Source organism: Streptomyces sp. NPDC058000, assembly GCF_042886435.1.
Taxonomy (GTDB): Bacteria; Actinomycetota; Actinomycetes; order Streptomycetales; family Streptomycetaceae; genus Streptomyces.
The window spans coordinates 1-57,671 of sequence record NZ_JBHVQS010000031.1 but is presented as its reverse complement, the minus strand read 5'-3'; the positions used below and the strand labels follow the sequence as shown (position 1 = coordinate 57,671).

The window sequence follows — 57,671 nt, the reverse complement described above, 5'->3', positions numbered from 1 at the left end:
GGTGTCGACGCGGATCACGCCGGCCTGGCGCATCAGGGCGGCGACGGTGCTGTCGGGGACCCGGACGGTGGGGACGGCGTGGCCCAGGGGGGCGGTGCCGTGGTGGCGGGCCCCCTTGGCGACCACCACGGGTTTCACGGCGGCGGTGCGGCGGGCCAGCCGGGCGAATTTCCGGGGGTTGCCGATGGACTCCAGGTAGAGGATCGCGACGTCGGTGTGCGGGTCGTCGTACCAGAACTGGAGGAGGTCGTTGCCGGAGACGTCGGCGCGGTTGCCGGCGGAGACGAAGGTGGAGATGCCGGCGATACCGCCGTCGCCGGGGCCGCGCTCGTGCAGTCCGCTGAGCAGCGCGATGCCGATCGCTCCGGACTGGGTGAACAGGCCGATCCGGCCGGCGCCGGGCATCTGGGGGGCGAGGGAGGCGTTCAGCCGGACGTCGGGGGTGGTGTTGATCAGCCCGAAGGCGTTGGGCCCGATCAGGCGCATGCCGTAGGAGCGGGCCTGGCGGAGCAGGGCGCGCTGTTGCTCGCGGCCGTCGGGGCCGGCCTCGGCGTAGCCGGAGGAGAGGACCAGCACCCCTTGGACGCCGTGTTCGCCGCAGTCGCGGACGACGTCGGGCACGCCGGCCGGGGGGACGGCGATCACCGCCAGGTCGACCGGCTCGGGGATCTCGCGCAAGGAACGGGCGGTGGGGACGCCCTCGGGCTCCAGACGCCGCAGGTCCTCGGGGAAGGCGTGGTTGACGGCGTGCACCCGGCCGGTGAAGCCGGCGTCGAGGATGTTGCGCAGGGCGGTACGGCCGACGCCGCCGAGGGCGCGGCCGGTGCCGATGACGGCGATCGAGCCGGGGGCGAGCAGGCGTTGGACGGAGCGGGCCTCGGCGCGCTGCTCGCGGCCGCGCATCACGGCCATGGACTGCTCGGTCGGTTCGAGGTCGAACTCCAGGCGGACGACGCCGTCCTCGAAGGTGCGCTTCTGGGTGTAGCCGGCGTCCGTGAACACCTTGATCATCTTGGTGTTGGCGGGCAGGACCTCGGCGGCGAACCGGCGGATGCCTCGCTCGCGGGCGACGGCGGCGATGTGCTCCAGGAGGGCGGAGGCGACGCCACGGCCCTGATGGGCGTCCTGGACGAGGAAGGCGACCTCGGCCTGGTCGTCCTCGGGGCGCTTGGCGGGCAGTCCTCGCTCGTCGATCCGGTCGTAGCGGACGGTGGCGATGAACTCGCCGCCCACCGTGGCGGCCAGGCCGACCCGGTCGACGTAGTCGTGGTGGGTGAACCGGTGGACGTCACGGTCGGACAGGCGCGGATACGGCGCGAAGAAGCGGTAGTACTTCGATTCGTCCGAGACCTGCTCGTAGAAGGAGACCAGTCGCTCGGCGTCGGCGGGCGTGATGGGCCGGATGCGTGCCGTACCGCCGTCGCGCAGCACCACGTCGGCTTCCCAGTGGGTCGGGTAGGCGTGATCCGGCGGCGTCTGCATGCGGACAGCGTACGGCGGGGCACTGACAACGGGCTCGACGTGCGTACGCTCGTTTTTCCGGGCCTCGCCGCAGCGGGACCGAGGGCCTAAGAGGAGGGCCGGGAAGCCCGGACGGGAAGCCGGGACGAAGGGCTTCGGGACCACTCCTGACAGCGTGCAAGAATGGTCTAGACAACAGTCACGACTTTGAAGGGCAACACCATGGCTGAGCGTCGCGTCAATGTCGGTTGGGCCGAGGGCCTGCACGCCCGCCCCGCGTCGATCTTCGTCCGAGCGGCCACCGCCTCCGGTGTCCCGATAACGATCTCCAAGGCCGGCGGCAACCCCGTCAACGCCGCGTCCATGCTCGCGGTCCTGGGCCTGGGCGCCCAGGGTGGCGAGGAGATCGTGCTGGCCTCCGACGCCGAGGGGGCCGAGGCCGCGCTCGAACGCCTGGCGAAGCTGGTCGCGGAGGGCCTTGAGGAGCTCCCCGAGACCGTCTGAGGAGCGCCGGGGCCGCGCGCCCCGTCCACTGCTTCTCCTGATGCGGCCCTGCCGCGGTGACCGGGACATCCGGCTACTGCGGCGGGGCCGTTTCGTTGCGGAGGCATCGCGGGAGCCGTGGCTTCGCGGGCCAGCGCCGGTGACGTCACGGGCAGCAATCCCCCGACCGGCGTCGCACCGACGTCCGGAAGCGCGCAGGGAAACAGGACGCCGGGGCATTACGCACGACCTCTGGTATGCCTCGCCCGGAAATTGTTCCGCTGCCCTATTTCGCCATTGCAGGAATCCCCCCTAGCCCGGAGATCACCCCGGCCGGAATCTTTCTCCGATGAATTCATCGCGCCAGGATTCCGGAAATAGAGCGCGAACGCCCAGCCTCGCCCTCCCGCCTTCCCCGCCATTCCTTCCGCACGCCAGCAATTCCCCTACGCTCCCTCTTTGTATACGGGGTGATTGTTAAGTGCGGGCGCGTGCCGTGTTGACGGGCCGTTTCACCTCCCTCACAGCGGGAGCGGCACTCCGCAGCCGGTACACGGGCAGCGACCGCTGAATGTGCGCCGCCATGAGGGCGCGCGCCCGTTCCGCGTCACCACGGGCCACCGCGTCGAGCACGGCGCCGTGTTCGTCCCACGAATCGGCGGGACGGGCCGGCGGCTCCACGACGTACACCCACTCGATCTTGCGCCGCAGCTGGGTGAGGAGCGCCGTGAGGCTGGGGCTGCCGGCCGCCTGGGCGAGCGTTTCGTGGAACCAGGCATCCAGTTGACGCAGGTCTGCGGGGTGGCCGTGGCGGGCCCGTTCCCGGCCGAGTCGCACCAGGCCGCGCAATACCTTCAGGTGGGCGGAGCTGCGGCGGGCGGCTGCACGGGCGGCGCCCAGCGGCTCCAGGAGGGCGCGGACGTCGAGCAGGTCGGCAGCGTCCTGTTCGGTGAGTTCGGCGACGCAGGCGCCCGCGTGGTGGCGGGTGGTCACGAATCCCTCGGACTGGAGGGTGCGCAGTGCTTCCCGCACCGGGACCCGGGAGACTCCGTACCGCGCGGCGAGAATGTCCTCGATCAGCCGGCTTCCCGGCGTGAGCACACCCGACACAATATCGTCGCGAATCGCTGTACACACCGCGTGCGCGGAAATGTGACCTCGCATCGTCCGTGCCTCCGCCGTAATCCCCGGAAAACGTCGCCGCTCGGCGACTTTCCCCGACTCTATTCGACCGGGGCGGACTTTCCCTCGGGACGTCGTGAATTCATCGACGCTTTTCGGCCGCTGGGCGGGGGCACCGTGCGGGCGGTACGCCGAGGGCCTAGGGAGAAACCGACAGCCCCAGGGAGACACCGGTGGCCCTACGGAGACAGCAGAGCCCCGGCGCGCCAGGGGTGGCGGGCCGGGGCTCCGGGGGACGGTACTGCGGCGGAGAGGTCGCGATCAGGTCAGACGGTGACGCCGTGCGCGCGGAGGTAGGCGACCGGGTCGATGTCCGAGCCGTAGTCCGGGCCCGTCCGGGCCTCGAAGTGGAGGTGCGGACCCGTGGTGTTGCCGGTGTTGCCCGAGAGGGCGATCTGCTGGTCCGGGGTGACCGTCTGGCCGACCGTCACCCCGAAAGACGAAAGGTGACCGTATTGGGTGTACGTACCGTCGTTCATCCGGATCACGATGTTGTTGCCGTACGCACCGCCCCAGCCGACCTCGACGACGGTGCCCGAGCCCACGGCGTGGACGGGCGTACCGGAGGCGGCATGGAAGTCGATACCGGTGTGGCTGCCCGAGGACCAGAGGCCGCTGGACGCCTTGTACCCGGTGGAGACGTAGGAACCGGTCACGGGTGCGACGAAGGTGTTGAGGCGCTTGCGCTCGGCCTCGCGGGCGGCGCGCACCTTGGCCGCGCGCTCCTCGTCGGCCCGCTTCTTCGCCACCTCGGCCAGCCGAACGGCCTCGGCCTCGGCCTTCGCCCGGGCCGCGGTGGCCTCGGCGGCCGCCTGCTGCGCGTCGGCCTGGGCCTCGATCCGCACGGCGAGTTCGTCACCCATCACGACGGACTGCTGGAGACCGGTGTCGCGGGGGGCCGACTCGTCCGTGGCGGCCAGCGCGGGCGACGCCACGGAGGCGACGACACCAGAGGCCGCGAGGGTGGCTATGCCGGCGAGGTTGCGGGTGGTACGAGCGGTGCGGCTCGCACGGCGGTGCTTCCCGGTGGCACGGGTGAACGCCATGTACTGGCTGGTCCTTTCCTTCCCTCTCGCCTACCGGGTTAGCTGACGGGTTCGGAGCAGGAAGGTCTCCTACGGACTCCTCCGAAGAGGGGTCCGATTCACCCCAAGGGACGGGTGGGTCCCCGGCTCCCCTGGCTCGCGCCGTACGGGGACTCGGCGATGACTGTCCGGTGCCACTGTTGTGGCGGACTTGTGACGAACAGCCGGACCGACGCTAAACGGGACAACTTTCAATCGGCAAACAGAACCGGATTTTTGTGCGGTACGCCACACGCGAATCGGGCAGCCGACGCAAGCGGGCGGGCAGCACCAGCCGCCCGCCGGACACGACCCCACGGAGTCACGCACTCCCGGCGCGCAGCCGACCAGGCAGGCGCACAAAGCGGCCCCCGTGGCAAGTAACCGCCACGGGAGCCGCTTTGTCGATAAGTCTCAATGAGTGACGAGCCGTCGGGTGACCGGACGTCACGCGGACGGTCAGCCGCTGACGACCGTCACCTCGCCGATGCCCAGCGCCTTGACGGGCTCGGCGATCTGCGCCGCGTCACCCACCAGGACCGTCACCAACCGGTCCACCGGGAAGGCGCTGACGACCGCCGCGGTCGCCTCGACCGTGCCGGTCTCCGCGAGCCGGACGTACAACTGCGCCTGGTAGTCGTCCGGGAGCTGCTGCTCCACCTGGTCGGCCAGTGTCCCGGCGACGGCGGCGGCGGTCTCGTACTTCAGCGGCGCGACGCCGACGAGGTTCTGCACCGCCACGTCACGCTCGGCGTCCGTCAGCCCCTCTGCCGCGAGGGTGCGCAGCACCGTCCACAGGTCCTGGAGGGCCGGCCCGGTGGACGCCGTGTCCACCGACCCGCTGATGGCGAGCAGCGCGGCGCCGGTCGCCCCCTCCGGGGAGGACGGCGCGGAGGAGCGCAGGACCTGCCCGAAGGAGCGCACCCCGTAGGTGTAGCCCTTCTCCTCGCGCAGCACCCGGTCCAGACGGGACGTGAGGGTGCCGCCGAGGCAGTATGTGCCGAGCACCTGGGCGGGCCACACCTGGTCGTGCCGATCGGCGCCGATCCGGCCGATGAGCAGCTGCGTCTGGACGGCGCCGGGACGGTCGACGATCACCACACGGCCGGTGTCGTCGGCGACGACCGGGGACGGCTTCGGCGGCTCGACGACGGAGCCCGTCCAGGCGCCCAGGGTGTCGGCCAGCGCCGCGTCCAGGTCGACGCCGGTGAAGTCACCGACGACGACGGCGGTGCCCGTGGCGGGCCGGATGTGCGTGTCGTAGAAGGCGCGGACGGCGGCCGCGTCGATCCGCACGACGGTCTCCTCGGTGCCCTGCCGGGGCCGGGACATCCGGGAGGTGACCGGGAAGAGCTCCTTGGACAGCGCCATCGCGGCGCGCCGGGCCGGGTTGGCCAGCTCGTGCGGGATCTCGTCGAGGCGGTTGCGGACCAGCCGCTCGACCTCGCTGTCCGGGAAGGCGGGGGCGCGCAGCGCGTCGGCCAGCAGGCCGAGGGCGCGCGGCAGCCGGGAGGCCGGGACCTCCAGGGAGACCCGTACGCCGGGGTGGTCGGCGTGCGCGTCCAGGGTGGCTCCGCAGCGCTCCAGCTCGGCGGCGAACTCCTCGGCGGTGTGCTTGTCGGTGCCCTCGGACAGGGCACGGGCCATGATCGTGGCGACGCCGTCGAGGCCCTCGGGCTCGGACTCCAGAGGGGCGACGAGGTTGATCTCCACGGCGACGACCTGCTGGCCGGGACGGTGGCTGGTCAGGAGGGTCAGCCCATTGGGCAGCTGGCTGCGCTCGGGCGCGGGGAAGGCCCACGGCTTGGGGGCGCCGCCACGCGGCTGCGGGTGGAACTCCATGGTGCTCACGGGGGCGTCTGCGGGGGTGGTGGCGTCGGTCACTTGGCCGCCTCCTCTTCCTCGGTGCCGGCGGCGTCGGTCTGCGCGGTGGGCTCGTAGACGAGCACGGCGCGGTTGTCGGGGCGCAGCCGGGCCTTGGCGGCCGCCTGCACCTCCAGCGGGCTGATCTCCAGGACGCGCTGGACGGCGGTCAGCGCGAGCTGCGGGTCGCCGAACAGGACGGCGAAGCGGCACAGTTCGTCGGCGCGGCCGCTGACCGTGGCGAGCCGGTCCAGCCATTCGCGCTCCAGTTGGGCCTGGGCCCGCTCCATCTCCTCCGGCGTCGGCCCCACTTCGGCGAAGCGGGCCAGCTCCTCGTCGACGGCGGCCTCGATGGCGGGCACCTCCGCGCCACCGGACGCCTTCACGTCCAGCCAGCCCAGCGAGGGCGCGCCCGCCAGCCGCAGCAGGCCGAAGCCCGCGGCGACGGCGCTGCGGTCGCGCCGCACCAGGCGGTTGTACAGGCGGGAGGACTCGCCGCCGCCCAGGATGGTGAGCGCGAGGTCGGCGGCGTCCGCCTCACGGGTGCCGTCGTGCGGGAGGCGGTACGCGGCCATCAGGGCACGGGAGGGGACATCCTCCGCCACGACGGTGCGGATCTGCTCGCCGATGGTCTCGGGCAGGCTGCCGTCGCGCGGCGGCTGCTTGCCGTCGTGCGATGGGATCGAGCCGAAGTACTTCTCCACCCAGGCCAGCGTCTGCTCGGGGTCGATGTCGCCCACGATGGACAGGACCGCGTTGTTGGGCGCGTAGTAGGTGCGGAAGAAGGCCCGCGCGTCCTCCAGGGAGGCGGCGTCGAGGTCGGCCATCGACCCGATGGGCGTGTGGTGGTACGGGTGGCCGTCCGGGTACGCCATGGCCGTCAGCTTCTCGAAGGCCGTGCCGTAGGGGACGTTGTCGTAACGCTGGCGGCGCTCGTTCTTGACGACGTCGCGCTGGTTCTCCAGGGATTCGTCGTCGAGTGCGACCAGCAACGAGCCCATCCGGTCCGCCTCCAGCCAGAGGGCGAGCTCCAGCTCGTGGGCGGGCATGGTCTCGAAGTAGTTGGTGCGCTCGAAGCTGGTGGTCCCGTTGAGCGAGCCGCCGGCGCCCTGGACGAGCTCGAAGTGGCCGTTGCCCTTCACCTGCCCGGACCCCTGGAACATCAGGTGCTCGAAGAGGTGGGCCAGGCCCGTGCGGCCCTTGACCTCGTGGCGCGAGCCGACGTCGTACCACAGGCAGACGGCCGCGACCGGCGTCAGGTGGTCTTCGGAGAGCACCACGCGCAGGCCGTTGGCCAGCCTGTGCTCGGTCGCTGTCAGGCCGCCGGAGCCGGCTTCTTCTGTGGCCGTGTGACCCATGGGCATGTACGTCCCTTCGATCCGCTTGTGAGGAAGTCCTGTCACTGTATGCAACCGCGTCGGCATCTGGCGAAGTTCCCGTGAGGAAGGCCCCGAACGTGCGCCGCGCCCCGTGGTGGGGCGGGAAGGGGGGAGTCGTGGTGAGCGTTGTCAGTGGGGCGGTCCACAATGGTCCGCGTCAGACTCATCAGACTCGCCGGTCGGTCCGCCGGCCGGCCGGTCAACGTCGGTCCCAGCGTTGGGCCGAAGCGTTGACCCAATAGCGTTGATCCCCCAGCGTTGATCACACATCGGCAGTAGACGCAGCAGAAGGAGCCGCAGCCGCGATGGCCCGCCGCAGCACGAAGACCCCGCCGCCGGACGACTTCGAGGAGAGGATCCTCGACATCGACGTCGTCGACGAGATGCAGGGTTCCTTCCTCGAGTACGCGTACTCGGTCATCTACTCCCGCGCCCTGCCGGACGCCCGCGACGGTCTCAAGCCCGTGCACCGCCGCATCCTCTACCAGATGAACGAGATGAGCCTGCGGCCCGACCGCGGGTACGTGAAGTGCGCCCGGGTCGTCGGTGAGGTGATGGGCAAGCTCCACCCGCACGGCGACGCGTCGATCTACGACGCCCTGGTCCGCATGGCACAGCCGTTCTCGATGCGGCTGCCGCTGGTGGACGGGCACGGCAACTTCGGCTCCCTGGGCAATGACGACCCGCCCGCCGCGATGCGGTACACCGAGTGCCGGATGGCGTCGGCGACGTCCCTGATGACGGAGTCCATCGAAGAGGACACCGTCGATTTCACGCCCAACTACGACGGCCAGGAGCAGGAGCCGGTCGCCCTCCCTGCCGCGTATCCGAACCTCCTCGTCAACGGGACGTCCGGAATCGCCGTCGGTATGGCGACGAACATGCCACCGCACAACCTCGGCGAGGTGATCGCCGCGGCCCGCCACCTGATCAAGCACCCGGACGCCGATCTCGACGCCCTGATGCGCTTCGTGCCGGGTCCGGACCTGCCGACGGGCGGCCGGGTCGTGGGCCTGAGCGGCGTGCGGGACGCGTACGAGAAGGGCCGCGGGACGTTCAAGATCCGCGCGACGGTCGCGGTGGAGGACGTCACGGCCCGCCGCAAGGGCCTGATCGTCACCGAACTCCCCTTCGCGGTCGGCCCGGAGAAGGTCATCTCCAAGATCAAGGATCTGGTGGGGTCCAAGAAGCTCCAGGGCATCGCGGACGTGAAGGACCTCACCGACCGCGAGCACGGCCTGCGGCTGGTGATCGAGGTCAAGAACGGCTTCCACCCCGAGGCCGTACTGGAGCAGCTCTACAAGCTCACGCCGATGGAAGAGTCCTTCGGCATCAACAACGTCGCCCTGGTGGACGGCCAGCCGCTGACGCTGGGCCTGAAGGAGCTGCTGGAGGTCTATGTCGACCACCGCTTCGACGTGGTGCGCCGGCGCAGCGAGTTCCGCCGTACCAAGCGACGCGACCGGCTCCACCTGGTCGAGGGCCTGCTGACCGCCCTGGTGGACATCGACGAGGTCATCCGCCTGATCCGCTCCAGCGACAACAGCGCCCAGGCCAAGGAACGCCTGATGGAGCGGTTCGGGCTGAGCGAGGTGCAGACCCAGTACATCCTCGACACCCCGCTGCGCCGGCTGACCAAGTTCGACCGGATCGAACTGGAGGCGGAGCGCGACCGGCTGGAGTCCGAGATCGCGGAACTGACCCGGATCCTGGAGTCGGACGCCGAACTGCGCAAGCTGGTCTCCGGCGAGCTGGCGGCGGTCGCCAAGAAGTACGGCACGCCACGCCGGACGGTCCTGCTGGAGTCCGCGGGCGCCTCGGTGGCCGCGGTCCCGCTGGAGGTCTCCGACGACCCGTGCCGGGTGCTGCTGTCCTCCACGGGCCTGCTGGCGCGTACGACCACGGCGGAGACGGCGTTCGACGCCGACGCCAAGCGCGTCAAGCACGATGTGATCGTCTCGACGGTGCCGGCGACCGCGCGCGGCGAGGTGGGCGCGGTGACGTCCCACGGGCGGCTGCTGCGACTGTCGGTGATCGACCTGCCCCAGCTTCCGGACACCACGACGCCCAGCCTCGCCGGTGGTGCGCAGATCTCGGAGTTCCTGAGCCTCCAGGACGACGAGCAGCTGGTGTGCCTGACGACGCTGGACGAGTCCTCACCGGGTCTCGCTTTCGGTACGGAACAGGGCGTCGTGAAGCGGGTGGTGCCCGACTATCCGTCCAACAAGGACGAGTTGGAGGTCATCACCCTCAAGGAGGGCGACCGCATCGTGGGCGCGGCGGAGCTGCGTACGGGCGAGGAGGATCTCGTCTTCGTCACCGACGAGGCGCAGCTGCTCCGCTATCCGGCGTCGCAGGTACGGCCGCAGGGCCGGCCGGCGGGCGGTATGGCAGGCATCAAGCTGGGCCAGGGCACGAAGGTGATCGCCTTCGCGGTGGTCGATCCGGCCGCGGACGCCATGGTGTTCACGGTCGCCGGGTCGCACGGCACCCTGGACGACTCGGTGGCGACGGCCAAGCTCACCCCGTTCGACCAGTACCCGCGCAAGGGCCGGGCCACCGGCGGGGTTCGCTGCCAGCGGTTCCTGAAGGGCGAGGATTGCCTGACGATGGCCTGGGTCGGCCCGGCGCCGGTACGGGCCGCTGACACCAAGGGCGCAGCGGTCCCGCTGCCGGAACCGGATCCCCGCCGAGACGGCTCAGGCATCACGCTGACCAAGCAGGTGGCGGCACTGGCCGGCCCCGTGTAACCACGACGGACCGCACGCACGACGCCGCCGGGGTGCTGAACGACCACCCCGGCGGCGTCAGTTGTACGCACGGGAATCAACCTGGAGGGACTGTCGCCGGCGGCCTACCTCACCAGCTCCCGGCCCGTAGGGCCGCTCCTCGCTGCGGGCCGCCCCGCCGCGAGCGACGCGGCCCGCCCGCGCCCAACCTCCCTCATTCCCCCTGCGAGGGCACGTACCGCAGCACACCCCACATGCTGTTCTCGTCGGCCTCCGCCGACGCTGCCTGCCGGCAGTTCTCCAGTTCCTTGCGCAGCGCCGGAGCATCGACGCCACTGCCGATCATCACCAGCTGGGTGCATCGCTCCTCCCCCTTCGCCCAAGGCTCGGGGTAGAAGCGCAGGAAGTTGCCGACCGCGTGCAGCACGAACTTCTGACGGTTCTCCGGGACGTCGAAGTGGACGAATCCCTTGATGCGGTAGAGGCCGCCGGGGCGACTGTCGAGGAACTCCATCAGGCGACGCGGATGCATCGGCTCGGCGGACGTGAACTCCACGCTCTCGTAAGCGGCGTGGAGGTGCCCGGTGTGATCGTGATCGCAGTCGGGACAGCCCTCGTGGTCGTGCTCACCGCCACCGTCCACTCCCTGCCCCGGGGACCCGTTGGCAGAAGCCTCACGCAGCAGGTCTTCGAACGACAGCTGGCGTACAGCCGCGTTGCGACCCTCCCCCGGACCGCGGTCGAAGAACATCTCCGGTTCGACCTGTCCGAAGGCCGTGCAGATCACCGGCCTGCCGGGAGCGAGATCCGCGAGTGTGCCGATGAGCTCCTGACGCGCCTCGTCCCCGATCCGGTCTGCCTTGTTGAGTACCACGAGGTCGGCGATCGCCACGTGCCGGTCAAGTTCGGGGTGCCGGGCGCGCGTGTCGCCGAACTCCGCGGCATCGACGACCTCGATCAGCCCGCCGTAAACGATCCGGTCGTTGTCGCTCGCGAGGATCATCCGGATGAGTTCCTGCGGCTCGGCCAGCCCGCTGGCCTCGATGACAATCACGTCGATACGAGCGGCAGGGCGGGCCAGCCGCTCCAGATAGGTATCCAGTTCGCTGGTGTCGACTGCACAGCACAGACACCCGTTGCCTAGCGAAACCATCGAGTCCACCTGCCCGGCGACCGTCATCGCGTCGATCTCGATGCTGCCGAAATCATTGACGATCGCACCGATCCGGGTGCCGTCGCCGGCGCGCAGCAGATGATTGAGGAGCGTGGTCTTGCCCGACCCCAGAAAGCCCGCGAGGACGACGACCGGGATCTGTTGCGTGGCCAAGGGAGCGCCTCCATGGTGCGGGGGGGGGCGGGCCGCACGGCCCGGCGGCGGACGAGCTGTCGATCGTAACGGACCGCCCGCGTCACAATCCGGCCTACTCCCGACCCACCCAGACCGCCCCAGACGAACGCGTCACGATCGTGGACAGCGGCCACGGCGTACCGGACGCACCCCACCCCCAGATCGCCCCGCGGATGCACTCGGAGCTCCGGCCCTACCGCAGGTCAAGGGCCATCCCGCCGACCACCTGGGGCATGCGCCCTCTACCTGACATCCTCAGGGCCTCCGCCGCCCCGCCGTAGGCGCGGCCGGCAACGGTCTCCTGTTCCCCGGCCTCACCGGACGGCGCCGCAGCCATCGGCCTCCGTGCCCGACTCCGCTGTACCGGAGACACGACACGCCACCGCCACTCGTCGTCGCATGCCTTGCCACTCTCCCGGCATTCCGGACATGACGCTCCGGGTTAGGCTCACCTTCGTGAGCACATGCACCACCTCTTCCCTCGAAGCGGCCGAATCCCTCGCCGGAACGGCAGCCACCGCCCAGACCTGGCTGTTGATCGAGCAGACCGGACCGTGGGGCGCCAAGGCACTGACGGACAGCCACCTCGACCCGCACATCGGCCGGGCCTTGGAGGCTGCGGCGGAAGGTACCGGTGTACGCGTTGCTCTCATCCGCCGCCCTGGACGCCATGCCGATCTTCACGGCGCTCCCCGGCGTCGGCTTTTCCTCGCGCACACCGCACCTGGCCGCTCCTGGATCCGCACCACCGTCGTCACCGACCCTCGAACCGCGCTCGGGCTGGATTTCGTCGCCGCGGGAGCCGGAGACCACGGCGGACTTTGGGAGCCGTACACCGGCGAACCTGTGGTGCTCGTGTGCACCAACGGCAAGCGGGATCGCTGCTGTGCGCTCCTCGGCCGCCCGCTGGCCGCGCAGCTGGCCGCCGAGGGCAACGCGACCTGGGAGGTGACGCACATCGGTGGTCATCGCTTCTCCCCCACTCTCTTCGTCCTCCCCTACGGCTACGCCTACGGACGTGCCTCGGCTCAGCTCGTCGAGGATGTCGTGAAAGCGGCGCGCAGTGGTCGCATCGCCCTCGACCAGTGCCGGGGCCGTTCGATGTGGAACCGGCCGGCCCAGGCCGCCGACCTCGCGGTCCGCGAGTTGCTCCGGGAGCGGCGCGCGGACGCACTCGACGTCGTACGGACCGACTCGGTGCGGCCCGAACCGGGGGACACCCACGGACGGACGTCCAGAGGCGGGCCGACTGCGGACGCCGTTCGGAGTTGGGCGATTACCGTTGCTCACGCCGACGGGCGTGCCTGGCGCGTGGTGATCGATCAGCGGGCCGATGGTGCTCCGGCGCCCGCCAGCTGTGGTGCGCCGCTCGGTCCACCGACGCGCATGGCGGTCGCCTCCACCACTGCGCTCGCGGACAGCGCTGCCACCGGGCAGCCCCTCGCGCCTACTATTCCGCCGCTCTGACGCCGGGGGCGGATCTGGCTCCACTGCTTCCCCGCCCCGCCTGAATTGCCGCATTCCACCGGGCCGTCCGCCGCCTGCCCCCATGGCGCAAGCCAACGCAACTCCCAACGCCAGTCCCAGCGTCGCGACAAACCCCAACCCCAACATCGGCCCCATGCATCGCAGTACGGTGGCCCGCCTCCCCGTGCCTCGCACCGCCACGCTCGATGTCTTCGCACCAACCCCCACGCCACACATGCCCGTTCCCCCTCCACGCGCGGCCCTTGCGCGCGCCCTGCCGACACTCTCGCCCGTCTCAGCGCGGCACTCCTCAACGCCACCAACGGGCAAGAGACCGACCCCGACTCGCAGACCTGACCCTGCGAGACTACGCACGCCCAATCCGCAACCGCAGAGCCTGTGGATAACTCCACCGCCGACCCCGGCACGGGTTCACCATCGCTTCAAAGAGTCCCGACCCGTCGAGCCCTCAAGGGAGGACGCCGCTCCGCGTCCATGCCCTCGGAGCGCCTCCAACACGACGCTCAAGTCAGAACCACCGAACTGCCAACACCAACGACACCTGCTAACCGGGGGCAAGCACCTCGCCCCGTCGGATTACGGTGCAGACGTGCCTGGAGGGTCCGCGAGGCCGTGCCGGTAGGCGTAGTGGATCGCCTGGGCCCGGTCGCGCAGTCCCGCCTTGGCGAAGAGATTGTTGATGTGGGTCTTCACCGTCGCTGTGGAGACGTGCAGCGTACGGGCGATCTCCGGATTGGTCTGCCCTTCCGCAACGAGACGTAGGACCTCAACCTCCCTCGCCGTGAGCCCGTCCGGCGGCTCGTCGGGGGGTTGGGGACGGCTTCGTGCGGGCTCAGCGATGCGCTCCAGCAGACGCCGCTGGATCTTCGGTGACAGTCCGGCCTCACCCGAGAGCACGTCGTCAATGGCGCGGACGATCTCGTCCCCGTCCGCGTCCTTGGTGAGGTACCCGCGAGCGCCGGCCTGCAGGGCAGGAAAGAGCGAGTCGTCATCGGCGTAGGTGGTGAGCACCACGACCTGGGTGCCGGGGTGGTCCGCACGGATACGACGGGTGGCCTCAACACCATCGCAGCGCGGCATCCGAAGGTCCATCAGGACGACGTCAGGGGCGAGTTCGGCAACCATCCGGACGGCCTCGTCCCCATCAGCCGCCGAACCGACAACCTCGATGCCCGGTAGCAGCCCCAGCAGCATCACGATTCCTTCGCGCACCACCGTCTGGTCATCGGCCACGACCACGCGCGCCGTCGTACGCGCCGTCACGCGGGCACCCGCAACCGCACCACGAAACCCTCCTCATCGGGGCCGGACTCCAGCGTTCCACCGAGGAGTTCGGCGCGCTCCCGCATCCCGAGAAGACCGTACCCGGAACCGCTCTGTGCGAGCTCACCCGGCTTACCGCGCCCACCGGAGTCACGCACCACCAGCCCCACGTTGTCGTCGGCGTACTCCAGTCGTACACGTACCTGGGCACCCGGTGCGTGCTTGCGCGCGTTCGTCAGCGCCTCCTGTGCGACCCTTCGGACCGTAAGCCCCGCCTCCGCGGACAGCGCGCGCTGCTCACCCACGACTTCCAGCTGCACGCCCTCAGCAGCCGTCAGGCGGCGCAGGAAGTCCTCGATCGGGGCCATCTCGCCACGCAACGCGGAAAGGGCCTCACGCGTGCCGTCAAGCCCTTCTCGCGCCATTCCACGGCAGGCCACCACCCGCTCCAGCAGTTGTTCACGGTCCGCCTCCAGATCGGTGCTGCGCTGGATCAGCTGCCGAGCCGCCTCCAAATGCACCAACTGGGCACTCAGGCTGTGCGCGAGGATGTCGTGGATCTCGCGCGCGATGCGGCCTCGTTCGGCGAACGCCGCAGTTTCGGCTTCGGCCTTGCGGGCCGCGCGCTCCTGGGCCAGTAGCCGCTGGGCGTTGCCGCGTGCCTCCGCGTCCAGGCGTACGACATAGCCGGCCAGGGCCAGGCCCGCGGCAGTCACGGCGGTGGTCAGCCAGTTGTCGTTGTTCACCGCGGCGAACGCACCCAGTGCAATGGCAGAGCATGGCGCCGCGGCTCTAAGGGGCAGTCGTTCCATCGCCGTCATGGCGCATGCGCACCACAGGACGGTCGCCGGCAAGCGGGCGCCGACCAGAAAGAAGCCGAAGGCGGCAGCCTCCAGTACGACGAACAGCCCGATGGAAGGCCAGATCCGTCGCTCCAGTGTCATGTGGAAAAAGCCCCGGAACGCCAGCACAGTGATGGCCATTCCGGCGGCCGCTACGGCCAGTCCCCAACCGCTGAAGGTCCCTGCCCCGAAGGTGGCCCATAGCAGGCCGGCGACCACCATGATGCGGATACCGCGGCCGATCCACAGACGAGTTTCGCTCAGGCCCTCATTCGCGAGTGACTCCCGCAGCGGCCATCTCGTCCAGGCATTCGGCGGCACGTCGGGTCCTTTCGGTGCGTGGCGCAGGTCTCAGCCCGCAACACGGACACGGTACGTCTGCTGCAGCCCCTGGGCCCGCCACGTGGTCACACCTGCGCGGGTGAGCAGCATCGCCGCTACGGACAGCAGGGTCGCCTGGCTGCCCTGGTGGACGCCCAGGACAGCGGCTATGCCCATGAGGCCCAGGCGCAGGGCCATACCGCAGAGCCACACTCCTGCTGCCGCCCAGGTTCCCTTGGTCCAGACCGCGCCGTTCTCGTCTGTCCAAATACGTGTCGTCCACGCCCATGCCGCACCGCTGGCCAGTCCGATGAGGAGCGTCACGACCAGCAGGGCCACGGAGGCGGCGTAATGGACGGGGTCCAGGAGGCCGGGCTGCCGCAGCGCCATGAAGACCAGGACGACCGGCATCAGCCACCACTTCCTGCCTGCTGATGTGATGCGCTGCGCCGTGAACTGCCGCGCGAAGACGATCGCGACTACCGCGATGAGCACAGCGATGTTGAGCAAGCCGCTCATGGCCTGAGCCTCCGTTGGACGGGGATTTTCGACACTCCCGACGCTACGGAGAGGGACCCGTCGCCCGGATCGGAGCCAGGGTGGGACGCGGGTGGAAAAGACGACGGGCGTCTCTCCACCCACAGGTGGAGGGACGCCCGTACCGAGCTGCGAACGACTCAGGTGTCGATGCGTGAACGATCCAGAGTGGCGGCGGAGTTGGTGATGAACTCCTTACGGGGAGCGACTTCGTTACCCATCAAGAGGTCGAAGGCCTTCTCGGCAGCTTCGAGGTCGCTGATGTTGATCCGACGCAGGGTGCGGTGGCGCGGGTCCATGGTCGTTTCGGCGAGCTGGTCGGCGTCCATCTCACCGAGGCCCTTGTAGCGCTGGATGCTGTCCTTGTAGCGGACGTTCTTGCGCTGGAGCTCCAGGAGGGTCTGCCGCAGCTCGTTGTCCGAGTACGTGTAGATGTACTTTTCCTGGCCCTTTTTGGGGTTGGTCAGCTCGACGCGGTGCAGCGGCGGGACGGCGGAGAAGACCCGGCCCTGTTCGACCATCGGCCGCATGTAGCGCTGGAACAGCGTCAGCAGCAGACAGCGGATGTGAGCGCCGTCGACGTCCGCGTCGGCGAGGAAGATGACCTTGCCGTAACGGGCGGCGTCGATGTCGAAGGTGCGGCCGGATCCGGCCCCTATGACCTGGATGATGGCGCCGCACTCGGCATTCTTCAGCATGTCCGAGACCGACGACTTCTGGACATTGAGGATCTTGCCGCGGATCGGCAGCAGCGCCTGGAACTCCGAATTCCGCGCCAGCTTGGCGGTACCCAGCGCCGAGTCCCCCTCGACGATGAACAGCTCGCTGCGGTCGACGTCATCGCTGCGGCAGTCGGCCAGCTTGGCCGGCAGCGACGAGGACTCCAGCGCCGTCTTCCGACGCTGGGCCTCCTTGTGCTGGCGGGCGGCGATGCGCGTACGGGCCGCCGCGACGACCTTCTCCAGAACAGAACGCGCCTGCTGCTTGGCATCCCTCTTGGTGGAGGTCAGGAACGCCTTGAGTTCCTTGCTGACCACCTGGGCGACGATCCGGGACGCTGCGGAGGTGCCGAGCACCTCCTTGGTCTGGCCCTCGAACTGCGGCTCCGCGAGCCGGACCGTGACGACGGCGGTAAGGCCCTCTATCGCGTCGTCCTTGACGACGTCGTCCTCGGCGACGCGCAGCAGCTTGCTGGAGCGCAGTGCCTCATTGACGGTCTTGGCCACCGAGCGCTCGAAACCGGCGAGGTGGGTGCCGCCCTTGGGGGTGGCGATGATGTTGACGAACGACTTGATCGTCGCGTCATAGCCGGTGCCCCACCGAAGGGCGATGTCGACGCCCAGTTCACGCGTGACTTCGGTGGGTGTCATGTGGCCGCGCTCGTCGAGGACCGGCACGGTCTCCTTGAAAGTGCCCTGGCCGGTCAGCCGCAGGACGTCGCAGACCGCCTTGTCCTGGGCGAGGTACTCGCAGAACTCGCTGATGCCGCCGTCGTAGCGGAACGTCTCTTCCGTCTTCCCGGCGCCGTCGATGCCACGCTCGTCCCGGACGATGATGGTCAGGCCCGGCACCAGGAAGGCGGTCTGGCGGGCGCGGGCGTGCAGCGTCTCCAGGGTGAGCTTGGCGTCCTTGAGGAAGATCTGCCGGTCGGCCCAGTAGCGAACCCGGGTGCCGGTCTTGGTCTTGGGGATGCGCTTGCCCTTGTGCAGCCCGTTCGCAGGCTCGAAGGGGGCGTCCGGGCCGGCTTTGGCGAAGGCACCGGGAACGCCGCGGCGGAAGCTGATCGCGTGCGTCTTGCTGTTGCGGTCGACCTCGACGTCCAACCGCGCGGAGAGCGCGTTGACGACCGAGGCTCCGACGCCGTGCAGACCACCGGAGGCGGCGTACGAGCCACCGCCGAACTTTCCGCCGGCGTGCAGTTTGGTCATCACGACCTCGACGCCGCTTAGCCCGGTCTTGGGCTCGACGTCGACGGGGATGCCGCGGCCGTTGTCCTGGACCTCCACGGACCCGTCGTCGTGGAGGATCACCTCGATGTGGTCGCAGTAGCCGCCGAGCGCCTCGTCGACGGAATTGTCGATGATTTCCCACAGGCAGTGCATCAGGCCGCGACTGTCCGTCGAGCCGATGTACATGCCAGGACGCTTCCGGACGGCTTCCAGGCCCTCGAGGACGAGCAGGTGCCGCGCGGTGTAGTTGGAACCGTCCCGGTCTGCCCCGGTCAGCACTGCGGTGGACGGCACGGACATCTCGGCGGTCACGCGGTTCGCTCCTCGCTGAATTTCTGACAGTCCGCATTCCGCGGACTCGGTTGTGGCGGTGTCGCCGGTGAGAGGGTACCGAGGCCTAGTAGAGCCGATGTGACGCCACCCGTGAGCGTGACCATGGTAGTAGAATTTCGCTCGTACGTTCGATCCCTCGATGGGGTGACGTCCGAGTGACGTGCACATCACGTTCCCTTCGAGGCATGAACCATTTAGGCTCCGGGCACGTCCTCATCAACAACCGGCAAGCCAGCCGGGAGGGCAGACTTCAGCAACCAACGTGAATCAGACCACCACGCAATACGGCTCATTCGCCGCCACCCGGCAGCACCCGGCCCCCTCGAAAGAAATTTTTCGAGGAAAAGGCACGAGCGGGAACGTTTTCGGCCTGGTTGGATGTTGACCCTGGTACGACAGCTCGTCGAGCTAGAGAAGAGGCGACGTGACTACTGTTCTGACACCCGCGAGCCCGCTGACGGCCGCTGACCGGTGCGACCGCTGCGGCGCCCAGGCATACCTGCGCGTCGTCCTGATGTCCGGCGGAGAACTGCTCTTCTGCGCCCACCACGGCCGCAAGTTCGAGCCAGAACTCAAGAAGATCGCCGCGGAAATACAGGACGAGACGGAGCGGCTCACCACCACTTCGAAGTCTGCGTCCAACGAGGAACGCTGACACTTCGCATCCACGACGAGCGAGTAGCGGCCCAGTGCCGTGCGGCGGGCGGTCTTCCGGCACCACCGGGGAGGCCGCCCGTACTCGTACGCTCCGACTCATACCGCTGCTTCGGCGCCGTTCAGCCGGCGCCGTGCATGAGCACCGCCGGAAGCAGCGCGGACGCCCGCGTATAGACCCCGGGGCTGCCCGCGCGCCCGCAGCCGGTCCCCCACGACACCAGCCCCACCAGCCGGCCGCGCACCACCAGCGGCCCTCCGCTGTCCCCCTGGCAGGCGTCCCGCCCACCCTTCGGCTCCCCTGCGCAGAGCATCGAGGCGGCGTTGTACACACCATCGGCGCTGCCCGGGTAAGCCTGCGCACACACCGCGTCACGCAGGACGTTCACCCTGGCAGACCGCAGTCGCGACGCATAGCTACCGTCACCTGTCATGTCACCCCACCCGTAGACCGTGGCGGCGTTGCCCGGCTCGTAGACGCTGTCGTTCGGGTGGGCTATCCGAATCGGCTGGTTCGGGACGCTCTCCTGCAGGGTGACAACCGCCATGTCGTCCTCATTGGTCCAACTGTTGTAGTGCGGATTGACCCACACCTTGGCGACCTTGATCTCATGGCCACCCTTGCCAGTGAGGTTGTTGCGTCCGACGACGACCCGCAGGTCCTTCACCTCCTGCCAAGGCAGTCCCAGGACTTCCCGGCCCAGGCAGTGCGCGGCCGTCACCACCGTCGCATGTCCGACCAGTACGCCGCCGCAGAACTGCCCGGAGCGCTGGTCCCCGAACCGCTGATGCGAAGCCAGGGCGACCGCCCAGGGGCTCTGCGAGAGACGAACGGGCTTTCCCCCGACCACCGAACCATCCGCGGCCGCAGAGGCCGGCACAGCGAGAATCAACGCAAGGGCCCCGAGGGCGGCGCGTATGGTCGGGCGCATACGGACTCCTGACTCTGGGACAGCGGTCACCCACCCAGAGTGACCCAAACGGGGGCGCCCCGCACCCGGACGGCCGCGAGCCCGGCCCCCACAGAGGTGGAGGGCCGGGCTCGCGGCACATTCGGAGCTGTTCGGCTAGTCGAGGTAGTCCCGCAGCACCTGGGAGCGCGACGGGTGACGCAGCTTCGACATGGTCTTGGACTCGATCTGGCGGATCCGCTCACGGGTGACGCCGTAGACCTTGCCGATCTCGTCGAGCGTCTTGGGCTGACCGTCCGTAAGACCGAACCTCATGGACACCACGCCGGCCTCGCGCTCGGAGAGGGTGTCCAGCACCGAGTGCAGCTGCTCCTGCAGGAGCGTGAAGCTGACCGCGTCGGCCGGGACGACCGCCTCGGAGTCCTCGATCAGGTCACCGAACTCGCTGTCGCCGTCCTCGCCCAGCGGGGTGTGCAGGGAGATCGGCTCGCGGCCGTACTTCTGGACCTCGATGACCTTCTCGGGGGTCATGTCGAGTTCCTTGGCCAACTCCTCCGGAGTGGGCTCGCGGCCCAGGTCCTGGAGCATCTGGCGCTGGACGCGGGCCAGCTTGTTGATGACCTCGACCATGTGGACGGGGATACGGATCGTTCGGGCCTGGTCGGCCATGGCGCGGGTGATGGCCTGGCGGATCCACCACGTCGCGTAGGTCGAGAACTTGTAGCCCTTGGTGTAGTCGAACTTCTCGACCGCGCGGATCAGACCGAGGTTGCCCTCCTGGATGAGGTCCAGGAAGAGCATGCCGCGGCCGGTGTACCGCTTGGCCAGGGAGACGACCAGACGGAGGTTGGCCTCCAGGAGGTGGTTCTTCGCTCGGCGGCCGTCCTCGGCGATGATCTCCAGCTCGCGCTTGAGCTTCGGCGCGAGCTTGTCGCTGTTGGCGAGCTTGTCCTCGGCGAACAGGCCGGCCTCAATACGCTTGGCGAGCTCCACCTCCTGCTCGGCATTGAGGAGCGGAACCTTGCCGATCTGCTTGAGGTAGTCCTTGACCGGGTCGGCGGTGGCGCCGGCCGCGGCGACCTGCTGGGCGGGGGCGTCGTCCTCGTCCTCGTCCGACAGCACGAAGCCGGCGTTCTCGGCGGTCTCGGCGTCGGCGGGCTCGCCCTTACCGGGAGCCGGGGTCTCCTCGGTCAGCTCTTCGTCGAGCAGGTCGTCGGCGTCCTTCTTGGACCCGGCCTTCTTGGCGGTGGCCTTCTTGGCCGTGGCCTTCTTCGCGACCGTCTTCTTGGCGGTCGTCTTCTTCGCCGCGGCCTTCTTGACAGCCGCGGACTCGGACTCACCGGCGGCCGGGTCCCCCATGGGGGCGGCGGCCGAAGCGGTGGTGGTCTTCTTCACCGTGGCGGTCTTGGCCGCGACGGTCTTGGTGGCGGTGCGCTTCGCCGGACTCTTCGCTGCGACGCTCTTGCGGGTGCGCTTGGGCGCCTCTGCGGCACTGACCATCAGCGTCACACCCTCCTCGTCGAGGATCTGGTTGAGGCTGCGCAGAACGTTCTTCCACTGGGTTGGCGGAATCTGGTCAGCCTCGAAGGCCCGACGCACGTCATCGCCGGCGATCTGCCCATCTGCCTTTCCCCGCTCGATGAGCGCCATCACAGACTCGGACTCGGCGATCTCCGGCGGGAGCGTACGGGATGTGCTGGCCGACACGAACAACCTCTCGGAACGATGGAAACGGCTTCCGACCCCGTCCACTGTGGATCGGAGCCGACGACCGCCGGTGGGGATGGACCGACGGCGCAGGGGCAACCGGGGAGTTGAACAGCGCCACAAACGCCGCTCGTATTCCCTCCTCGGCTATCACCTCTTACGTCATCGCGCTTCCTCGGAGAGCGTTACGCCCAATCTGCGTGGCCCGAGTCACACCCCATAACGACCCCTTCCCCGTCATATGCCATGCAATCCTCTCAAAACCTTCCGCCGGATCCGGTCGACGTCCCGGATCCGGCGATCTTGCGCTCCTTCGGTGCGTACAGCGCGGGCTCGGCAGAGGCGCACGGGGCACGAGTCCGCGCGGTGCTCACGGTCCGCACGTGGTCGGGTACGAGCCTTCAGTGCTCGCGCGGCGCGGGGACGACGTGGTCGGCGGGCGTACCGGTGCCCTGGCCGCTGGCCTCGGTGTGGGCGGCGAGTAGCTGGCGCATCGCGCTTTCAGCGGCGGTGGCGTCACCGGAACCGATGGCGTCGACGACCCGCATGTGCTGGCCCACGGATGTCTCGACCGGCCGCTCACAGCCGCCGCCGGATCCGCCGGAGACGTGCAGGGCGGAGGCGACGATGCCCGCGAGGTGCTCGAGCATGCGGTTGCCGGCGAGCTGGAGCAGCAGGGTGTGGAACTCGGCGTCCGCGCGGGCGAACGTCATGGTGTCGCCCTGGGCCGCGGAGTGGCCCATGATCTCGACCATGTCCGCGAGCCGCTGCTGGATGTCCTCGCGGGCGTGGCCGGCGGCGAGCCGGGCGGCGAGCGGCTCGATCGTCCAGCGCAGCTCGCACAGCTCACGACGCTGGTCGTCGCGCTGCGGCCCGTAGGCGCGCCACTCGATGATGTCGGGGTCGAGGAGGTTCCAGTCACTGACCGGGCGTACCCGGGTCCCCACGTTCGGGCGCGCGCTCACCAGGCCCTTGGCTTCGAGGACGCGCAGTGACTCGCGGACGACGGTGCGGGAGACCTCGAAGCGCTGGCCGATCTCCTCGGGGACGAGCGGGCGGTCGGCGCCGAGATCGCCGGAGACGATCATCTGGCCGAGCTGCTGGACGAGTTGGCCGTGGAGGCCACGGCCGCGGCTGCCCGCCGCGCGCCGGCCGACCCGACCGATGTCTGCCTCGGAACTTTCCCAGACCGACGAGACGCGCTCTGCGCGGTCGTGGCCGGTCGCGTTGGCGGCGTTGGCGTAGGGGTAGCGGTCAAGCTCGCCGGGGCCTGCGAGGCCGGTGTCGCCGGGGCGAGCCGCGGTCATCATGGTGTGCGCAAGGGTACTCACGCATCCTTTGTCGGCGGCGCCCTGAACGGCCTTGAGGTCTTTGGTGAAAAGCACACGAAAGGGTGATCGCCCGTTATCTCGCAATTGACGCTTTATCGGAAAGAAATGCGCTTTCGGGGGCGAGTTGTGGACAGCAGGCGCAACAACGGGGCCTGGAAGCGGGCGTTTTGGCCGGTCAGCGCCGCCAGCCCGTTAGCACGGTGAACACATAAGCGCAGACCAGGGAGATGGTGGCAACACCCTTGCGTTGCCCGCTGGTTGGGGTGCAGACGGCGTCATGACCGGAACACCTTGATCGCTTCCGGAAGGCGTCTGGTGAGCATCGGGCGGAAGGTGGGGGTGGTGCGGTGCGGGACTGCGTTCGCTGTGGTGTGTGGCGGTTAGTTGGGTCGGCAGGAAAGGGAGTTGTCGGGAGCTACCAAGGGAGCCGGGTGGCGGCGGCGGGGGTGTGCTGGAGTCCCTGAAGTCACCGTGGGAACCGAGGTCGCCGTGCTGGTGGGGACGCCGTGGTCGCTGGGGGCGCTGGGGCGCGAGGTCACCGAGGACGGTGAGTTCGGGGGCGGCTCGTTGACGGTGTGGGGACCGAGAGCTCGGGCAGGCGAGAGCGTGGTGCGAAGCAGTGGCCGGTGCGCGTCCGGTCACCGTGGGGAGGTCGCCGGCAGTGTGCTCCGGTGGCAGTGAGGGAGCTTTGTTGCCGTACCGCGTTGCCGGGCCCGTGCGGGGCTCGGGTGGTGGGTCAGACCTCTGGGCGGAGCATCGGCGGGTTGAGGAGGGTCGCGCCGCCGGCGCGGAAGAGCTGGGCCGGGCGGCCGCCCTGGCGGGTGGTGGTGCCGCCGGTGGGGACCAGGAATCCGGGGGTGCCGGTCACCTTGCGGTGGAAGTTGCGGGGGTCGAGGGCGACGCCCCAGACCGCCTCGTAGACGCGGCGCAGCTCGCCGACGGTGAACTCCTGCGGGCAGAAGGCCGTCGCGAGCGAGGAGTATTCGATCTTCGACCGAGCGCGTTCCACCCCGTCGGCGAGGATGCGCGCGTGGTCGAAGGCGAGCGGGGCGGTCAGGTCGCCTTCGCGGGCGTGGGTGTTGTTCTCCTGGTCCAGGAGGGTTTCGACGGGGGCCCAGCGGGCGCTGTGGGCATCGCCGCCGGCCCGGGGGGCGGGCAGATCGGGGGCGAGGACGAGGTGCGCGACGCTGACCACGCGCATGCGGGGGTCGCGCTTGGGATCGCCGTAGGTGGCGAGCTGTTCGAGGTGCGCCCCGTATGCGGGCGGCGGGCTGCCCTCCGGCGGGTAGGCGTGCAGGCCGGTCTCCTCGACGAGTTCCCGGGCGGCCGCCTCCGCCAGGTCCTCGTCGGCGCGGACGAATCCGCCGGGCAGGGCCCAGCGGCCCTGGAACGGCGGCTCACCACGGCGTACGGCCAGCGCACACAGGGCGTGGCGGCGCACGGTGAGCACGACCAGGTCGACGGTGACAGCGAAGGGCGGGAAGGCCGACGGGTCGTAGGGAGGCATGTCGTGATCATAGTCGTCCGCCTGACGATAAACAGGTCATGCGGCCTTCACGCCCTCAGCTGCAGACCATCCGCGGCTTCCTCGACCATCCCCATCCCGAGGCGGCTGATCCGTACGGCGAAGGGTTGCTCGGCGATGGTCAGTCCGGTCAGTTGCATCGCGCCGAGCGGGGTGGTGCCGAGCGGGCGGACGACGACCGTTCCGGCCGGAACGTCGGGGCGCAGTCCTGCGAGGGCGATGAGTATCTGCACCGCGCCGGCCGCCGCGATGGCCGCGGGGCGGCAGGCCGCCGGGTGCGGAACGGGGACGTTGCCGGCGGTGCGCTGTTCCCCGGCGAACATCTCCGGCAGGCGGTGCCCGAAGCTCTCCGCGGCGTCGAGGAGGCTCTTGGTCAGGGCGCCGGCGGCGGCTTCGTGGCCGGCCGCGGCCAGTCCGGCGGCGGCGACGGCGGTTTCGTGGACGCGGACCGCTCCACTGCGGTGGCCGAAGGGGTTGTAGCCGCTCTCCTTGGCGCCGAGTCCGCGCAGGCCCCATCCGGAGTCCATGGTGGGGCTGCGGAGCAGTCGGGACAGTTGGTCGGTCTGGGGCGCGTCCAGGAGGCCCGGGGCGAAGGTGCCGCCGCCGAGCAGGCCGGTGTCGAGAAGGTGGGCGGCGGTGGCACCGAGGTGCGGGACCGGGCGACCGTCGCCGGTGAGCAGGGCGGCGGGGCGGCCGCCGGTGCGGTCGTCCACCCAGAAGTCGGTGCGGAAGCGGGCGCGCAGCTCCACCGCCCAGTCACGGAGCGCGGCGGCGCCGGAGGATCCACAGGCGTCCAGGAGGTCGGCGCCGAGGACCGCGGCACGGTGGGCGTGGGCCTGTGTCTCGCAGCGGTAGGGGCCGTCGGGTGCGGGGTCGGGGAGGTAGCCGCCGTGGTCCGCGCCGCGCGGGTCGGTGGCCCTGCGCAGCCATTGAAGGCAGCGTTCGGCGGCGGGCAGCAGCCGCTCGGTCTCCTGGTCGGGCAGGCCCCAGCGGCGAGCCTCCGCGAGGACGGCCGGAAAGAGGAGGGTGGCTTCGATGCCGGTGCAGCCGGCTGGGGCGTGCGGTCCGGCGTCCCGGAGCGCACCGGGAATTCGGCCGAAATCCCCCCCTGGGGTGGCCTGTTGGGTGCGGGCGAGGGTACGCAGGGTGCTGGCGACGAGCCGAGTACCGAGAGGAAGCAGCATGCGGGCTGTCCACAGGGCCTCGGCGGGTGCGAGGCCGCACCGCCAGGGGAAGCCGCCGGCGACGAAGACGTCCGTGGGCAGGGCCGGGTCGCGCATCAGCAGCCCGTGCAGGTCGTCGAGGCTGCCGGCCATGAGGGCGTCGGCTCGGGCGTCGTCACACTCCAGGCGGGCCGCGGACCAGGAGTGCGGCGGCCGCTCGCCGCGGGTGCGGGGCCCGGCGGGCCCGGTGCGCGGGCCGGGGACGGAGGTGTCGCTGCCCCACCCGGCCGGGGCCGGCAGGCCGCCCGCACCGTGTTCCAAGCGGAGATGGAGTTCGATGGTGCGGCGACCGCCGGGCGGCAGCTCAAGTTCCCAGCGGAGCAGGCCCGCAGAGGCCAGGGCGTCCTGGGGGGCGGGGGTGGCGGTCACCACGGCATGGGCCCCCCTCCCGGACCAGCGGAGGCCCGATCCGTGGACGGCGGCGCGGAGTTCGGGGCCGGGGAGGCCGACGGCGACGGCTCCGAGGTTCGCCAGGTCGGTGCCCAGGTAGATCTCGACGGGCAGTCGGACGGATCGGGTGGCGCTGCTGTGGAAGGTGATCCGTTCGGTGCCGTCGGCGGACCGCCGCCGTTCCATCCGGATCTCCGGGTCCGGCCCGCGCTCGCCCGTTCTGCGGATCACGCCGGTGAAGTGGGCACGGTCCGCGGCGATCAACCGCCCCTGAACGACGAGTGGTTCCTCGCCCGCGGCGCGTACTTCGCAGCGGGCGAGGATCCGCCGGCCGTCGCGGTAGCAGCCGTCCAGGCCCTGGCCGGTCAGCTGCCCCGTGGTGGACGACACGGCGATCGAGGGGAGGGCCGTGCAGACCAGCGCGGCATAGACCGGTTGGGGCTGGGGCAGCCGGGCCGGCATGGTGCGCCGGTCTGAGGTGGGCCGGTGGGCCGGCTGGGTGGTGGGGACAATCCCTGGCACGCTCTGCGCTCCCTGGTGAGGTCGGGGCTCCGTACGGCCTGCGCCACCCAGCTGAACGGTGCGGCCGGCGCCCAGGTCACGCCGGCCGTGCCTCGCCCCGTGTGGTCATCGCCGGCTTCGGTCACCGCCCCGTCCTGCCCGGCGGGTGCCCGGCGCGCCGGTCGTACGCGAACCGGGGCCGGTGCCCCCGCGTGGCCCGCGGGGCCGGACGGGGTTTGCCGGGCGTGGGGGTACCGGCCGCCGCTGGCCCGCTGGGGGCGTCGTGCCTCCGTCTGTGACGGCCTCGGCCTCCTCGCGCTGTTGGCGCAGGCAGCGGCGCAACTGCTCAGGGTCCAGGCCCTCGTTGATGGCGCGGTGCAGCAGCTGGGCGAAGACGCAGTCGGGATCGGCGGTCAGGGCGCGGCTGAGGGCGACGCGGGCGGAGGGGCCGTCCGCTGTGGACCAGCAGACCCAGCCGGCGAGGGTCAGGGGCGCCGCCGCGTGTTCGGTGTAGCCACCGGTGCAGCGGCGGGCGAGGGCCCGCCACAGCCGGAGGGCCGCCGCGGCGTCGGGGCCGTCCATCCATTCCGCGGCCCGGTCTCGGGTGGTGCGGTCCTGGAGGCCGAGGATGAGGGTGGCTGCCTCAGCGTCGGTGATCAGCGCGTCGTCGCAGGCGTCCCGGGCACGGTTGCTGCCGGAGGGGGTGTCCTGGCGGAAACGGTGGATCATCGCGGTGGCCAGTTCGAGGGTGGCCTGGCGGACGGTGGTGGCGCCGTCCGGTCGGAGCATCCGCGGCAGGAGTTCCGCGGCCGCATCGTCCAGCGCCTTCTCCTGGTCGGCACCGCGTGGTCCGGTGCGGGGCGCCAACCGGGCGTCCATCTCCTTGAGCGAGCCGCGCACCTGCATTCCGGCGTAGGCGGCGGCCGCGGCCATCACGGACGTTCCGGGGAGGCACAGGGGCGTGCCGTCGGCGGGGCAGCAGCGGTAGTCGGGGCAGCAGTATGACCAGTAGCGGCCGTTGGAGATGCACAGGGCCTCCAGGACCGGCACGTCCAGGGAGCCGCAGGCGGTACGCAGCCGCTGGGCCAGGGGGCGCAGGCGCTCCTTGACGTCCCGGCCGCTCTCGCCCGGCGTCGGTTCCTGGCAGAGGAAGACGAGGATGCCGACGAGGTGGTCGGAGCTCTTGCGGGCGCCGGAGACCAGGCAGTCGGCGAGTTGGTCGCTGACATCGGGCCAGTGGGACGGGTCCGTGGGGATGCCGAGCCGCAGTCGGCCGCCGAACCGGGCGCGCTCGCCGTGGAGCGCGACCATGACGACGCTGTCGTCCGGATAGAAGCCCAGGAGGTAGGGCAGTGCGTCGGCGAGTTCGGCGGAGCCGCGCAGGGTGACCTGTGGCTCGGCGGGCCGGCTCGCGTCCTGGTCTGCGGATTCCGGCGAACGGGCCCCGGTCTGCGCGTGGGAGACGGCGGGGTCGGCCGCGCCGATGGGCGCGGCGTAGGCGCTGCAGGAGAGGGACGGGTTGGGCGGGTCGTAAGGGGTGGGCGGGTTGTCGTCGGGGGTCGGCGGTCGGGGCGGGCCGGGGCGGGGGGTGGCGGTGGGCACGGAATCGGTGGTGGGGGGTGCGGGATCGCCGCCGGTGCCGGGCTTGCTGCTGCCGGGGGCGCAGGTGCCGGCTTCCCCACCACTGGGGTCGTGGGCGTCGATGTCGTCGGGGTGGGTGCCGTCGATGTGGGGCTCGTGCGGTTCGCTGTGCGGATTCATGGCTCGAAGATCCCGCGGTTGCGCAGCATTCCGCGACCCCTGTGGATAACTCTTGAGTGACGCGGTTTTCCACAGCGCGAGGCGAGGGTTCGCGCGTTGTCAGTGGGATCGGGTTGCATGGGGGCATGAGCAACGAAGATCTGCGTGCCGCGGCCGATGCCGTCCTCAGCCGTCTCGTCGGGGATCCCGGCGGGACCGCCCGGCTGCGTGCGGACCAGTGGCGGGCGATCGAGGCGCTGGTCGCCGACCATCGCCGTGCCCTGGTCGTGCAGCGCACCGGCTGGGGCAAGTCCGCGGTCTATTTCGTCGCGACGGCGCTGTTGCGGGAGCGCGGCAGCGGACCGACGGTGATCGTCTCGCCGCTGCTCGCGCTGATGCGCAACCAGGTCGACGCGGCCGCGCGGGCCGGCATCCGGGCGCGCACGATCAACTCCGCCAACACCGAGGAGTGGGACACCGTCCAGGCCGAGGTGGCGGCTGGTGAGGTGGACGTCCTGCTGGTGAGCCCCGAGCGGCTCAACAACCCGGATTTTCGTGATCAGGTGCTGCCCAAGCTCGCGGCGGCCACCGGGCTCCTGGTGGTGGACGAGGCGCATTGCATCTCCGACTGGGGCCATGATTTCCGGCCGGACTACCGGCGGCTGCGCACGATGCTGGCCGATCTTCCGCCCGGTGTGCCGGTACTCGCCACGACCGCCACCGCGAATGCCCGGGTGACGGCCGATGTCGCCGAGCAGCTGGGGACGGGCGAGGGCTCCGCCGAGGCGCTGGTGCTACGCGGTCCATTGGACCGGGAGAGCCTGAGCCTGGGCGTGCTGCCGCTGCCCGATGCCGCGCACCGGCTGGCCTGGCTCGCGGACCATCTGGACGAGCTGCCGGGCTCGGGGATCATCTACACCCTCACCGTCGCGGCCGCCGAGGAGGTCACCGCGTTCCTGCGGCACCGGGGGCACACGGTCGCCTCGTACACCGGCAAGACGGAGAACGCCGACCGCCAGCAGGCGGAGGAGGATCTGCTCGCCAACCGGGTCAAGGCGCTGGTGGCGACGTCCGCCCTGGGGATGGGCTTCGACAAGCCCGACCTGGGGTTCGTGGTGCACCTGGGTTCGCCGTCGTCGCCGATCGCGTACTACCAGCAGGTGGGCCGGGCCGGACGCGGTGTCGAGCATGCCGAGGTGCTGCTGCTGCCGGGCCGGGAGGACGAGGCGATCTGGAAGTACTTCGCCTCGCTGGCGTTCCCACCGGAGGAGCAGGTGCGGCGGACGTTGGACGTGCTTGCGGCGGCGGGCCGGGCGGTGTCGCTGCCGGCGCTGGAGCCGCAGGTCGAACTGCGCCGCTCCCGCCTGGAGACCATGCTCAAGGTGCTCGATGTGGACGGGGCCGTCCAGCGCGTCAAGGGCGGCTGGACGGCCACGGGCCGGCCGTGGGCGTATGACGCGGAGCGCTATGCGTGGGTGGCACGGCAGCGGGAGGCCGAGCAGCAGGCGATGCGGGAGTACGCCGCGGCGTCGGGTTGCCGAATGGAGTTTCTGCGGCGGCAGTTGGACGACGAGGCGGCGGCCCCGTGCGGCCGGTGCGACAACTGCGCCGGGCCGCGGTTCACCGCCGAGGTGTCCGCCGCGACGCTGGACGCGGCCCGTGGTGAACTGGGCCGCCCCGGTGTGGAGGTGGAACCGCGGCGGATGTGGCCCACGGGGCTGCCGGCCGTCGGCGTCGACCTCAAGGGCCGGATCCCGACGGGTGAACTTGCCGCGACCGGCCGGGCGTTGGGGCGACTGTCGGACATCGGGTGGGGCAACCGCCTGCGGCCGATGCTCGCTCCGCAGGCGCCGGACGGGCCGGTGCCCGACGACGTGGCGGCCGCGGTGGTGACGGTCCTCACCGATTGGGCCAAGGGGCCCGGGGGTTGGGCCTCGGGTGCACCGGACGCCCCGGCGCGCCCGGTGGGTGTCGTCAGCCTCGGCTCGCACAGCCGCCCGCAGTTGATCCGGACGCTCGCCGAACGGATCGCGGTGGTGGGCCGGATGCCGTTCCTGGGCACGGTGGCCTCGGTGGACGACGGCCCCGGGGCGAGGGTTCCGCGGAGCAACAGCGCCCAACGGCTGCGGGCCCTGCACAGCACGCTGGTGGTACCGCCCGAGCTTGCCGGAGCGCTGGCGTCGGCGGGCGGCCCGGTGCTCCTGGTGGATGACTATGCCGACACCGGCTGGACGCTGGCGGTGGCCGCCCGGCTGCTGCGCAGAGCCGGGGCCGACGGGGTGTTTCCGCTGGTCCTCGCCGTGCAGGGGTAGTCGGCTCCGACGGCGGGGCCTGGAGAGATGGGAGGGAGCGCCTGGGTATCGGAGGCGGGTGCGGCGGGCAGGAATAGCAGCAGTACACCGGGCATTTCCGGCCGTGCGCGGGGAATTGCTCGTTGCCGCAAGCCTGTACGAGCCGCGAGAATGGGAAGTGCTTCCCGGTATCCGGCCGTTCGCGGTCCGGCAGGGTCATGCCGTGGCGCACCGGCGCGCCCGGCGGCGGCCCGCGGCGCGGACGCGTAGACGAAGGGAGGACGATGGCCTTCGGATTCGCCCGGCCCCCACAGGACCCGCTGCCCGAAGCCGCCGATTCCACCGCTCGCCTGGGGCGGCTGTTGGAACCGGCGGAATGGGCGTCGGCCGAAATCCCGCTCCTGCGCAATCCCCGTGAGGTCGTCGCCGACCTGTACACCCGTCATCTTCCGAGGCCGTCGGCGGTGATTGTGGCGGTGCTGGACCCTCAGGAACGGGTCATTGCCAGCGCATCGTTCACGGGGCCGGCGTCGGCTCCGGATGGTTGGGCCTACCGCAATGCGCTGCTCGCACAGCTGCGTCGGATCATCCCGCACGATCTGCGGTTGCGGGTTCCGGTTCGGACGGCGGTGCTGCTCCACTGCCGGGAGGGCGAGCTCCGTTGGACGGAGGCGGACGGCGCGTGGATGTGGGGTCTGCGCGACGCGTGCACCCTGCACGGGCTCCGCTGTGGGGCGTTCATCGCGCTGTCCCGGGACCACTGGCAGGTACTGGGTGAGGGGCGGGGCGGGCGGCGGCCCCGGGTGCCCGCTCCCGGGAAACCCCGGAGCGCGGACGCGGCGCGGGTGGGCCCCCGTCGCGGCGCGGCCGACGGGGCCGGAGCTGTGGGCGACACCGGTGGTGCGCCCGCCCCGGAGGACGTCACGCCCTCGTCGGCTGTGCCCGCACAGGACTCGCGGGCTACGGAGGGGTCGCCCGGCCAGGGCCCGGCGGGTTCGCAGCGCGCCTCGTCGGCGCGGAGCGTCGCACCGGGCGAGCAGTCGCGGAACGGCGGCCGGGGATCACCCCGGCGCGCTGGTGGTGGCGCGGCGGAAGCGCGCCGCCACCGGGCGGCGCGCTGACCGCGGCGGGCCCGGCTGGCGCCCCGTGCCCGGGCGCGCCAACGAGCCCGACCGGCCGCGAGGGCCGGCGGGCCACGCCGGGCCAGCGGCGGTCAGGCGTTCGCGCCGAGCACCGCGTTGATCCGCTCCGGGTCGCCGCAGACGATCAGCAGCGCTCCGGCACGGGCCATCGCGGCGGGCAGCGCCCGCGCGGTGACCTCGTGGTCGTCGCCGTTGGCGGCGACGACCACGACGGGCCGTTCGGTGACGCGTTCGGCGCCGGCGTCGGCGTAGAACACGTCGTCGGCGGCGTCGTGCTGGGCCCAGTAGGACGCCTCACCGAAGGACAGTTCGTGGGACGCCCACGGGTGGTTCTCGCCGGTGGTCAGCACCAGGATCTCGCCCGGCGCGCGGCCGGAGTCCAGGAGCAGGTCGACGGCCTCGTCGGCGGCGTCGATGGCTCCGCCGGCGGGTGCCGGGATCAGCTGGAGTTGGGCGCCCGCGGCGGTGCCGGTCGTGGTGACCGGAGGCTGCGGGGAGCCGGTGCGCTGCGCCGGCGGGACCGGGACGGGCCCACGCGACGGGGCGGCGGGTCCGGGCTTGCCCGGACGGGCACTGGACGCGGGGGCGCCTCGCGGCGGGGCGGGGCGGGGACCGGGACCAGGTACGGGACGGGGGGTCGGCGCGGTGCGGCCGGCGGCCGGAGTTGCGCGGGGACCCGGGACACTCTCGTGAATCTGAGGCTCCTCGGGGATGAGAGGCATAAAGGGATGTCTATCAAACGTAGGTGCGGGACATGTCAGTGGGTACCGAATTGCTGCCCCGCTCCGCTCAGAAGTCGAAGCCGAGTTGGCCACCGGCTTCCAGAGCGGCTGCTTCGGGAGTGACGCGCACCTTCTTGAGGTGCCGCCACCGGGGCAGGGCGTCCATGTAGGACCAGGACACCCGGTGGTACGGCGTGGGACCGTGCTCCTCCAGGGCGGTGCGGTGGGTCGGCGAGGGATAGCCGGCGTTGGTCGCGAAGTCGAAGTCGGCGTACTCCAGGCCGAGTTCGGCCATCATGGCGTCCCGCCGCACCTTGGCGATCACGGACGCGGCGGCGACCGAAATACAGGACTGGTCGCCTTTGATGACCGTACGGACCCGCCACGGCGCGCCCAGGTAGTCGTGCTTGCCGTCGAGGATGATCGCGTCCGGCCGGACCGGGAGCGCCTCCAGGGCACGTACTGCGGCGAGCCGCAGTGCCGCGGTCATCCCCAGGGTGTCGATCTCCTCCGGGGAGGAGTGTCCGAGGGCGTACGAGGTGACCCAGGTGGTGAGCACCTCGCAGAGTTCGGTGCGGCGCTTGGGGGTCAGCAGCTTGGAATCAGTGAGTCCGTCCGGTGGTCGGCGCAGTCCTGTGATGGCGGCGCAGACACTGACCGGGCCGGCCCAGGCTCCGCGCCCGACCTCGTCGATCCCTACGACGATCTTGGCGCCCGTGGTGGCGCGCAGTGATCGCTCGACGGTATGGGTGGGGGGCTCGTACGGCATGGCGCCAGCCAGATTACGCCTATTCGGCGCGGCCGTCCGCATCGGATCCGAAGCCGGCGTTCGTGGGCGCCGGCGGAGGGCCCGGTACGGCGGTCCGAAACGGTTGTTCACGGGCGGGCGCAGGGGCTCCGGCGGGCGCGGGGAGGCAGGCGTCGGGGCTCGAAGTCGCTGGCCGGCGCGGCCCGTTGCGCCCCGGGGCGGACGGGCTCGCGGTCGGCGCGGGGGTGGTGGTCAGAGGGCGGGGGTCCAGGCGGGGAGCGGCTCGGTGCGGTCGAGCCATTCCTGGGGTGGGGTGCCGCCGGGAGCCGCGGCGACGATGCCGCCGACGATGCCGCAGGTGGTGTCGACGTCGCCGCCGGCCCGGGCGGTGGTCCAGAACGCCTGCTCGAAGTTGCCGAGGTTGCGGGCGGCGGCCCACAGGGTGAACGGCACCGTGTCGTGCGCGCTGGTGCGGCGTCCGCAGCCGAGGACGGCGGCGACGGTTCCGGGGTCGGCGTAGTCGAGCATGTCGCGGGCCCGGCGCAGACCGGCCTGTACGGCGCTGCGCGGGATCAGGGCCAGTACGCCGTCGATCAGCTCCTCGGGGCCGAGGGTGCGGGCCGGGTCGGCGACCAGGGCGGCCGCGGCGGCCACGGCCATGGCGCCGACGACGGCCTCACGGTGCTGGTGGGTGGGGTAGGCGGAGATCTCCGCCTGGTGGGTGGCCTGCTCGGGGTCGTCGGCGTACCAGGCGCCGAGGGGGGCGATGCGCATGGCGGCGCCGTTGCCCCAGGAGCCGCGGCCGTTGAAGAGCGCGGCGGCCAGCTCGCGCCAGTCGCCGCCCGCGCGGATCAGGCGGAGGAGGCGGTCGACGGCCGGGCCGTACTCGCGACCGTCGTCGTGGTGGTCGGCGAAGGAGCGGGCCAAGGCGTCCTGGTCGACGCGGTGGTGGGTGGTGAGCACGGCCAGGACGGAGCAGGCCATCTCGGTGTCGTCGGTCCACCGCCACGGCGCGGGCGGCAGCTCGCGGCGTTTGAGGGAGGGGTAGTGGCTGGGGGCGAAGAACTGCGATCCGAGGGCGTCGCCCACGGAGAGGCCACGCAGGCTCGCCAGAGCCCGCGTACTGCGGTCCGCGTCACGAGGATCAGGGGTCGTCATCGCTGTGCACTTTAACCGGTGACGCCGTAAGGCTCGGGTTCACACCAGCGGTCGAAAGGCCGGTCGAGGGTGTAGCGGCCGTCCGGGCCGAGGAGCAGGGTGCGCCATTCGGCGTTGCCCGGGTTGGACAGCGATTCGAAGTCGGCGACCGACCAGTGGAACCACCGCATGCAGAACAGCCGCATGGTGAGGCCGTGCGTGACGATCAGGACGTTGGGCGGGTGGTGGGGGTCCTCGAAGCTGCGCCAGAGGCTCTCCAGGAAGGCTCCGACCCGGTCGTAGACGTCGGCGCCGGACTCGCCCTGCGCGAAGCGGTAGAAGAAGTGGCCGTAGGCGTCGCGGTACGCCTTCTGGCGTCGTACGTCGTCGCGGTCCTGCCAGTTGCCCCAGTCCTGTTCGCGGAGGCGGGGCTCCTCGCGGACCCGGACCTTGCCGGGGTCCAGGTCGAGGCTCCGGAAGGTCTGGTGGGTGCGGCGGTACGGCGATACGTAGGCGGAGATCCGTTCGTTGCCGAACATCGCGTGCAGCCTACGGCCGGCTTCCTCGGCCTGGCGCAGCCCGCTCTTCGTCAGGGCGAGCGCGTGGTCGGGCTCGCGCTCGTAGACGGTGTCGTCGACGTTCCCCACGGACTCGCCGTGGCGGAGCAGGACGATGCGTCGGGGCCGGGCCATGCGGCCAGCGTAAAACGCCTGCCCTGTACATGCCGTGTGTGGCGGGCGGGGCTGCTGAGGGAGCCGCGCTCCTTCAGCAGGCGGCGAGGACCGGTCGGCCGTCGCGTATCTCGTAGGGGCGGCCGGTGAAGCGGCGGCGGAGCAGGCGGTCGTGGGAGACCACGACCAGGGCACCGGGCCAGGCCGTCAACGCCTCCTCCAGTTCCTCGACGAGGGCGAGGGCCAGGTGGTTGGTGGGTTCGTCGAGCAGCAGTAGGTCGGCGGGGCGGGCCAGCAGTCGGGCCAGTGTCAGGCGGCGGCGCTGGCCGGCCGAGAGCGCCCCGACGGGGACGTGGAGGTCACGTTCCCGGAACAGGCCGAAGGACAGCAGCAGGGCGGCCAGCTCGTCGGCGTCACCGGTGAGGCCGCGACCGAAGGCGGCCAGCAGCGGCTCGGTGGGGCGGGATACCGGGATCTCCTGGGCTAGGAAGCCGATGCGTCCCCGGCGGACGACCGTGCCGCTGTCGGGTGCGGTCAGACCCACCATGACCCGCAGCAGGGTGGTCTTGCCCGCGCCGTTGGCGCCGTGGACGAGGACGCGGTCGCCAGCGGACACGGTGAGCGTGTCCACCGCGAGGCGGTCGCCGACCCGGACGTCGTCGAGGCGGACCAGGGTGCCGGTCGTTTCGCCGGTGTCGGGGGCCGCCTGGAAGCGGAGCGGCTCCGGCGGCCGGGGAACCGGCTCCGCGCGGAGCCGGCGGAGCCGTTCCTGGGCGTTGCGCACCCGGCTGGAGACGGATGCCTGGACGCGTCCCCGGTCCCGGTCGTAGGCCATCTTGTTGTTGTCCTTCATGGCCCGGCCCTGGGCGACGCCGTGTGCGGCACCGGCGGCGTGCTCGGTGAGCTGGGCGACCTCGTCGCACCACTGGGCGTATTCCTGCTCCCAGCGGCGGCGGGCGGCGGCCTTGGCGGCGAGGAACGTGCCGTACCCCTCGCCGTAGCGGACGAGGGCGTGGCGGTCGGCGTCGACCTCGACGACGGCGGTGGCGATGCGCTGGAGGAAGAGCCGGTCGTGGGAGACGGCGAGGACCGTGCCACGGTGGGCGAGCAGGGCCTCCTCCAGCCAGTCCAGGGCGGTGGCGTCGAGGTGGTTGGTCGGTTCGTCGAGGAGCATGACCTCGGGCGAGGCGGCGATCAGGCAGGCGAGGCCGAGCCGGGCCTGTTCGCCTCCGGAGAGGCTGCCGAGGAGCCGGCCGCGGTCCAGACCGTGCAGCCCCAGGCCGTGCAGGGCACGGTCGACACGGGCGTCCGCCTCGTATCCGCCGCGCAGTTCGAAGCGGGTGAGCAGGTCGCCGTACTCGTCGAGCTGTGCCGGGGTGGCGTCTTCGAGGGCGGTCTCCAGGGACCGCAAGCGGCGCTCGATGCCGCGGAGTTCGGCCAGCGCGGCGTCGATGGCGTCCTGAACGGTGTGGTCCCCAGGGAGGTCGGGGGTCTGGCCGAGATAGCCGGTGCCGCCGTCGGCGGTGAGGACGGCGCGGCCTTCGTCGGGTGGTTCCAGGCCGGCGATGATGCGCAGCAGGGTGGACTTGCCGGCGCCGTTCTCCCCGACGATCCCGATCCGTTCGCCGGGGCGCACGGCCAGGGAGACGCGGTCGAAGAGGGGGCGGTCGGCGTGGGCCTTGGTGACGTCGTGCAGTGAGACCTGAGTGGGCACGTGATCCTCCGAGTGATGCCACGGGCGCGCCGGGCGGCACGACCCACTATCAAACGCAACTAGAGTTGCGTTACGATCAGGATGACACACCGGACCATCTAACACAACTGGAGTTGCATTTGCCTGGCGAGGACGAGAAGAAGCAGGCCGAGGGCGACGGTGCGGCGCCCTCTCTCACCCCAGGCGCCCGGCGCCCCGGCGGGCGCACGGCGCGCACCCGGGCCGCCGTCCGGGACGCCGTGCTGACCGGCCTCACCGAGCTCGGCTATCCCGGGCTGACCGTCGAATACGTCGCCGAGCACTCCGGGGTGCACAAGACGACGCTCTACCGCCGCTGGGGGGACGTGGAGGGCCTGCTGGCCGATGCCCTGGACCTGGCGGGCGAGGACAGTTGGCTGCCGCCCGACACCGGGGCCCTGGAGGGCGATCTGCGTGCGCTCGCCCACGAGGTCGTCACCTCGTTTGCGGAACCCGCGGCGGCCGCGTCGGGCTCCGCGATGATCGCGGCCGGCTTCCAGTCGGAGCGGGCCGCCGTGGCGCTGCGCGCCTACTACACCGAGCGGTTCGCGCGCTGCGAGGCCATCGTCGAGCGCGCCGTCCACCGGGGGGAGCTACCGGCCGATCAGGGCGCCGCCGTCGACGCCGGGGCGCTGGTCCGGGCCGTCTCCGCCCCCCTGCTCTTCCGGCTCTTCATCACCCGGGAACCGATCGATGAGGCACTCGCCGAACAGGCCGCTGCGGCGGCACTGGCCGCGGCCCGCGCGGGCGTCTTCACTCGCGGCCGGCCGGCCGGCGCCGCGTCCGGCTCGCCGGAGCGGGCGGGCTGAGCCCGGCGCTCACACCGTCCAGGAGGGTTCGAGCTGCACCACGTCGCCCGCGATCGCTTGGATGTCGGCGGCTATCTGGGCCCGCAGTGCCAGCCGTTCCACCCGTTCCGGGCGGTACTTGCCGCGCTCGGCCGCCGACTGCCACATCGACAGGACCAGGAACTCCTCCCCCGGCGCCCGGCCGACCATCCCCCGGAGCATGCCGGGCGATCCGGCCATCGCGGGGTTCCAGACCTTCTCTTGCATGAGCACGAAGTGGTCCACCCGGTCCGGGCGCACCTGGCAGTGCGCCAACCGCAGCACGTCCGCGTCCCCGAAGGCCGGCCGGAACCCCACTTTCACGTCGAATTCGTGCTCGAACAGTCGGATTTGCGTGTCCTTGTAGGTGCCGGTCTGCGCGGACGCCAGCCGGTCGTGCGACCGCGCCATGAAGGAGTCGTAGAACGCCCGGCTCTCCCAGAAACCGACCAGGTGGGCCACGCCGGGCCGGGACCGGCTCCAGCCCCCGGCCTGCCCCCGGAAGCCGGGCTCGCCCAGCAGCCCGGCCCATTTCCGCTGCCCCCGTTCGAACCCTCGGCGGTCCACGACGGTAAGGCGAATCCACTTGACCAGCACCGCGCCATCGTACGGCCCGATGTCCGCCGTAGCCGCTGCACGGCGGCTACCGTCCGCCCCGAACTCCCTTACGGCATCGGATCGGTGCACAGCAGCACCAGGGCAGCCAGAGAGGCGTACGGGAACGTACGCTGCCTGGCCTCACTGCCCACATCACTGTCCGCATCGCCGCCCACATCAATGGCTGCCTCAATGCTCGGCCTCGCTGCCCGGCCTTGCCCGACGCCGAGCGAGCAGCAGCCAGCCCCACACCCGCCAAGAGGCTTGCGGCAGCGCTTCGCCGTACCAGGGCATTGCTTCGCCGTACAGAGGCATTGCTTCGCCGCGCAGGGGCGTTGATTACCGCCCTCACGGCGGGTGAGTGGCGCGGCACAAGGGCGCTAGGGTGTACACCGACCGCGCCTAGCTGCACCGTCTCCCGGAACCGCGCCCCGGGCCCACGGGTCCGTTCCGGTGCGCACCACCGTGCGGACTCCGCCACCACTACCAACTGGGGTGACCGCAGTTGGATGTCCTTGACGGCCGAACTCTCACGCGCGCCCGTGCGGGGCACAGCGGCGGCGCGAAGTGGCGGCTCGAACGGCGGGCCAGACCACCGGACTTGCTCTGCCCGCCGCATGAACGCCGCGGAAACAGTGTCGACTTGCCGATATTGGGAGTGAGCAGCACCTCAAATGCCTCGACTTACCGAGGCCCACTCACTCGACACAATGGACCATCGCACCAGACTCAATGACAACATTGCACCGAGGCAATGGCATTCATTGCGCCGAAGATGACGGGCTCTTTGCGCTCGGTGCAAGAACACCCCTGGATGGCCGCGGACTTACCGGGTCGACGTCCCCGGCAGCGTGGCACGATGGTCGAACACGGGGAAATCCCGGGGAGTTGTCCGCGGGCACGCGGACGGGCTGGGCCGCGGAGCTGACGGAAGGGGAGCCCGGTGAGCACGCTCAACAAGGGGATCGAGAAGGTCGTGGTGGCGCTCGGATGGGATCCCAGCCCCATCGGTGAGCCGGACATCGACCTGGACATCATTGCGGCGACGTACTCAACGGACGCGCCGCAGGGTGAACCGGCCTACCTGGTGCACTTCGACAGTCGGTCACCCGACGGGACCATCACCCTCAACCGGGACAGCCGGACCGGCCAGGGGTTCGGTGACGACGAGGTCATGACGCTGGAGTTGGAGCGGCTGTCCGAGCGCTACTCCCGCGTCGTGGTGGGCGTGGTGATCCAACAGCTGCACGGCCGGAGGGTCTTCGGCGAGGTGGCGAACACTCTCATCGAGGTACGCGAGGGTTACACCACACTGGCGCGGATCGACTTCGCCGGAGTCGCGGATTCCACCGCGGCGGCCGTCGCCGAGTTCGCGCGGGACGCCTCCGGCGAATGGCGGTTCCAGGCCGTACTGCGCGGGTTCGACGCCGAGCCGGACGCGTTCAGCAGGCTGATGGGCAGCTGACCGGTACGGCGGCAGATCTGGAGGGGAGGCGGCGGCCGCCTCCCCTCCGGCGTTCCGCCTGCTCGACGCACCTGTCACCCGCTCTCCCTCTTGCGACGGCGGTGGGCCGCGACTCGCTCCCGGGTGGCGCAGGCCGCAGAACAGTAGCGGCGGGCGCTCCCCGGGCCGGTCCCCAGATAAAGGGTGGTGCAGCCGGACGCCGCGCACTCGCCCCAGGGGACGCGGCCGTACTCGGTCAGGATCTGGGCCAGCGCCAGGGCGCTGGAGGCCAGGAACCAATCGGCCCAGCCCGCGTCGTCCCCGCGGTCGACATGCAGATGCCAGGGGTGGCCGCCGTGCCGGGAGAGCCGAGGCCGCGCGCCGCAGGCTGCCAGCAGCGCATTGAGGGCGTGGGCGGCCCGGTCGGTGTCGGTCTCGGTGAGGAGGCCGGCGATCCTCGCTGCGGCGCCGCGCAGTTCGTCTGCGTCGCGCTCCGAGAACGCCTGCTCGGCGAGGCTGTCGGGACCCTCCCCATGCCGGGCGAGGAGTTCCACGAGGGCGGCGCGGGGCAGGTCCGGCACCGCCCGCACGGCGTTGGCGAGGTCGATCATCCGCTCCGCGGGCCGGAAGCCGTGCGCCGCGGTGCCACTACTGCCACCGACTTCGGCTCCGTCGCCACCGGTGTTGGTACCCATGCCGAATTCCCGTTCCCTGCTGTGCTGTTACCGCCGTGGAACGGCGGCCTACAGCATCCCGCACAGCAGCCGACTCCACTCCACCGTAACGTCTTATTGTGGTAAGCCGTTACGAAGTTGTCGGACGGGAGGGGCCCGACCCCATGCACACCGAGCGCAACCCCGCCGGATTACCGCGCTATCTGGCCGTCGCCCTGCTCGCCAGGCTGGCCGAGGAGGGCATGGCCGTGGCGGCGGTGCTGCTGACACTCGCCCGTACCGGCAGTGCCGCCCAGGGGGCGTTCCTCCTCGCCTCCTGGATGGCGCCGCATGTGCTCGCCGCTCCCCTGGTGGGCACCCTCGCCGCGCGAACCCGCCGGCCCCGGCTCTTCCACCTGGCGGCACTTGGCGGGTTCGCCGCGGCCATCGCGGCACTGGCGCTGCTCACCGGGCGCACCCCCGTCGCCGTGACGTTGACGGTGGCCCTGATCGGCGGCGCTTGCGGCCCGTTGGTCTCCGGCGGGCTGTCGGGGCTGATCGCCGTTCTGATTCCGGCGGGACCGCCGCGCGACCGCGCCTATGCGCTGGACGCCGCCGTCTACAACGCCGCCTCGGTGGCCGGGCCGGCCGCAGTGAGCGTGGTCGCCGGACTGTGGTCACCGGGCCCGGCGATGGCGCTGCTCGCCGGGGTGGCGGCGATCGCCGCCGGGCTGGCCCCCGGGCTGTTCCACGGACGCGAGCGGTCCGGTCGCCAACACCCCGACGACGGGCCCGCCGCGGGCCGGTCCGACGCGACGGCGGGCCTGGCCGCCGTGCTGCACGTCCGGGAGCTGCGGGCGATCACCGCGGCCACCTGCCTGGCGTTCGTCGGGATCGGTGGGCTGACCACCACCACGGCGCTGCTCGCCGCGCATCGCGGCCACCCGGGCAGTGGCGGCGCCCTGATGACCGCCTTCGCCATCGGGGCGCTCGCCGGATCCCTGGCCGTCGCCCGGTGGCGGCCGCGGGTAACGCCCCAATTGACGGCCACCATCGCCCTGTTGGGCACGGGTTCGGCCCTCGCCGCCGCCGCGCTGATCCCATGGCCGGCCGCCGCCGTGACATTGTTCGTCCTCGCCGGGCTGTGCGACGGACCACTGCTGACCGCGACGCTACGGATCCGCGCCGACCATGCCCCGGCGGCCGTACGTGCCCAGGTCTTCACCCTGGGGGCCGGCATGAAGATCACGGCAGCGGCCTGCGGGGCGGGGCTCACGGGGCTGGCCGCGACACTCCCACCGCCTGCCCTACTTCTGGGGATCGCCGCCCTCCAGGCCGCCGCCGCACTGCTCCATGCGCTCCTCCGATCCCCCATACCCGATCCCCGGCCCGCAGCCGTCCCGCCGCCTCACCCCGCTCAGGACGGAGACCGGGATCCGCACCCGCAGGGTGACGCAGGAGGACCGGTAGCTCTCGACGACTTCCCTCCACCACGACGCGAGGCCGCCCATTGATACACGCCAAAACCACCGCGGATCACCGCAATACAGCCGGGTGAATAGCGCACACACAGTGAGACCCGACCCGCCGCAGCCCGACCCGACCCCACCCGACCCGCAAGCGACCAAATCACCACCCCGCCAAACCACTTAACCCCGTACCCCATCAATCCACCGGACCACCAGCCCCCCAAAGCCCCCTCCCCACCCCCTCCCCCAACGGAATATCGCAATTTCCCGATTCCCCGCCGTTCACCATGCCCTCGGCATAACCGCTTGCCGCACGGTTCACGCGCGCCAAGGATTACCGCCATGTCTGTTCTCACCGCGTCCGACGGGACCACGCTCGCCTATCACGTCGTAGGGAAAGGCGAGCCGCTGCTCTGTCTTCCCGGGGGCCCGATGCGCGCTTCCGCCTACCTCGGCGATCTGGGGGGATTGGCGGCCCATCGCCAATTGATCCGGCTCGATCTCCGCGGCACCGGTGATTCCGGCATTCCCGCCGACCCGGCGACCTACCGCTGCGACCGGCAAGTGGACGACGTCGAGGCGCTCCGCGCACACCTCGAACTCGAACGAGTCGACGTTCTCGCGCACTCCGCGGCGGGCGATCTCGCCCTGCTCTACGCGGCCCGTTTTCCGGGGCGAATCCGCAGCCTCACCCTGGTCACCGCCCGGGCCCGCGCCCTGGGCATCGATTTCACCGAGGCGCACCGGCGGGAAGCGGCCGCCCTGCGGTCCGCCGAACCGTGGTTCCCGGCCGCGTACCGCTGCTACGAGACGGTGTGGGCCGGTTCCGCCACGGACGCCGACTGGGACGCCATCGCCCCGTTCTTCTACGGCCGTTGGGACGCGGCCGCGCAGGAGCACGCCGCGTCCGAGGTGGCACAGAGCAATGAGGAGGCCGGGGAGCGGTACGCCGCCGAAGGCGCCTTCGACCCGGTCGCGACGCGTGCCGCCCTGGCCGTGCTGGACGTGCCGGTGCTGCTCCTCGCTGGCGAGCTGGACAGCGGTCCGCTGCCCCGGGTCGCCGCGGAGATCGCCGCGCTGCTGCCCGGCGCCACGCTGACCGTCCAGCCGGGTGCCGGCCACCACCCCTGGCTCGACGACCCGGATCGTTTCACCCGGACCATCAGGGAATTCCTCCCGTAGACCAGTCCACCCCGCGAGCCGCCGCGGACCGCCGAAAGCCGGACACGCACCCCACCGGCCCCGGGCACCCCCGCCCGCGCAAGGCTTCGCGGCGGGGCGACGGCCCCCGCCGCAGGACGGCCCCGCCACACCGCAAACAGCAGGGCGGCGACCCCGGGTCCTCCCGGTGCCGCCGCCCTGTTCAGCTCACGCCCGGCGGCCGATCATCGGCCGCCGCCCCAGTGGGGCGCCGGACTCAGCTGCAACCGCTGGTCGAGCCGCAGCCCTCGCAGAGGTAGCAGCTGCCGGCCCGCTGCATCTTGGTACCGCAGGAGAAGCAGAGCGGGGCGTCGGCGTTGATCCCCAGCTGCATCTCGACCAGTTCGGCGTTGGTGTGCGCCTGCTTGGGGGCCGGTGCGGCGACCTCCTCGACGACCTTGGGCGTCGGCGCGGCCTCCTTCAGCGGCTCGGTCTGCCGCGGCGCGGACTGGGCCAGGCCCTCCACGTCGACCTCGTCCTCGGGCAGCTCGTACGAGCCGGTCTCCAGGTGGCGCTGGCGCTCCTCGACGGAGTGGATGCCGAGCGCCGAGCGGGTCTCGAACGGCAGGAAGTCCAGCGCCAGACGGCGGAAGATGTAGTCGACGATCGACTGCGCCATCCGCACGTCCGGGTCGTCGGTCATACCGGCCGGCTCGAAGCGCATGTTGACGAACTTCGCGACGTAGGTCTCCAGCGGCACGCCGTACTGGAGGCCGACCGACACCGCGATGGAGAAGGCGTCCATCATGCCCGCGAGGGTCGAACCCTGCTTGGACATCTTCAGGAAGACCTCGCCGAGACCGTCGTCCGGGTAGGAGTTGGCGGTCATGTAGCCCTCGGCGCCACCGACCGTGAAGGAGGTGGTGATCCCCGGACGGCCCTTGGGAAGGCGCTTGCGGACCGGGCGGTACTCGACGACCTTCTTCGCCGCGGTCGGCTCGGCGACCGCGACCTTCTTCTCCGCTTCCTTCTTCTTGGCGGAGAGGGGCTGGCCGACCTTGCAGTTGTCGCGGTAGATCGCGAGCGCCTTCAGGCCGAGCTTCCAGCCCTGGAAGTAGACGTCCTCGATCTCCTCGACGGTGGCCGTCTCCGGGACGTTGACCGTCTTGGAGATCGCGCCGGAGAGGAACGGCTGGGCCGCGGCCATCATGCGGACGTGGCCCATCGGGGAGATGGAGCGCTCGCCCATGGCGCAGTCGAAGACCTCGTAGTGCTCCGACTTGAGGCCGGGGGCGTCGACGACATTGCCGTTCTCGGCGATGTGGGCGACGATCGCCTCGACCTGCTCGGGCTGGTAGCCGAGCCGCTTGAGCGCCTTGGGGACCGTGTTGTTCACGATCTGCATGGAGCCGCCGCCGACCAGCTTCTTGAACTTGACCAGCGCCAGGTCCGGCTCGACGCCGGTGGTGTCGCAGTCCATCATCAGGCCGATGGTGCCGGTCGGGGCCAGCACCGACGCCTGCGCGTTACGGAAGCCGTTCTTCTCGCCGAGGCGCAGCACGTCCTGCCATGCCTCGGTCGCCGCGGCCCACACCGGGGTGTCCAGGTCGTCCATGCGCACCGCGACGCCGTTGGCGTCGGAGTGCTGCTTCATGACGCGCTTGTGGGCGTCGGCGTTGCGGGCGTAGCCGTCGTACGGGCCGACGACCGCGGCCAGCTCGGCGGAGCGCTTGTAGGAGGTGCCGGTCATCAGCGAGGTGATGGCACCGGCCAGCGCACGGCCGCCGTCGGAGTCGTAGGCGTGGCCGGTGGCCATCAGCAGCGCGCCGAGGTTGGCGTAGCCGATGCCCAGCTGGCGGAAGGCGCGGGTGGTCTCGCCGATCTTCTCGGTGGGGAAGTCCGCGAAGCAGATCGAGATGTCCATGGCCGTGATGACCAGCTCGACGACCTTGGCGAACCGCGCGGCGTCGAAGGACTGGTTGCCCTTGTCGTCGGCGCGGAGGAACTTCAGGAGATTGAGCGAGGCGAGGTTGCACGAGGAGTTGTCCAGGTGCATGTACTCGCTGCACGGGTTGGACGCGGTGATCCGGCCCGTCTCCGGCGAGGTGTGCCAGTGGTTGATGGTGTCGTCGTACTGGATGCCGGGGTCGGCGCAGGCCCAGGCGGCCTCGGCCATCTTGCGGAACAGGCCCTTGGCGTCGACCTCCTCGATGACCTCGCCGCTCATCCGGCCGCGCAGCCCGAACTTCGCGCCGGACTCGACGGCGTTCATGAACTCGTCGTTCACGCGGACCGAGTTGTTGGCGTTCTGGTACTGGACGGACGTGATGTCGTCGCCGCCCAGGTCCATGTCGAAGCCCGCGTCGCGCAGCGCGCGGATCTTCTCCTCTTCCTTGACCTTGGTCTCGATGAACGCCTCGACGTCGGGGTGGTCGACGTCCAGGACGACCATCTTGGCCGCGCGGCGGGTGGCGCCACCCGACTTGATGGTGCCGGCGGAGGCGTCGGCGCCGCGCATGAAGGAGACCGGACCGGAGGCGTTGCCACCGGAGGAGAGCAGCTCCTTGGAGGAGCGGATGCGGGAGAGGTTCAGGCCGGCACCGGAGCCGCCCTTGAAGATCATCCCCTCTTCCTTGTACCAGTCCAGGATCGACTCCATGGAGTCGTCCACGGAGAGGATGAAGCAGGCGCTGACCTGCTGCGGCTGCTGGGTGCCGACGTTGAACCACACCGGGGAGTTGAAGCTGAAGACCTGGTGGAGCAGGGCGTAGGCCAGCTCGTGCTCGAAGATCTCAGCGTCGGCCGGGGAGACGAAGTAACCGTTCTCCTCGCCGCTCTTCCGGTACGTCTTGACCACGCGGTCGATGAGCTGCTTGAGGCTCGACTCCCGGTTCGGGGAGCCCACCGCGCCGCGGAAGTACTTGCTCGTGACGATGTTGACCGCGTTCACCGACCAGAAATCGGGGAACTCGACGCCACGCTGCTCGAAGTTGACCGAGCCGTCGCGCCAGTTGGTCATGACGACGTCACGGCGCGCCCACTCGACCTCGTCGTACGGATGCACGCCGGGGGTGGTGTGGATGCGCTCGATGCGCAGACCCTTGCCCGCCTTGCTGCCCTTGGCGCGGGAGCCTCGTGCCGGGCCGCTCGTCGTCTCTGTCATGCCGCCTCCCTATACGGGCAAACGCCCATATGTGCACACAAATTCCGTGGCACGGTGTATGTCTTTCCGGGAACGGGGCGCCCTGCTCTCGCCCCGGCCCAGGTCTGGATGTGTGCCGAACTCAGTCGGCAGTGGTGGCGGGCACGGGAACGGCCGGCTCGCCGGCCTCCTCGTCGGTCCCGCCGCACGCGGGCGGCCCCTGCTCGCGCTGCTCCCGCAGCTCGGCAATGGCCGCCTCGAAGTCCTCAAGTGAGTCGAACGCCCGGTAGACGGACGCGAAGCGCAGGTACGCGACGAGGTCGAGTTCCTGCAGCGGGCCCAGTATGGCGAGCCCGACGTCATGGGTGGTCAGCTCGGCGCTTCCGGTGGCGCGCACCGCCTCCTCGACCCGCTGGCCGAGCTTGGCGAGGGCGTCCTCGGTGACCGGGCGCCCCTGGCACGCCTTGCGCACCCCGGCGATGACCTTGGTACGGCTGAAGGGCTCGGTGACCCCGCTCCGCTTGATCACCATCAGCGATGCCGTTTCGACGGTCGTGAAACGGCGGGAGCAGTCGGGGCACTGGCGGCGCCGGCGGATCGCCGTTCCGTCATCCGTGGTGCGGCTGTCGACGACCCGGCTGTCCGGGTGCCTGCAGAAGGGGCAGTGCATGGCTCCACCCTCCTCACCCTCGGAAACGGACGCACGCCAACGGAACCGGCGTACGGCGACTGGCCTCCGGCCGGTCCGTACGGGCCCTTCGGAGCAGCCACAAGCATAGGCGATCCCTGGGGCCCGAAGGACCCGACACCACAACTTGTAGGTGGCCGACCGCATCTAAGCACTAGATGTGGTGTCGGGGCGCTTATATCTGCCTACCGCGTGTCGCGGTCGCGGCGCGCCCGCGGGCCGTCCAAGAGGGTACGGGAAGCCACCCGGCGCGGGGACCGGAGGGGCGGGGATGACACAATCGGCGAGGCCGCGGAGAGGCTCCGCCGCGGTGCAGTTCACTGCTTTTCGGGACGGGTTCCGGCCGGCATTCCGGATCGGATTCCGGGCGGGAATCCGGAGCGGGACGACGTCCCGGAGGCCCGAATTGCCATTCGGCCATACACCGCACTGCTTGATCAGGTCAGCCAATCGCGGAATTTTTCACTCGAACGTGTGTTTGGCGCAACCTTTCGAAAGCAACTACCGTTGGCTAACTAGGGAGAACATTTCGAGAGGGGCCGACGTGACCACCACCGCAGACAGCGCGACCATCACCGCACAAAGCCACTCCCCGAGCCGATTCGAACAACCGCAAAGGGCACCGCGGCCGATGGAAGACACCACGTCGGACTCCGAAGAACACAAGCCGACTCGCTCGCTGCCGGGGCGCCCCCCGGGTATTCGCGCCGACAGTTCCGGGCTCACCGACCGCCAGCGCCGAGTGATCGAAGTGATCCGGGATTCGGTGCAGCGCCGCGGATATCCACCGTCCATGCGGGAGATCGGCCAGGCCGTCGGGCTCTCCAGCACCTCGTCCGTCGCCCACCAGCTGATGGCCTTGGAGCGGAAGGGCTTCCTCCGCCGCGACCCGCACCGCCCGCGGGCGTACGAGGTGCGCGCCTCGGACCAGCCGACGAGCGCGGCGACGGATACCGCCGGCAAGCCCGCCGCGTCCTACGTCCCGCTGGTCGGCCGGATCGCGGCCGGCGGCCCGATCCTCGCCGAGGAGTCCGTCGAGGACGTCTTCCCCCTCCCCCGCCAGCTGGTCGGCGACGGCGAGCTGTTCGTGCTGAAGGTCGTGGGTGACTCCATGATCGAGGCGGCGATCTGCGACGGCGACTGGGTCACCGTCCGCCGCCAGCCGGTCGCCGAGAACGGCGACATCGTCGCCGCGATGCTCGACGGCGAGGCGACCGTCAAGCGCTTCAAGCGCGAGGACGGCCATGTGTGGCTGCTGCCGCACAACTCCGCGTACCAGCCCATCCCCGGCGACGAGGCGACCATCCTCGGCAAGGTGGTCGCGGTGCTGCGTCGGGTCTGACCGCCCCGCCCTCACGACCGAGCCCCGGGACGGAACCACTGCGCCGGTTCCGTCCCGGGGCTCTGCGCCGTCCTGACGGGGCCCCCGTCCTGACAGGGCCCGCTCCCGGCTACTCCCCCGCCGTCTTGGCCGCCTGGTCGATGGCGGCCAGCGAACGACGGACCTGATTGCGGTCGGTGGTGTACCAGAAGTTCGGCATGGACTTGCGGAGGAAGGAGCCGTAGCGGGCCCGCTCCACGCGCGGGTCCAGCACCGCCACCACACCGCGGTCACCAGTGGCCCGGACCAAACGGCCCGCCCCCTGGGCCATCAGCAGCGCGGCATGGGTCGCCGCGACCGCCATGAAGCCGTTGCCGCCGGCCTCCTCCACGGCCTTCTGCCGGGCGCTCATCAGGGGGTCGTCGGGGCGCGGGAAAGGCACCCGGTCCATCACCACCAGCTGGCAGTTGGGGCCCGGCACGTCGACGCCCTGCCAGAGCGACAGCGTGCCGAACAGGCAGGTCCGCGCGTCCGCGGCGAAGTTCCGGATCAGCTCGCCGAGGGTCTCCTCGCCCTGGAGCAGGATCGGCATGTCCAGCCGTCCGCGCATCGCCTCGGCCGCGGCCTGGGCACCGCGCATCGACGAGAACAGCCCGAGCGTCCGCCCGCCGGCGGCCTCGATCAGCTCGGCCAGCTCATCGAGCATGTCCGTACGGCTGCCCTCCCGGCCGGGCTGGGCGAGGTGCTTGGCGACGTAGAGGATGCCCTGCTTGCCGTAGTCGAAGGGCGAGCCGACGTCCAGGCCCTTCCACACCGGCTCGTCATCGCCCGCGGTGCCCTCCGGGCCCAGGCCCAGCGAGGCCGCCACGCCGTTGAAATCGCCGCCCAGCTTGAGGGTGGCGGACGTCAGCACCACGGAGCGGTCGGTGAAGAGCTTCTCCCGCAGCAGCCCGGACACCGACAGCGGCGCCACCCGCAGCGACGCGCCGAAACGGTCGTGGCGCTCGCACCAGACCACGTCGTACTCGGAGCCGTTGGCGAGCCGCTCGGCGACGCCGTGGACGTTCTCCACCGCGGCCAGGGCCTGCTTGCGGACGGCGTCCTCGTCCTGGACGGACTTGTCGCGGGTCGAGCCCAGCGCGACGATCACCGTGCGGGCCGCGTCCCGCAGCGCCATCAGGCAGTAGCCGAGCTCCTCGGGGATCTCCTCCAGGCGGCCCGGCAGCGCCAGCTCCATCAGGCGCTCGAAGGTCTCCGAGGCCGTCTGGAGCTGGTCGGCGGCCTTCTCGTCGACCAGCTTGGCGGCACGGCGGACGGCGCGGTTGACCTGGCCGGGGGTGAGCTCGCCGGTGGCCACTCCGGTGACCCGGGAGACCAGCTCATGGGCCTCGTCGATGATCAGGACCTCGTGCTGCGGCAGGACCGGGGCGCCCTCGATGGCGTCGATCGCCAGCAACGCATGGTTGGTGATCACCACATCGGCGAGCTTGGCCCGCTCCCGGGCCGCCTCGGCGAAGCACTCCGCGCCGTACGCGCACTTCGAGGCGCCCAGGCACTCCCGGGAGGAGACCGAGACCTGGCCCCAGGCGCGGTCGGAGACGCCGGGGGTCAGGTCGTCGCGGTCGCCGGTCTCGGTCTCGTCCGCCCAGTCGCGCATCCGCAGCAAGTCCTTGCCGAGCTTGCTGGTCGGCGTCGCCTGCTCGAAGACGTCGAAGAGGCCGTCCTCCTCGTCCTGCGGGGCGCCCTCATGGAGACGGTGCAGGCAGAGGTAGTTGGAGCGGCCCTTGAGCATCGCGAACTGCGGCCGTCGGCGGAGCTGCGGATGCAGCGCCTCGACGGTCCGCGGCAGATCGCGCTCGACGAGCTGGCGCTGGAGAGCCAGGGTGGCCGTGGCGACCACCACCCGCTCGCCGTGGGCCAGCGCCGGCACCAGATAGCCGAGGGACTTTCCGGTGCCGGTGCCGGCCTGCACCAGCAGGTGGGCCTGGTCGTCCACGGCCTCGGCGACGGCCTCGGCCATGGCCACCTGGCCGGGCCGCTCGGTGCCGCCGACGGCGGATACGGCGGCGTGGAGCAGATCGGGGAGAGAGGGCTTCGTCATAGCGTCTGCAAGCCTACGCGGGACCACTGACAGCGCGGGTCGGTCACGGACCGTACAGGGGATTGGGGACGGTGCCGTGGACGGCGGCGTGCGGGCGGTCGCGGCGGTCGCGGTAGCCGTCCACATGCAGCCGGTTGCGGTTCAGGCACAGCCGCTCGATCTCCGGGGTGAGCAGGTCGAAGGTCTCCTGCCGCTCCTTGAGGTGCGGGAACCGCTCGTGGTGGCGGAGGATCTCCGCGCGGACGAGCGACCAGAACTCGGCCTCGGGAACGCCCAGTTGGTCCTCGCACAGCGGCGCGAGATAGCGGAAGACGCCGACGAACAGGCCGGAGTGGATGAACTGGGTGAGGAAGGCGGGGGGCTCGGTCAGCAGCACCGCCCGGACGTCCTCCGGCATGGGGTCGTGCTCGGGGAGCGGCTGGGCGCTGGTGTTGACGTCGTCGACGAAGTCCTTCATGGCCAGGCGGGTGGGGACGTCGTCCTCGTCGAAGACGACGATGGCGTTCTCGCCGTGCGGGGAGAAGACCGTGCCGTACTGGTAGAGGAAGTGCAGCAGGGGCGGCAGCAGCGCGGCGAACAGTCGGGCCAGCCAGATCCGCGCGGGCATGCCGGAGCGGTGCACCAGTTCCGCGGTCAGCGCGCGGCCGGCGGGGTCGGTCTGGAGCAGGGAGGCCAGGGTGCGGGCGCGCTCCCCCGGGTCGAGGTAGCCGGCGAGCGGCTCCCGCCAGATGCAGCCGAGCAGCTCCTTGTACTGGTAGGGGACGCCGGGCAGCCGGTCGTAGAGGGGGTGCTCGACGGTGACGGAGGCGGTCTCGCCGAGCAGGATCACCCGGGTCTCGTCGCGCAGATACGTATCGCCGTCGCGTAGACCGTGTACCCAGCCGGTGACGGCGGGGGCGGCGAGGGTGCGCTCGGTGGGCAGGCCGCGCCAGACCAGGGTGTTGAGGATGGACAGCGGGAGTTTGACGGTGCGCGACCGGGGGCGGGTGAGGTTGAGGAAGGTGCGGATCGACTGCTGCGGGAGCCGGAGGTCGTCGTCGGTGGGCAGCGGGACGAGGGATCCGTCGGCGAGCTGGGGGGCGAAGAGCGGGGCGATGGTCTCGTCCCACTGCCAGGGGTGGACGGGGAGGTAGAGGTAGTCGGCCGGGTCGTGGCCCGCGTCGGTGAGGGTGGTGGCGAAGGCGTGCCGGGTGGCGGGGTCGAGCTCCTCGTTGTAGAGGCGGTCGGGGGTGGCCAGGGCGGGGACGCCGCGGTAGTGGGCGAGGCGGTGGTGCGCGGCGAGCCAGGGCAGCCGCTGCGGGGTGCGGGCCTCGGGGGCCCAGGTCTCCGCGTCGGCGGCGGAGAAGCCGAGCCGGCCCTTGTTGGCGACGAGCCAGGGGTGGCCGGTCTGGTGGCCTTCGAGGGCGGCGTAGTCCAGGTCGGCGAGTTCCGCGGCGCTGAGCGCGGTGGCGTCCAGGCGGGTGTCGGCGGCGAGGGTGGCGGTCAGTTCGCGGATGAGGTGACCGGTGGTGTCGCCGGACAGGCCGAGGACGGTGTCGTGGGCGTGGGTGAGGAAGCGCAGCGGATCGGCGTGCGGGGTGATCGAGTGGGGGTCGATGCGCCAGTGTCCGTAGGCGCCTCTGCGGGCGGTGAAGCGGTAGGTGAGGTCGTCGGTGATCGGCAGGCGGTAGCGGGGGCTGCCGTCGGGGGCGGTGCCGTCGGGTTCGGGGGTGAGGATCTCCTCGTAGGCGAATTCCGCGAGGGTCTTGGCGAACAGCCGGCGGGCGGCGTGCTGCCAGGCGTCGGACGACGGGCGCCGGCCGGACGCGGTGGTCGGGCCGGGCCGGCCGGCGGGGGCGGAGGGACGGGGCACGGGAGACAAGGTGGGACTCCTCGGTACGGGACCGGACCGGCTCGTGCGGGGGACAACCGGGCCGGCGGATGGATGGCGGACCGGACCGGGGCCGTCGACGGACGGCCTCGGTGTCAGAGCTGGTGGCGGTGGGCGCGGTCGCGGACCATCAACGCCGCGCGTTTCTCCGGGAGTTGGATCTCCTCGGCGTAGCGGAAGCCGGCGCCGAGGAACGCCGCGACGGAGGCGGTGTTGCGCAGGTCGGGTTCGGCGATGACGCGCCCGCACCGCGGGCGGTGGTCGAGGACGAGGTCGGCGGTGGCGCGGAGCAGCGTCGTGCCGAGGCCCCGGCCGCGGTGGTGGCCGCCGCCGATGAGCAGGTGGATGCCGGTGTCGTGGGGCCGGGCCCGGTAGTAGCGGGCGACCCGGTCCAGGTCGGCGCGGTAGATCTCCCAGTAGCTCATCGGGACGCCGGCCAGGACGCCCAGGCAGGGCACGCTGCGGCCGTCGCCGGCCAGTTGGGGGCGCAGGTGGGCGGCGGTGATGTCCGGGGAGCCGGCCAGCTCCCAGAAGGCGGCGACAGCGGGGTCGTTCATCCAGGCGGTGATCCGGTCCAGGTCGCGGTCCGGGTCCACGGGGACGAGGGCGAACGGCCCGGCGGGGGTGTCGGCCGGCGGCCAGCCGGCCAGGTCGTCCAGCAGCGGGCCCGCGGCCGGGGTGGGGGCAGCGGGCGGCGGCGCGCCGGTGTCGGGCGTGGGCAGGTCGCCGAGGGTGTCGTCCGGCGCGGAGGTGAGGCCGGATTCGGTCGGTGGCACGTGACGCACTCCTGTGGGACTGGGGACGACAGTGACGACGGCGACGACAGACGGCGCGGCCTAGGGCGCGAGCGGGTTGGACAGGGTGACGTAGACGGACTGGGTGTCGACCGGGCCGACGAGTTCGTCCAGGCCGTGCAGCCGGGTCGCGAGGTTGGCCTTGCAGCGCAGGGTGCGGGCTGAGAGCAGCCGCTCCGGCAGCGTCGAGCGGTGGGCGCGGGGGGCCGCCGCGGCGTCGGCGAGGAACCGTCGGAAGGCGGCGAGCAGGATCTCCTCGCGGATCAGACGGGCCGCGCCGAACGCCCCGATGAGGCCGAGGACGTTGTTGATGCCGAGGTAGTAGGCGAAGCGCTCGTCGGTGACGTCGTCGGCGACGAAGGTGTCGCTGGTGGTGCCGATGCCGGGCAGTCGGCGTTCCAGTTCGGCGCGGTGGGAGGTCCGGAAGTAGTAGCCCTGGTTGTCGCGGTAACGGCCGCCGGCCGGCCAACCGTCGGCGTCCAGCAGGACGAGGGTGTTCTGTTGGTGGGCCTCCAGGGCGACGCCGGCCGTCCCGTCGAGCCAGAGGACGGGGCGGACGACCGCTTCGAGGTAGCGCAGGAACCATTCGGTGGCCACCGCACCGGCCGGCCGGCCGGTGCGGGCGCTGAGCGCGCCGACCACGCTCTCCAGGCGGGAACGCATCGCGCCGTGGCCGGGCCAGGGGCGTGGGGCAGTGAGCCCGGCGATGCAGACGGCGTCGTCGGTGGGGCCGAAGGGCTGGTGGCGGATGACGACGTCGAGGCCCTGGACGGGGGCGCCGTCCACTCCGTCGACGGCGAGGTAGGCGGGGTCGCGGACGATGTCGAAGCCGGGGGTGCCGGGGAAGGCGGCCCGCCACTGCGCGCCCAGGCCGGTGCGGAGCAGCCGGTGCACCTCGACGCCGCGCACCAGTTCCTTGCGGAGGTTCTCCCGGCGGGAGTTGGTGATGCGCAGGCCGAGGGAGAGCTTGAGCATCGCGGGGGACCCGGGGCGGCAGACCGTGCGGACGGAGGAGGTGGGGTACCAGCGGGGGCCGTGCGGGCCGAGGTCGTGCAGCAGTCCGGCGTCGCGCAGGGCGGCGGTCTCCGGGCGGGTGGCGAGGTCACGGGCTTGCCAGGGGTGGAGCGGCAGCGGCACGGTGCCGTCGGGGAGCGGCAGTCCGTCGTCGGCGAGTTCGGTGGCGAGTTGCGCGGCCGGTACGGTGCGGCCGCGCTCGGTCCAGGCGGAGTCGGCGGCGACCGCGGAGGGGTGGACGGCCATCCAGTGCAGCGGGAAGGCGCCGCGGAGTTCGGGAGAGTAGGCGCGGGTCTCGGCCTCGGTGAGGCCCTCGCGGCTCTTGGGCGTGGGGTGCAGGGGGTGGCCCAGGAGGAGCGACTGTTCGGCTTCGAGGAAACGGGAGCCCTGGTCCTCGGCGGGGTGGGCGCGCCGGTCGGCGATGAACAGGGCGGTGGTCCGGACGGAGTTGGCGACCCGGCCGACCAGTTCGGCGCCGTCGCCGTCCGGGGCCTGCGGGGCGTCGTCCGCGGCGGGCGGCTCGTCGCCGTCGGCGACCCGGTGTTCGCCGCCGTCCGAGGCCCGCCGGTCGCCGCCGTGCGCGGCTTCGCGGCGCAGCAGGGCGGCCAGGGTGACGGCGTCCAGCGGGGCGGAGCCGGGCGGGGTGCCTTCGAGGGTGGGGGCGCCCAGGCGGTGCCAGCCGGTGGATGACCAGTAGCGGACGGGGATGTGCAGGGCGGTGGCGGTGGCGTGCAGCGGGAGGCGCAGCCGGCCGCCGGCCGGGCGGGGGGTGCCGTGCTCGCGGAGCCAGCAGCGGAGCAGATTCTCGATGCCGGCGGCGTCGGCGGCGACGGCCGGGTCCGGGTGGTCGAGGGGGTCGGCGTCGGGGTGGCGCACGGGGTCGTACCGGCCGGGGTCGCGGCGGCCGGCGGCCGGGGTCTGCTGGTGGCAGGTGTCGTCGCCGGGGCGGCGCTGTTGGCGGGGGACGGACGGTTCGATGAGGCCGGCGCCCGGGTGGTGGGCGGAGAGCCGTTCGGCCGCCTGGGTGCCGTCGGGGCCGGGGCGTTCGTTCATGCGGGGGTGCCTCGCAGGGTGGTGGGGGACGAGCCCATGGGCCCGGGGGTGGTGCGGACGGCTGCCGCGACGGCGTCGGCGAGGCGGTCGAGGACCGCGTCCGCCTGTTCGTCGGTGAGGGTCAGGGGTGGCAGCAGGCGGACGACGGCGGAGTGCCGGCCGCCGAGTTCGACGATCAGGCCGCGGTCCAGGCAGGCCCGTTGGACGGCGGCGGCGAGGACCGGGGCGGCGGGGCGGGCGCCCAGCGGGTCGGCGTCGGCGTCCCGGTCGACGAGCTCGATGCCGAGCATCAGGCCGCGGCCGCGGACGTCGCCGATGCAGTCGTGGGCGGCGGCGAGTCCGTGGAGCCGGGTGAGCATCGTGGCGCCGAGCTCCGCGGCGCGGGCGGCGAGGCCGTTGCGGCGGACGTAGGCGAGGGTGGCGGTGCCGGCGGCCATGGCGAGTTGGTTGCCGCGGAAGGTGCCCGCGTGCGCGCCGGGGCGCCAGGCGTCGAGTTCCTCGCGGTAGACGATGACGGCGAGCGGGAGGCTGCCGCCGATCGCCTTGGACAGGACGAGGACGTCGGGCACGATGCCGCTCTGCTCGACGGCCCAGAAGGTGCCGGTGCGGCCGACGCCGGTCTGTACCTCGTCGACGATGAGCGGGATGTCGCGGGCGGCGGTGATCTCCCGCATCCGGCGCAGCCAGCCGGCCGGCGCGGGGATCACGCCGCCCTCGCCCTGGACCGGTTCGAGGATCATCCCGGCGGGCCGGGGCACCCCGCCCTTGGGGTCGTCGAGGAGGTTCTCGGTCCAGCGCGCGGAGAGTTCGGCGCCGCGCTCGCCGCCGGTTCCGAAGGGGCAGCGGTAGTCGTACGGGTAGGGCAGTCGGGCCACGCCGGGGTGGCGGGCGCCCCCGGAGGCGGCCAGGGCGTCCGCGGTCATGCCGTGGTAGGCGCCGGAGAAGGCCATCAGGCCGTCCCGGCCGGTGGCGGTGCGGACGAGGGTGAAGGCGGCCTCGACGGCGTCGGTGCCGGCCGGGCCGCAGAACTGGATCCGCCCGTTTTTCGCCAACTCCTCGGGCAGGGTGGCGAACAGCTCGGTGGTGAAGGCGTCCTTGACCGGGGTGGCCAGATCGAGGATGTGCAGCGGCGCGCCGGAGTCGAGGACGGCGCGGATGGCTTCCAGGACCACGGGGTGGTTGTGGCCCAGCGCCAGGGTGCCGGCTCCGGAGAGGCAGTCGAGGTAGCGGCGGCCGTCGGCGCCTTCGATGGTCAGCCCACGGGCGCGCACCGGGACGATCGGGAGCGAGCGCGCATACGTACGGGCGGCGGACTCACGGAGGGCCTGGCGGCGCAGGATCCCCTCGTGGGCCGGCGGCGCGGCCACCGGCACGGTTTCGGTCAACGCCACGGCAGTTGTGTCCTCCTGCTGGTGAACTGCTGGATACCGCGCGGGCCCGGCGGGCAGCCCGGCCGTCCCCCGTACGTACCAACGACGGCACCCCTGTGGGAACACGGCCGACGGCAAGATCCTTGACGGCCGGGAACCGAGGCCCCGGGTACCGCCGTCCCTCCGAACACCGGCATAGTGGGGGGCTGCACCCGGATCTTGCGGTTCATGACAAGTACCGGACCGGGGCACCGCTCATGAGCCGTACCGGCTCAGTCCGTTTGACACAGGGGGAGAACTCACCCATGCGATCGATACGTCGGCCAGTCCTGGCCGCCGCCGCCCTCACCGCCGTGGTGGCGCTGACCGCGACCGGCTGCGGGCCGTCGGGCGACAACGCGGATGCCAAGCCGACCGAGTCGGCCCAGGACACCACGGGCGGGGGTGCGATCAAGATCCCCAAGGATCTCCAGGACAAGCTCAAGGAACACGGCGTCGACCTGGACAAGTGGAAGAACGGCGAGTGGAAGAACTGGGACAAGGACAAGTGGCTTCGCGAGGCCGGCGAGTTCATCAACCCGGTCATCAAGAACTTCTGGAACCCGGACAAGATCGGTAAGGTCAAGCCCCCGCAGGACCCGAGCAAGTCCTCGGACATCACCGAGGACCAGGGCAAGACCGACCCGGAGCCGGCCGCGGTCACCGCGCAGCCGGTGAAGACGCCCTACACCTCCACCGCGCCGGGCGTCGGCCTGCTGCTGTTCAGCACGCCGGAGGGTGAGTCCCGCTGCTCCGCCACCGTCGTCAAGGACCCGGCGCACCCGGGCAAGTCCAACCTCGTGTGGACCGCTGCGCACTGCGTGCACGCCGGCAAGAACGGCGGCTGGTACCGGAACATGATGTTCGTCCCGAACTTCAACCGGACCGGTGTGTCGGCCGCCCAGATGAAGACCACGCCGTTCGAGGACCGGGTTCCGTCGGGCAAGTGGTGGGCCGACGACATGGCGACGTCCAAGGAGTGGATCGCCGGCGGCGGCGCCGTTCCGGGCGTGCCGATGGCTCCGTACGACTTCGCGCTGATGCACGTGAAGCCGGAGGAGAGCACCGGCGGCAAGTCGCTGGAGGAGATTGCCGGCGGCGCCTACACGGTGGACTTCAACGCCCCGGCGATGGCGAAGATCCCGGGTCTGACGGCGCAGGGCTACCCGGCCGAGGCACCGTTCGACGGCGCGGCGCAGCAGTCCTGCACCGACAAGCCGACCCGGCTGACGCTGGACGCCAAGAAGCCGACCATGTACCGGATCGGCTGCACCATGACCGGTGGTTCGTCCGGTGGTCCCTGGTTCATCAAGGGCTCGGACGGCAAGCCGGTGCTGGTCTCCAACACGTCGATGGGGCCGCGTCCGGCCCAGTGGCTGGCCGGCCCGCACCTGGGCACCGAGGCCAAGTCGATCTTCGACTCGATGAGCAAGAAGTGGGCGAGCCAGCAGTAAGGACGTGACGGGTGGCGCCGGACCCCGG

At 71.3% G+C, this 57,671-nt stretch carries 41 protein-coding genes, 1 pseudogene and 1 riboswitch (1 of these 43 running past the window's edge); of the genes and pseudogenes, 12 read left to right on the top strand and 30 right to left on the bottom strand.

Annotated features, from left to right (window positions below; translation table 11 throughout):
* Positions 1-1,482: the 5' portion of a GNAT family N-acetyltransferase gene (locus ACFVT2_RS26455; protein WP_390021882.1), read on the bottom strand. Its footprint begins 1,473 nt before the window's first position; only the first 1,482 of its 2,955 coding nucleotides appear in the window; the start codon lies at positions 1,480-1,482; its stop codon lies off the left edge, out of view.
* A 201-nt stretch (positions 1,483-1,683) separates the two neighbouring features.
* Here ACFVT2_RS26455 and ACFVT2_RS26450 point away from each other — a divergent pair, with 201 nt between their 5' ends.
* Positions 1,684-1,965 (top strand): HPr family phosphocarrier protein, encoded by a 282-nt coding sequence (locus ACFVT2_RS26450; protein ID WP_390021880.1) that lies wholly within the window; start codon positions 1,684-1,686, stop codon positions 1,963-1,965.
* 456 nt (positions 1,966-2,421) lie between these two features.
* Here ACFVT2_RS26450 and ACFVT2_RS26445 read toward each other — a convergent pair whose 3' ends face one another.
* The 4 genes from ACFVT2_RS26445 to ACFVT2_RS26430 form a co-directional block, all read right to left on the bottom strand.
* Positions 2,422-3,108: a GntR family transcriptional regulator gene (locus tag ACFVT2_RS26445; RefSeq protein WP_390021878.1), complete on the bottom strand. Its 687-nt coding sequence runs from the start codon at positions 3,106-3,108 to the stop codon at positions 2,422-2,424.
* 284 nt (positions 3,109-3,392) lie between these two features.
* Positions 3,393-4,172 (bottom strand): M23 family metallopeptidase, encoded by a 780-nt coding sequence (locus ACFVT2_RS26440; protein ID WP_390021877.1) that lies wholly within the window; start codon positions 4,170-4,172, stop codon positions 3,393-3,395.
* A 12-nt stretch (positions 4,173-4,184) separates the two neighbouring features.
* Positions 4,185-4,341: riboswitch (cyclic di-AMP (ydaO/yuaA leader) on the bottom strand.
* A 308-nt stretch (positions 4,342-4,649) separates the two neighbouring features.
* Complete coding sequence (locus ACFVT2_RS26435; protein WP_390021924.1) at positions 4,650-6,032, bottom strand: M16 family metallopeptidase; 1,383 nt, start codon at positions 6,030-6,032, stop codon at positions 4,650-4,652.
* Between the two features lie 38 nt (positions 6,033-6,070).
* Positions 6,071-7,411 (bottom strand): M16 family metallopeptidase, encoded by a 1,341-nt coding sequence (locus tag ACFVT2_RS26430; RefSeq protein WP_390021923.1) that lies wholly within the window; start codon positions 7,409-7,411, stop codon positions 6,071-6,073.
* Between the two features lie 326 nt (positions 7,412-7,737).
* Here ACFVT2_RS26430 and ACFVT2_RS26425 point away from each other — a divergent pair, with 326 nt between their 5' ends.
* Positions 7,738-10,182, top strand: a complete 2,445-nt coding sequence (locus ACFVT2_RS26425; RefSeq protein WP_390021876.1) for a DNA topoisomerase (ATP-hydrolyzing) subunit A — start codon at positions 7,738-7,740, stop codon at positions 10,180-10,182.
* Positions 10,183-10,375: 193 nt separating this feature from the next.
* Here ACFVT2_RS26425 and ACFVT2_RS26420 read toward each other — a convergent pair whose 3' ends face one another.
* Positions 10,376-11,488, bottom strand: coding sequence for a CobW family GTP-binding protein (locus tag ACFVT2_RS26420; protein ID WP_390021875.1), 1,113 nt, complete (start codon positions 11,486-11,488; stop codon positions 10,376-10,378).
* Positions 11,489-11,965: 477 nt separating this feature from the next.
* On the opposite strand from ACFVT2_RS26420, the gene ACFVT2_RS26415 reads away from it, so the two are divergent.
* Positions 11,966-12,976, top strand: a complete 1,011-nt coding sequence (locus ACFVT2_RS26415) for a sucrase ferredoxin (RefSeq protein ID WP_390021874.1) — start codon at positions 11,966-11,968, stop codon at positions 12,974-12,976.
* 597 nt (positions 12,977-13,573) lie between these two features.
* On the opposite strand, the gene ACFVT2_RS26410 is transcribed toward ACFVT2_RS26415, so the two are convergent.
* The 4 genes from ACFVT2_RS26410 to ACFVT2_RS26395 form a co-directional block, all read right to left on the bottom strand.
* The gene (locus tag ACFVT2_RS26410; protein ID WP_390021872.1) at positions 13,574-14,260 is read right to left on the bottom strand and encodes a response regulator; all 687 of its coding nucleotides are present in this window, start codon (positions 14,258-14,260) and stop codon (positions 13,574-13,576) included.
* Entirely contained in the window at positions 14,257-15,423 is a 1,167-nt protein-coding gene (locus ACFVT2_RS26405) for a sensor histidine kinase (protein WP_390021871.1), read from the bottom strand. Before ACFVT2_RS26405 ends, ACFVT2_RS26410 begins: the two co-directional genes overlap by 4 nt.
* Positions 15,424-15,453: 30 nt before the next feature.
* A complete protein-coding gene (locus ACFVT2_RS26400; RefSeq protein ID WP_390021869.1) occupies positions 15,454-15,942 on the bottom strand; it encodes a DUF1453 domain-containing protein in 489 nt (162 codons plus the stop codon).
* A 158-nt stretch (positions 15,943-16,100) separates the two neighbouring features.
* Positions 16,101-18,221: a type IIA DNA topoisomerase subunit B gene (locus ACFVT2_RS26395; protein WP_390021867.1), complete on the bottom strand. Its 2,121-nt coding sequence runs from the start codon at positions 18,219-18,221 to the stop codon at positions 16,101-16,103.
* Between the two features lie 445 nt (positions 18,222-18,666).
* Between ACFVT2_RS26395 and ACFVT2_RS26390 the strand changes: the two genes are divergently transcribed.
* Entirely contained in the window at positions 18,667-18,897 is a 231-nt protein-coding gene (locus tag ACFVT2_RS26390; protein WP_390021866.1) for a hypothetical protein, read from the top strand.
* Between the two features lie 121 nt (positions 18,898-19,018).
* Here ACFVT2_RS26390 and ACFVT2_RS26385 read toward each other — a convergent pair whose 3' ends face one another.
* The 6 genes from ACFVT2_RS26385 to ACFVT2_RS26360 all read right to left on the bottom strand — a co-directional run bounded on the left by ACFVT2_RS26385 (position 19,019) and on the right by ACFVT2_RS26360 (position 28,245).
* Entirely contained in the window at positions 19,019-19,828 is an 810-nt protein-coding gene (locus tag ACFVT2_RS26385; protein WP_390021864.1) for a serine protease, read from the bottom strand.
* 135 nt (positions 19,829-19,963) lie between these two features.
* Positions 19,964-21,514, bottom strand: a complete 1,551-nt coding sequence (locus ACFVT2_RS26380; RefSeq protein ID WP_390021862.1) for an RNA polymerase sigma factor — start codon at positions 21,512-21,514, stop codon at positions 19,964-19,966.
* Between the two features lie 401 nt (positions 21,515-21,915).
* A complete protein-coding gene (locus tag ACFVT2_RS26375; RefSeq protein WP_390021861.1) occupies positions 21,916-22,899 on the bottom strand; it encodes a FadR/GntR family transcriptional regulator in 984 nt (327 codons plus the stop codon).
* A 682-nt stretch (positions 22,900-23,581) separates the two neighbouring features.
* On the bottom strand, positions 23,582-24,352 hold the full coding sequence (locus tag ACFVT2_RS26370) for an NUDIX domain-containing protein (protein ID WP_390021859.1): 771 nt from the start codon (positions 24,350-24,352) through the stop codon (positions 23,582-23,584).
* Positions 24,353-24,399: 47 nt separating this feature from the next.
* Positions 24,400-26,445, bottom strand: coding sequence for a glycogen debranching N-terminal domain-containing protein (locus ACFVT2_RS26365; RefSeq protein ID WP_390021922.1), 2,046 nt, complete (start codon positions 26,443-26,445; stop codon positions 24,400-24,402).
* Positions 26,446-26,610: 165 nt separating this feature from the next.
* Positions 26,611-28,245 carry a DUF4192 domain-containing protein gene (locus ACFVT2_RS26360; protein ID WP_390021858.1) on the bottom strand — a complete coding sequence of 545 codons (1,635 nt, stop codon included), beginning with the start codon at positions 28,243-28,245 and terminating at the stop codon, positions 26,611-26,613.
* Positions 28,246-28,370: 125 nt separating this feature from the next.
* On the opposite strand from ACFVT2_RS26360, the gene ACFVT2_RS26355 reads away from it, so the two are divergent.
* Both ACFVT2_RS26355 and ACFVT2_RS26350 read left to right on the top strand, forming a co-directional pair.
* Positions 28,371-30,536 (top strand): RecQ family ATP-dependent DNA helicase, encoded by a 2,166-nt coding sequence (locus ACFVT2_RS26355; RefSeq protein ID WP_390021856.1) that lies wholly within the window; start codon positions 28,371-28,373, stop codon positions 30,534-30,536.
* Between the two features lie 263 nt (positions 30,537-30,799).
* A pseudogene (locus tag ACFVT2_RS26350) lies at positions 30,800-31,378 on the top strand (hypothetical protein); the annotation flags it as partial.
* 350 nt (positions 31,379-31,728) lie between these two features.
* On the opposite strand, the gene ACFVT2_RS26345 reads toward ACFVT2_RS26350, so the two are convergent.
* From ACFVT2_RS26345 to ACFVT2_RS26325, 5 genes are all read right to left on the bottom strand, one after another.
* Positions 31,729-32,379 carry a hypothetical protein gene (locus tag ACFVT2_RS26345; RefSeq protein WP_390021855.1) on the bottom strand — a complete coding sequence of 217 codons (651 nt, stop codon included), beginning with the start codon at positions 32,377-32,379 and terminating at the stop codon, positions 31,729-31,731.
* Between the two features lie 67 nt (positions 32,380-32,446).
* Positions 32,447-33,148: a ribonuclease HII gene (locus ACFVT2_RS26340; protein ID WP_390021854.1), complete on the bottom strand. Its 702-nt coding sequence runs from the start codon at positions 33,146-33,148 to the stop codon at positions 32,447-32,449.
* 231 nt (positions 33,149-33,379) lie between these two features.
* Complete coding sequence (locus ACFVT2_RS26335) at positions 33,380-34,285, bottom strand: ADP-ribosylglycohydrolase family protein (RefSeq protein WP_390021852.1); 906 nt, start codon at positions 34,283-34,285, stop codon at positions 33,380-33,382.
* 11 nt (positions 34,286-34,296) lie between these two features.
* On the bottom strand, positions 34,297-34,956 hold the full coding sequence (locus tag ACFVT2_RS26330; protein WP_390021851.1) for a histidine phosphatase family protein: 660 nt from the start codon (positions 34,954-34,956) through the stop codon (positions 34,297-34,299).
* 73 nt (positions 34,957-35,029) lie between these two features.
* Positions 35,030-36,649, bottom strand: coding sequence for an ABC-F family ATP-binding cassette domain-containing protein (locus ACFVT2_RS26325; protein ID WP_390021849.1), 1,620 nt, complete (start codon positions 36,647-36,649; stop codon positions 35,030-35,032).
* A 119-nt stretch (positions 36,650-36,768) separates the two neighbouring features.
* On the opposite strand from ACFVT2_RS26325, the gene ACFVT2_RS26320 reads away from it, so the two are divergent.
* On the top strand, positions 36,769-37,476 hold the full coding sequence (locus ACFVT2_RS26320) for a TetR-like C-terminal domain-containing protein (RefSeq protein ID WP_390021848.1): 708 nt from the start codon (positions 36,769-36,771) through the stop codon (positions 37,474-37,476).
* A 9-nt stretch (positions 37,477-37,485) separates the two neighbouring features.
* Here the strand turns inward: ACFVT2_RS26320 and ACFVT2_RS26315 are convergent, their stop codons facing one another.
* Entirely contained in the window at positions 37,486-38,091 is a 606-nt protein-coding gene (locus ACFVT2_RS26315; RefSeq protein ID WP_390021847.1) for a YdbC family protein, read from the bottom strand.
* 943 nt (positions 38,092-39,034) lie between these two features.
* Between ACFVT2_RS26315 and ACFVT2_RS26310 the strand changes: the two genes are divergently transcribed.
* Positions 39,035-39,556, top strand: coding sequence for a TerD family protein (locus tag ACFVT2_RS26310; RefSeq protein WP_390021846.1), 522 nt, complete (start codon positions 39,035-39,037; stop codon positions 39,554-39,556).
* 74 nt (positions 39,557-39,630) lie between these two features.
* On the opposite strand, the gene ACFVT2_RS26305 is transcribed toward ACFVT2_RS26310, so the two are convergent.
* Positions 39,631-40,146, bottom strand: coding sequence for a CGNR zinc finger domain-containing protein (locus ACFVT2_RS26305; protein WP_390021921.1), 516 nt, complete (start codon positions 40,144-40,146; stop codon positions 39,631-39,633).
* Positions 40,147-40,373: 227 nt separating this feature from the next.
* On the opposite strand from ACFVT2_RS26305, the gene ACFVT2_RS26300 reads away from it, so the two are divergent.
* Positions 40,374-41,702 (top strand): MFS transporter, encoded by a 1,329-nt coding sequence (locus ACFVT2_RS26300; protein ID WP_390021845.1) that lies wholly within the window; start codon positions 40,374-40,376, stop codon positions 41,700-41,702.
* A gap of 297 nt (positions 41,703-41,999) precedes the next feature.
* Positions 42,000-42,839, top strand: a complete 840-nt coding sequence (locus tag ACFVT2_RS26295) for an alpha/beta fold hydrolase (RefSeq protein ID WP_390021844.1) — start codon at positions 42,000-42,002, stop codon at positions 42,837-42,839.
* A 235-nt stretch (positions 42,840-43,074) separates the two neighbouring features.
* Here ACFVT2_RS26295 and ACFVT2_RS26290 read toward each other — a convergent pair whose 3' ends face one another.
* The gene (locus ACFVT2_RS26290) at positions 43,075-45,960 is read right to left on the bottom strand and encodes a vitamin B12-dependent ribonucleotide reductase (protein WP_390021842.1); all 2,886 of its coding nucleotides are present in this window, start codon (positions 45,958-45,960) and stop codon (positions 43,075-43,077) included.
* A gap of 121 nt (positions 45,961-46,081) precedes the next feature.
* Positions 46,082-46,609: a transcriptional regulator NrdR gene (gene nrdR, locus ACFVT2_RS26285; protein WP_390021841.1), complete on the bottom strand. Its 528-nt coding sequence runs from the start codon at positions 46,607-46,609 to the stop codon at positions 46,082-46,084.
* 562 nt (positions 46,610-47,171) lie between these two features.
* Between nrdR and lexA the strand changes: the two genes are divergently transcribed.
* Positions 47,172-47,969, top strand: coding sequence for a transcriptional repressor LexA (gene lexA / locus ACFVT2_RS26280; protein WP_390021840.1), 798 nt, complete (start codon positions 47,172-47,174; stop codon positions 47,967-47,969).
* Positions 47,970-48,078: 109 nt separating this feature from the next.
* Here the strand turns inward: lexA and ACFVT2_RS26275 are convergent, their stop codons facing one another.
* The 5 genes from ACFVT2_RS26275 to ACFVT2_RS26255 all read right to left on the bottom strand — a co-directional run bounded on the left by ACFVT2_RS26275 (position 48,079) and on the right by ACFVT2_RS26255 (position 56,171).
* Positions 48,079-50,049, bottom strand: a complete 1,971-nt coding sequence (locus ACFVT2_RS26275) for an ATP-dependent DNA helicase (RefSeq protein WP_390021838.1) — start codon at positions 50,047-50,049, stop codon at positions 48,079-48,081.
* Between the two features lie 43 nt (positions 50,050-50,092).
* Positions 50,093-51,901 carry an IucA/IucC family protein gene (locus ACFVT2_RS26270; RefSeq protein WP_390021837.1) on the bottom strand — a complete coding sequence of 603 codons (1,809 nt, stop codon included), beginning with the start codon at positions 51,899-51,901 and terminating at the stop codon, positions 50,093-50,095.
* A gap of 113 nt (positions 51,902-52,014) precedes the next feature.
* Positions 52,015-52,695: a GNAT family N-acetyltransferase gene (locus ACFVT2_RS26265; protein WP_390021836.1), complete on the bottom strand. Its 681-nt coding sequence runs from the start codon at positions 52,693-52,695 to the stop codon at positions 52,015-52,017.
* A gap of 60 nt (positions 52,696-52,755) precedes the next feature.
* Positions 52,756-54,780, bottom strand: a complete 2,025-nt coding sequence (locus ACFVT2_RS26260) for an IucA/IucC family protein (protein WP_390021834.1) — start codon at positions 54,778-54,780, stop codon at positions 52,756-52,758.
* Positions 54,777-56,171: a diaminobutyrate--2-oxoglutarate transaminase family protein gene (locus ACFVT2_RS26255; protein WP_390021833.1), complete on the bottom strand. Its 1,395-nt coding sequence runs from the start codon at positions 56,169-56,171 to the stop codon at positions 54,777-54,779. The genes ACFVT2_RS26260 and ACFVT2_RS26255 overlap by 4 nt, the downstream gene beginning before the upstream one ends.
* A 284-nt stretch (positions 56,172-56,455) precedes the next feature.
* On the opposite strand from ACFVT2_RS26255, the gene ACFVT2_RS26250 reads away from it, so the two are divergent.
* Entirely contained in the window at positions 56,456-57,643 is a 1,188-nt protein-coding gene (locus ACFVT2_RS26250) for a trypsin-like serine peptidase (RefSeq protein ID WP_390021832.1), read from the top strand.
* Positions 57,644-57,671 lie beyond the last annotated feature (28 nt).

Excerpts from the sequence above, each read along its gene's own strand:
- ACFVT2_RS26425 (WP_390021876.1), top strand. The coding sequence starts at position 7,738 with ATGGCCCGCCGCAGCACGAAGACCCCGCCGCCGGACGACTTCGAGGAG.
- ACFVT2_RS26250 (WP_390021832.1), top strand. The coding sequence starts at position 56,456 with ATGCGATCGATACGTCGGCCAGTCCTGGCCGCCGCCGCCCTCACCGCC.
- ACFVT2_RS26440 (WP_390021877.1), bottom strand. The coding sequence starts at position 4,172 with ATGGCGTTCACCCGTGCCACCGGGAAGCACCGCCGTGCGAGCCGCACC.
- ACFVT2_RS26430 (WP_390021923.1), bottom strand. The coding sequence starts at position 7,411 with ATGGGTCACACGGCCACAGAAGAAGCCGGCTCCGGCGGCCTGACAGCG.
- ACFVT2_RS26450 (WP_390021880.1), top strand. The coding sequence starts at position 1,684 with ATGGCTGAGCGTCGCGTCAATGTCGGTTGGGCCGAGGGCCTGCACGCC.
- ACFVT2_RS26275 (WP_390021838.1), bottom strand. The coding sequence starts at position 50,049 with ATGACGAAGCCCTCTCTCCCCGATCTGCTCCACGCCGCCGTATCCGCC.
- ACFVT2_RS26370 (WP_390021859.1), bottom strand. The coding sequence starts at position 24,352 with ATGCCTCCCTACGACCCGTCGGCCTTCCCGCCCTTCGCTGTCACCGTC.
- ACFVT2_RS26385 (WP_390021864.1), bottom strand. The coding sequence starts at position 19,828 with ATGCGCCCGACCATACGCGCCGCCCTCGGGGCCCTTGCGTTGATTCTC.
- ACFVT2_RS26355 (WP_390021856.1), top strand. The coding sequence starts at position 28,371 with ATGAGCAACGAAGATCTGCGTGCCGCGGCCGATGCCGTCCTCAGCCGT.
- ACFVT2_RS26435 (WP_390021924.1), bottom strand. The coding sequence starts at position 6,032 with ATGGAGTTCCACCCGCAGCCGCGTGGCGGCGCCCCCAAGCCGTGGGCC.
- ACFVT2_RS26330 (WP_390021851.1), bottom strand. The coding sequence starts at position 34,956 with ATGGCCCGGCCCCGACGCATCGTCCTGCTCCGCCACGGCGAGTCCGTG.
- nrdR (WP_390021841.1), bottom strand. The coding sequence starts at position 46,609 with ATGCACTGCCCCTTCTGCAGGCACCCGGACAGCCGGGTCGTCGACAGC.
- ACFVT2_RS26335 (WP_390021852.1), bottom strand. The coding sequence starts at position 34,285 with ATGACGACCCCTGATCCTCGTGACGCGGACCGCAGTACGCGGGCTCTG.
- ACFVT2_RS26360 (WP_390021858.1), bottom strand. The coding sequence starts at position 28,245 with ATGAATCCGCACAGCGAACCGCACGAGCCCCACATCGACGGCACCCAC.
- ACFVT2_RS26345 (WP_390021855.1), bottom strand. The coding sequence starts at position 32,379 with ATGCCTCTCATCCCCGAGGAGCCTCAGATTCACGAGAGTGTCCCGGGT.
- ACFVT2_RS26340 (WP_390021854.1), bottom strand. The coding sequence starts at position 33,148 with ATGCCGTACGAGCCCCCCACCCATACCGTCGAGCGATCACTGCGCGCC.
- ACFVT2_RS26295 (WP_390021844.1), top strand. The coding sequence starts at position 42,000 with ATGTCTGTTCTCACCGCGTCCGACGGGACCACGCTCGCCTATCACGTC.
- ACFVT2_RS26445 (WP_390021878.1), bottom strand. The coding sequence starts at position 3,108 with ATGCGAGGTCACATTTCCGCGCACGCGGTGTGTACAGCGATTCGCGAC.
- ACFVT2_RS26290 (WP_390021842.1), bottom strand. The coding sequence starts at position 45,960 with ATGACAGAGACGACGAGCGGCCCGGCACGAGGCTCCCGCGCCAAGGGC.
- ACFVT2_RS26400 (WP_390021869.1), bottom strand. The coding sequence starts at position 15,942 with ATGAGCGGCTTGCTCAACATCGCTGTGCTCATCGCGGTAGTCGCGATC.
- ACFVT2_RS26300 (WP_390021845.1), top strand. The coding sequence starts at position 40,374 with ATGCACACCGAGCGCAACCCCGCCGGATTACCGCGCTATCTGGCCGTC.
- ACFVT2_RS26260 (WP_390021834.1), bottom strand. The coding sequence starts at position 54,780 with ATGAACGAACGCCCCGGCCCCGACGGCACCCAGGCGGCCGAACGGCTC.
- ACFVT2_RS26365 (WP_390021922.1), bottom strand. The coding sequence starts at position 26,445 with ATGCCGGCCCGGCTGCCCCAGCCCCAACCGGTCTATGCCGCGCTGGTC.
- ACFVT2_RS26305 (WP_390021921.1), bottom strand. The coding sequence starts at position 40,146 with ATGATCGACCTCGCCAACGCCGTGCGGGCGGTGCCGGACCTGCCCCGC.